Annotated in this window: 57 protein-coding genes and 2 pseudogenes (2 of these 59 cut by a window edge); 40 read left to right on the top strand and 19 right to left on the bottom strand. The window is 64.9% G+C overall.

Annotated features, from left to right (window positions below; translation table 11 throughout):
• Together BLV31_RS03665 and BLV31_RS03660 are read left to right on the top strand one after the other, a co-directional pair.
• Window positions 1–1,448, top strand: the 3' portion of a protein-coding gene (locus BLV31_RS03665) for an acyl-CoA synthetase (RefSeq protein WP_064059994.1). 118 nt of this gene lie to the left of the window's left edge; the window shows 1,448 of its 1,566 coding nt (coding positions 119–1,566); the start codon falls outside the window, past its left edge; its stop codon occupies window positions 1,446–1,448.
• Window positions 1,449–1,468: 20 nt separating this feature from the next.
• Window positions 1,469–1,927: a MaoC/PaaZ C-terminal domain-containing protein gene (locus BLV31_RS03660; protein ID WP_064059995.1), complete on the top strand. Its 459-nt coding sequence runs from the start codon at window positions 1,469–1,471 to the stop codon at window positions 1,925–1,927.
• A gap of 58 nt (window positions 1,928–1,985) precedes the next feature.
• On the opposite strand, the gene BLV31_RS03655 is transcribed toward BLV31_RS03660, so the two are convergent.
• A complete protein-coding gene (locus BLV31_RS03655) occupies window positions 1,986–2,969 on the bottom strand; it encodes an AraC family transcriptional regulator (RefSeq protein WP_248846160.1) in 984 nt (327 codons plus the stop codon).
• A 238-nt stretch (window positions 2,970–3,207) separates the two neighbouring features.
• Between BLV31_RS03655 and BLV31_RS03650 the strand changes: the two genes are divergently transcribed.
• The 19 genes from BLV31_RS03650 (at window position 3,208) to BLV31_RS25320 (ending at window position 20,189) form a co-directional block, all read left to right on the top strand.
• Complete coding sequence (locus BLV31_RS03650; protein ID WP_064059996.1) at window positions 3,208–4,560, top strand: cytochrome P450; 1,353 nt, start codon at window positions 3,208–3,210, stop codon at window positions 4,558–4,560.
• A 17-nt stretch (window positions 4,561–4,577) separates the two neighbouring features.
• On the top strand, window positions 4,578–4,889 hold the full coding sequence (locus tag BLV31_RS03645; protein ID WP_064059997.1) for an EthD family reductase: 312 nt from the start codon (window positions 4,578–4,580) through the stop codon (window positions 4,887–4,889).
• 62 nt (window positions 4,890–4,951) lie between these two features.
• Complete coding sequence (locus BLV31_RS03640) at window positions 4,952–5,362, top strand: SCP2 sterol-binding domain-containing protein (protein WP_064059998.1); 411 nt, start codon at window positions 4,952–4,954, stop codon at window positions 5,360–5,362.
• A 48-nt stretch (window positions 5,363–5,410) separates the two neighbouring features.
• Window positions 5,411–5,734: a 2Fe-2S iron-sulfur cluster-binding protein gene (locus BLV31_RS03635; RefSeq protein WP_064059999.1), complete on the top strand. Its 324-nt coding sequence runs from the start codon at window positions 5,411–5,413 to the stop codon at window positions 5,732–5,734.
• Window positions 5,735–5,736: 2 nt separating this feature from the next.
• On the top strand, window positions 5,737–6,960 hold the full coding sequence (locus BLV31_RS03630) for an NAD(P)/FAD-dependent oxidoreductase (protein ID WP_064060000.1): 1,224 nt from the start codon (window positions 5,737–5,739) through the stop codon (window positions 6,958–6,960).
• A 267-nt stretch (window positions 6,961–7,227) separates the two neighbouring features.
• Entirely contained in the window at window positions 7,228–7,680 is a 453-nt protein-coding gene (locus BLV31_RS03625; RefSeq protein WP_064060001.1) for a hypothetical protein, read from the top strand.
• Window positions 7,680–8,336, top strand: coding sequence for an Mce/MlaD family protein (locus BLV31_RS03620; RefSeq protein ID WP_064060002.1), 657 nt, complete (start codon window positions 7,680–7,682; stop codon window positions 8,334–8,336). Before BLV31_RS03625 ends, BLV31_RS03620 begins: the two co-directional genes overlap by 1 nt.
• Before the next feature lie 12 nt (window positions 8,337–8,348).
• Window positions 8,349–8,882 (top strand): hypothetical protein, encoded by a 534-nt coding sequence (locus BLV31_RS03615; RefSeq protein ID WP_064060003.1) that lies wholly within the window; start codon window positions 8,349–8,351, stop codon window positions 8,880–8,882.
• Window positions 8,883–8,997: 115 nt separating this feature from the next.
• Window positions 8,998–9,621, top strand: a complete 624-nt coding sequence (locus tag BLV31_RS03610) for a hypothetical protein (RefSeq protein WP_371746972.1) — start codon at window positions 8,998–9,000, stop codon at window positions 9,619–9,621.
• On the top strand, window positions 9,618–10,265 hold the full coding sequence (locus tag BLV31_RS03605) for a hypothetical protein (protein WP_064060004.1): 648 nt from the start codon (window positions 9,618–9,620) through the stop codon (window positions 10,263–10,265). Before BLV31_RS03610 ends, BLV31_RS03605 begins: the two co-directional genes overlap by 4 nt.
• Before the next feature lie 48 nt (window positions 10,266–10,313).
• Entirely contained in the window at window positions 10,314–10,838 is a 525-nt protein-coding gene (locus BLV31_RS03600; protein ID WP_064060005.1) for a hypothetical protein, read from the top strand.
• A 392-nt stretch (window positions 10,839–11,230) separates the two neighbouring features.
• Window positions 11,231–13,132, top strand: a complete 1,902-nt coding sequence (locus tag BLV31_RS24390) for a sensor histidine kinase (RefSeq protein ID WP_162273055.1) — start codon at window positions 11,231–11,233, stop codon at window positions 13,130–13,132.
• 211 nt (window positions 13,133–13,343) lie between these two features.
• Complete coding sequence (locus BLV31_RS03580; protein ID WP_064060009.1) at window positions 13,344–14,429, top strand: S-(hydroxymethyl)mycothiol dehydrogenase; 1,086 nt, start codon at window positions 13,344–13,346, stop codon at window positions 14,427–14,429.
• Window positions 14,426–15,061, top strand: coding sequence for an MBL fold metallo-hydrolase (locus BLV31_RS03575; protein ID WP_064060010.1), 636 nt, complete (start codon window positions 14,426–14,428; stop codon window positions 15,059–15,061). The genes BLV31_RS03580 and BLV31_RS03575 overlap by 4 nt, the downstream gene beginning before the upstream one ends.
• A gap of 24 nt (window positions 15,062–15,085) precedes the next feature.
• The gene (locus tag BLV31_RS03570; RefSeq protein ID WP_064060011.1) at window positions 15,086–15,730 is read left to right on the top strand and encodes an MBL fold metallo-hydrolase; all 645 of its coding nucleotides are present in this window, start codon (window positions 15,086–15,088) and stop codon (window positions 15,728–15,730) included.
• A complete protein-coding gene (locus tag BLV31_RS03565; RefSeq protein ID WP_064060012.1) occupies window positions 15,727–18,087 on the top strand; it encodes an FdhF/YdeP family oxidoreductase in 2,361 nt (786 codons plus the stop codon). Before BLV31_RS03570 ends, BLV31_RS03565 begins: the two co-directional genes overlap by 4 nt.
• A 158-nt stretch (window positions 18,088–18,245) precedes the next feature.
• Window positions 18,246–19,115 (top strand): formate dehydrogenase accessory sulfurtransferase FdhD, encoded by an 870-nt coding sequence (fdhD, locus tag BLV31_RS03560; RefSeq protein ID WP_064060013.1) that lies wholly within the window; start codon window positions 18,246–18,248, stop codon window positions 19,113–19,115.
• Window positions 19,116–19,180: 65 nt separating this feature from the next.
• Entirely contained in the window at window positions 19,181–19,339 is a 159-nt protein-coding gene (locus BLV31_RS24925; RefSeq protein WP_169823810.1) for a hypothetical protein, read from the top strand.
• Between the two features lie 628 nt (window positions 19,340–19,967).
• A complete protein-coding gene (locus BLV31_RS25320) occupies window positions 19,968–20,189 on the top strand; it encodes a hypothetical protein (RefSeq protein ID WP_248846162.1) in 222 nt (73 codons plus the stop codon).
• A 772-nt stretch (window positions 20,190–20,961) separates the two neighbouring features.
• Here the strand turns inward: BLV31_RS25320 and BLV31_RS03550 are convergent.
• The gene (locus tag BLV31_RS03550) at window positions 20,962–22,719 is read right to left on the bottom strand and encodes an ATP-dependent helicase (protein WP_064060014.1); all 1,758 of its coding nucleotides are present in this window, start codon (window positions 22,717–22,719) and stop codon (window positions 20,962–20,964) included.
• Between the two features lie 3 nt (window positions 22,720–22,722).
• Complete coding sequence (locus tag BLV31_RS03545) at window positions 22,723–24,411, bottom strand: ATP-dependent nuclease (protein WP_064060015.1); 1,689 nt, start codon at window positions 24,409–24,411, stop codon at window positions 22,723–22,725.
• 22 nt (window positions 24,412–24,433) lie between these two features.
• Between BLV31_RS03545 and BLV31_RS25995 the strand changes: the two genes are divergently transcribed.
• Together BLV31_RS25995 and BLV31_RS25990 are read left to right on the top strand one after the other, a co-directional pair.
• Window positions 24,434–24,652 carry a type ISP restriction/modification enzyme gene (locus BLV31_RS25995; RefSeq protein ID WP_064060016.1) on the top strand — a complete coding sequence of 73 codons (219 nt, stop codon included), beginning with the start codon at window positions 24,434–24,436 and terminating at the stop codon, window positions 24,650–24,652.
• A 148-nt stretch (window positions 24,653–24,800) separates the two neighbouring features.
• Window positions 24,801–25,154: a type ISP restriction/modification enzyme gene (locus BLV31_RS25990; protein WP_437438431.1), complete on the top strand. Its 354-nt coding sequence runs from the start codon at window positions 24,801–24,803 to the stop codon at window positions 25,152–25,154.
• Window positions 25,155–25,291: 137 nt separating this feature from the next.
• On the opposite strand, the gene BLV31_RS03530 is transcribed toward BLV31_RS25990, so the two are convergent.
• The 3 genes from BLV31_RS03530 to BLV31_RS03520 form a co-directional block, all read right to left on the bottom strand.
• Window positions 25,292–25,798 carry a hypothetical protein gene (locus BLV31_RS03530; protein WP_064060018.1) on the bottom strand — a complete coding sequence of 169 codons (507 nt, stop codon included), beginning with the start codon at window positions 25,796–25,798 and terminating at the stop codon, window positions 25,292–25,294.
• A 138-nt stretch (window positions 25,799–25,936) separates the two neighbouring features.
• Entirely contained in the window at window positions 25,937–26,659 is a 723-nt protein-coding gene (locus tag BLV31_RS03525; protein ID WP_064060019.1) for a YfbU family protein, read from the bottom strand.
• Between the two features lie 128 nt (window positions 26,660–26,787).
• Window positions 26,788–27,246 (bottom strand): GNAT family N-acetyltransferase, encoded by a 459-nt coding sequence (locus BLV31_RS03520; RefSeq protein WP_162273056.1) that lies wholly within the window; start codon window positions 27,244–27,246, stop codon window positions 26,788–26,790.
• A 433-nt stretch (window positions 27,247–27,679) separates the two neighbouring features.
• Between BLV31_RS03520 and BLV31_RS03515 the strand changes: the two genes are divergently transcribed.
• Entirely contained in the window at window positions 27,680–28,720 is a 1,041-nt protein-coding gene (locus BLV31_RS03515; RefSeq protein ID WP_064060020.1) for a DUF4062 domain-containing protein, read from the top strand.
• A 232-nt stretch (window positions 28,721–28,952) separates the two neighbouring features.
• Here the strand turns inward: BLV31_RS03515 and BLV31_RS03510 are convergent, their stop codons facing one another.
• The 6 genes and pseudogenes from BLV31_RS03510 to BLV31_RS25985 form a co-directional block, all read right to left on the bottom strand.
• Window positions 28,953–30,773: an ATP-dependent nuclease gene (locus BLV31_RS03510; RefSeq protein ID WP_072740458.1), complete on the bottom strand. Its 1,821-nt coding sequence runs from the start codon at window positions 30,771–30,773 to the stop codon at window positions 28,953–28,955.
• A 458-nt stretch (window positions 30,774–31,231) separates the two neighbouring features.
• The gene (locus tag BLV31_RS03505) at window positions 31,232–32,353 is read right to left on the bottom strand and encodes an XRE family transcriptional regulator (RefSeq protein WP_064060022.1); all 1,122 of its coding nucleotides are present in this window, start codon (window positions 32,351–32,353) and stop codon (window positions 31,232–31,234) included.
• Entirely contained in the window at window positions 32,346–33,038 is a 693-nt protein-coding gene (locus BLV31_RS03500) for a hypothetical protein (protein WP_064060023.1), read from the bottom strand. Before BLV31_RS03500 ends, BLV31_RS03505 begins: the two co-directional genes overlap by 8 nt.
• Before the next feature lie 321 nt (window positions 33,039–33,359).
• The gene (locus tag BLV31_RS03495) at window positions 33,360–34,373 is read right to left on the bottom strand and encodes a hypothetical protein (protein WP_064060024.1); all 1,014 of its coding nucleotides are present in this window, start codon (window positions 34,371–34,373) and stop codon (window positions 33,360–33,362) included.
• A gap of 7 nt (window positions 34,374–34,380) precedes the next feature.
• A pseudogene (locus BLV31_RS03490) lies at window positions 34,381–35,409 on the bottom strand (site-specific integrase); the annotation flags it as partial.
• A 12-nt stretch (window positions 35,410–35,421) separates the two neighbouring features.
• A complete protein-coding gene (locus tag BLV31_RS25985) occupies window positions 35,422–35,556 on the bottom strand; it encodes a hypothetical protein (protein WP_371850688.1) in 135 nt (44 codons plus the stop codon).
• Between the two features lie 731 nt (window positions 35,557–36,287).
• On the opposite strand from BLV31_RS25985, the gene BLV31_RS03480 reads away from it, so the two are divergent.
• Window positions 36,288–37,040 (top strand): nucleotidyltransferase domain-containing protein, encoded by a 753-nt coding sequence (locus BLV31_RS03480; protein ID WP_248846163.1) that lies wholly within the window; start codon window positions 36,288–36,290, stop codon window positions 37,038–37,040.
• Between the two features lie 21 nt (window positions 37,041–37,061).
• Here the strand turns inward: BLV31_RS03480 and BLV31_RS03475 are convergent, their stop codons facing one another.
• From BLV31_RS03475 to BLV31_RS25315, 3 genes are read right to left on the bottom strand one after another with little or no spacing between them, the layout of a single operon-like run.
• A complete protein-coding gene (locus BLV31_RS03475) occupies window positions 37,062–37,319 on the bottom strand; it encodes an Atu4866 domain-containing protein (RefSeq protein WP_174556250.1) in 258 nt (85 codons plus the stop codon).
• Between the two features lie 23 nt (window positions 37,320–37,342).
• Entirely contained in the window at window positions 37,343–38,743 is a 1,401-nt protein-coding gene (locus BLV31_RS03470; RefSeq protein WP_064060025.1) for an amidohydrolase family protein, read from the bottom strand.
• Window positions 38,744–38,765: 22 nt separating this feature from the next.
• Complete coding sequence (locus tag BLV31_RS25315; RefSeq protein ID WP_248846164.1) at window positions 38,766–39,128, bottom strand: Atu4866 domain-containing protein; 363 nt, start codon at window positions 39,126–39,128, stop codon at window positions 38,766–38,768.
• Between the two features lie 44 nt (window positions 39,129–39,172).
• Here BLV31_RS25315 and BLV31_RS25310 point away from each other — a divergent pair, with 44 nt between their 5' ends.
• The 3 genes and pseudogenes from BLV31_RS25310 to BLV31_RS03455 all read left to right on the top strand — a co-directional run.
• Window positions 39,173–39,349 carry a hypothetical protein gene (locus BLV31_RS25310; protein WP_235367013.1) on the top strand — a complete coding sequence of 59 codons (177 nt, stop codon included), beginning with the start codon at window positions 39,173–39,175 and terminating at the stop codon, window positions 39,347–39,349.
• 126 nt (window positions 39,350–39,475) lie between these two features.
• The gene (locus tag BLV31_RS03460) at window positions 39,476–40,300 is read left to right on the top strand and encodes a helix-turn-helix transcriptional regulator (protein WP_064060026.1); all 825 of its coding nucleotides are present in this window, start codon (window positions 39,476–39,478) and stop codon (window positions 40,298–40,300) included.
• A gap of 80 nt (window positions 40,301–40,380) precedes the next feature.
• Window positions 40,381–40,518: pseudogene (locus BLV31_RS03455) on the top strand (nitroreductase/quinone reductase family protein); the annotation flags it as partial.
• A gap of 155 nt (window positions 40,519–40,673) precedes the next feature.
• Here BLV31_RS03455 and BLV31_RS03450 read toward each other — a convergent pair.
• From BLV31_RS03450 to BLV31_RS03440, 3 genes are all read right to left on the bottom strand, one after another.
• Window positions 40,674–41,333, bottom strand: a complete 660-nt coding sequence (locus tag BLV31_RS03450) for a TerD family protein (RefSeq protein ID WP_064060027.1) — start codon at window positions 41,331–41,333, stop codon at window positions 40,674–40,676.
• Between the two features lie 121 nt (window positions 41,334–41,454).
• Window positions 41,455–42,561, bottom strand: a complete 1,107-nt coding sequence (locus tag BLV31_RS03445; protein ID WP_064060028.1) for a DUF475 domain-containing protein — start codon at window positions 42,559–42,561, stop codon at window positions 41,455–41,457.
• A 104-nt stretch (window positions 42,562–42,665) separates the two neighbouring features.
• On the bottom strand, window positions 42,666–43,241 hold the full coding sequence (locus BLV31_RS03440) for a TerD family protein (protein WP_006550710.1): 576 nt from the start codon (window positions 43,239–43,241) through the stop codon (window positions 42,666–42,668).
• 292 nt (window positions 43,242–43,533) lie between these two features.
• On the opposite strand from BLV31_RS03440, the gene BLV31_RS03435 reads away from it, so the two are divergent.
• The 7 genes from BLV31_RS03435 to BLV31_RS03405 all read left to right on the top strand — a co-directional run bounded on the left by BLV31_RS03435 (window position 43,534) and on the right by BLV31_RS03405 (window position 51,830).
• Window positions 43,534–44,655, top strand: coding sequence for a hypothetical protein (locus tag BLV31_RS03435; protein WP_064060029.1), 1,122 nt, complete (start codon window positions 43,534–43,536; stop codon window positions 44,653–44,655).
• A 29-nt stretch (window positions 44,656–44,684) separates the two neighbouring features.
• A complete protein-coding gene (locus BLV31_RS03430) occupies window positions 44,685–45,842 on the top strand; it encodes an HpcH/HpaI aldolase/citrate lyase family protein (protein ID WP_064060030.1) in 1,158 nt (385 codons plus the stop codon).
• Window positions 45,839–47,134, top strand: a complete 1,296-nt coding sequence (locus BLV31_RS03425) for a phosphoribosyltransferase family protein (RefSeq protein WP_064060031.1) — start codon at window positions 45,839–45,841, stop codon at window positions 47,132–47,134. Before BLV31_RS03430 ends, BLV31_RS03425 begins: the two co-directional genes overlap by 4 nt.
• Window positions 47,131–48,237: a cysteine protease StiP family protein gene (locus BLV31_RS03420; RefSeq protein WP_006550714.1), complete on the top strand. Its 1,107-nt coding sequence runs from the start codon at window positions 47,131–47,133 to the stop codon at window positions 48,235–48,237. The genes BLV31_RS03425 and BLV31_RS03420 overlap by 4 nt, the downstream gene beginning before the upstream one ends.
• Window positions 48,238–48,302: 65 nt before the next feature.
• Window positions 48,303–49,079, top strand: coding sequence for an HAD family hydrolase (locus BLV31_RS03415; RefSeq protein ID WP_064060053.1), 777 nt, complete (start codon window positions 48,303–48,305; stop codon window positions 49,077–49,079).
• 42 nt (window positions 49,080–49,121) lie between these two features.
• Window positions 49,122–50,339, top strand: a complete 1,218-nt coding sequence (locus BLV31_RS03410) for a TerD family protein (protein ID WP_064060032.1) — start codon at window positions 49,122–49,124, stop codon at window positions 50,337–50,339.
• 3 nt (window positions 50,340–50,342) lie between these two features.
• Window positions 50,343–51,830, top strand: a complete 1,488-nt coding sequence (locus BLV31_RS03405; protein WP_064060033.1) for a TerD family protein — start codon at window positions 50,343–50,345, stop codon at window positions 51,828–51,830.
• A 21-nt stretch (window positions 51,831–51,851) separates the two neighbouring features.
• Here the strand turns inward: BLV31_RS03405 and BLV31_RS03400 are convergent, their stop codons facing one another.
• On the bottom strand, window positions 51,852–52,376 hold the full coding sequence (locus BLV31_RS03400) for a pyridoxamine 5'-phosphate oxidase family protein (protein ID WP_033097520.1): 525 nt from the start codon (window positions 52,374–52,376) through the stop codon (window positions 51,852–51,854).
• 172 nt (window positions 52,377–52,548) lie between these two features.
• On the opposite strand from BLV31_RS03400, the gene BLV31_RS03395 reads away from it, so the two are divergent.
• The 5 genes from BLV31_RS03395 to BLV31_RS03375 form a co-directional block, all read left to right on the top strand.
• Window positions 52,549–53,676 (top strand): DUF418 domain-containing protein, encoded by a 1,128-nt coding sequence (locus BLV31_RS03395; protein WP_371850689.1) that lies wholly within the window; start codon window positions 52,549–52,551, stop codon window positions 53,674–53,676.
• A gap of 125 nt (window positions 53,677–53,801) precedes the next feature.
• Window positions 53,802–54,125 (top strand): putative quinol monooxygenase, encoded by a 324-nt coding sequence (locus BLV31_RS03390; RefSeq protein ID WP_006550720.1) that lies wholly within the window; start codon window positions 53,802–53,804, stop codon window positions 54,123–54,125.
• Window positions 54,126–54,323: 198 nt separating this feature from the next.
• Complete coding sequence (locus BLV31_RS03385; protein ID WP_006550721.1) at window positions 54,324–55,889, top strand: long-chain-fatty-acid--CoA ligase; 1,566 nt, start codon at window positions 54,324–54,326, stop codon at window positions 55,887–55,889.
• A complete protein-coding gene (locus BLV31_RS03380) occupies window positions 55,886–56,950 on the top strand; it encodes an MBL fold metallo-hydrolase (protein ID WP_006550722.1) in 1,065 nt (354 codons plus the stop codon). The genes BLV31_RS03385 and BLV31_RS03380 overlap by 4 nt, the downstream gene beginning before the upstream one ends.
• Window position 56,951: 1 nt before the next feature.
• A protein-coding gene (locus BLV31_RS03375) for a crotonase/enoyl-CoA hydratase family protein (RefSeq protein ID WP_064060034.1) crosses the window boundary here: on the top strand, window positions 56,952–57,671 show its 5' portion. 42 nt of this gene lie beyond the right edge of the window; only the first 720 of its 762 coding nucleotides appear in the window; the start codon lies at window positions 56,952–56,954; the stop codon falls past the right edge of the window.

Raw genomic sequence — 57,671 nt, 5'->3', positions numbered from 1 at the left:
AGCTCGCTGACCGCGTTGCTGCGCTGGCCTCGGCGTGGTCAGCGGCCGGGATCGGGCCGGGTGATCGCATTGCCTATCTCGGCCCCAACGACCTTCCGGCGTTCGAATCCCTGTTCGCGAGCGGACTTCTGGGCGCGGTGTTCGTGCCCCTCAACACCCGTCTTGCGGCACGTGAAATCGAGTACATGCTGGTCGATTCCGGTGCATCGGTCCTAGTACTCGCACCTACCCATCACCACATTGCCCAGTCCCTGGGCTCCGCGTTGAATTCGGTCGAACATGTTCTTGCCCTCGATGCACCCACCTGTCCGATCCGGTGCCTCGACTACGAACAGTTTCTGTCGAGCGGAGACCCCGCAACCACGTTCGGTGCGGTGGGGCTCAACGACCCGTGCCTGATCCTGTATACCTCGGGTACCACCGGCACCCCGAAGGGCGCCGTTTTGACGCATGGGAATCTGACGTTCAACACGCTCAATCAACTCGCGCACATCGATGTACTCTCCACTGACAAAGCGTTGGCACTAGCTCCGATGTTCCACGTCACCGGACTGAACCAAGTCACATTGCCCACCTTGTTCAAAGGTGGCACGGTGATCCCGGTACAACAGTTCGACGCCGGCGAGGTACTAGCCACAATCTCCAGGGAAGCGATCACCAGTTTTTCCGCCGTTCCCACCATTTTGCAGATGCTCTGCGAGCACCCCGGCTGGCACAGCACCGACATCAGTTCCCTGCGCTATGTGGTGTACGGGGGGTCACCCGTGCTCGAGCGGGTGGCTACCGCGTGGCTCGAACGTGGCGTGCAACTGCTCCAAGGATACGGAATGACCGAGGCAGCTGCGGGGGTCTACATGGCTGTCGCCGAGGGCGCCGCAGACCGGCCGGTGTCGGTGGGATTTCCTCACTTCTACACCGATGTCGCCCTGGCCGGTGCGCCGGGTCCGCGTGCCATCGGGCCGGGTCGATCGGGTGAACTCTTGGTGCGCGGGCCGAACGTGTTTGCCGGGTACTGGAATCGGCCGGACGCGACCTCCGACTCCTTCACTGCCGACGGATGGTTTCACACCGGCGATGTCGTCACTGTTGCCGAGGACGGGTGGACCTCGGTCGTCGACCGCGTCAAGGACATCATTATTTCCGGTGGAGAAAACATCTATCCGGCCGAAGTCGAGGCAGTCCTCGCTCGTTACCCGGGCGTCAGCTCCGCGGCGGTGGTCGGGATTCCTGACGAAAAATGGGGCGAGGTCGGAATGGCCTTCGTGGTCATCGCCGACCCAGCTACCGACGAGGACCATATCGTGCAGTACCTCGAAGAACATTTGGCTCGTTACAAGATTCCCAAGAAGTTCCGGTTCGTCACGGGCATCCCGCGAAATGCCACCGGGAAGATCCAGCGAGCCCAACTACGGGATCTTGCAGCCGCCGACCCCGCCGCGACCGAGTAATCGACACAGAGCCCTTCCTCGTGGTCACCATCGTCTCCTCACCGACGGCTCTGCTCGACCTCGTCGGTTGCGATCTCGGCCCCGGCGAGTGGATCCCGGTTCCGCGGAACGATATCGAGCACTTTGCCGCTGCCACCCACCATCCGTCGTGGAGCTATACCGCTTCCGAATTCACCAACGAAGGTCCATGCGACGAGGGCATTGCCCCTGGCTGCTTCACGCTGGCGCTCCTCATGCCGATGTGGTCGCAGTTGTTGGTGATCGAACGAGCGCGACCTGCAGTACATTTCGGCTTCAATAGGGTGCGCTTCTTGTCTCCGGTCCCGGCCGGATCCAGAGTGCGACTCGGCGCCACGGTAGCGGCGGTAGAGGAAGTGAAGGGGAACGGCTATCAGGTGACCGTGGCCGGTACCGTCGAGTGCAACCGATCGGACAAGCCGGCAGTGGTCGCTGAAATGGTCTACCGCTACTACAGTTGACCGCCCGAGATCCTCGGATCGCCGTTCATTCGGCGCCCCGGGACTTCGAGGTCTTTGCTCACTGTCCCGCGAGGTACAGGGACCCGCGTCGGGACAATTGTCGGGTCGGGCCGGACCGCAGCGCTTCGGACGGACTTTCCCCGAACATCGTGCGGTAGTGGCCGGCAAATCTGCCGAGGTGGTTGAATCCCCACCGGTAGGCGATTTCGGCCACACCGACTTGTTCGGGATCTGCGGCGAGAAGATCGGCGCGAACTCTGCGCAGGCGTATGTCCCGCAGATAGCGCATCGGGGTGGTCTGGAGCGCTGTCTGAAATCCGTGCTGGAGGGCTCGCAGGCTCACCCCCGCTGCAGCCGCGATCTCGACCGCAGTCAACGGCTCGTCAACATGATCTTCGATGTATTGCCTGGCGCGCTCCACCGCGGCGGGAGCCGCCGGGTCGACGGAGGTAACCAGCTGAGAGCTGTAGTCGTGCCGGGCAGCAAGGAGCAGGGCGACCATGACACTCTGCGTCAGGGGTGCCACCAGCAACGGGTGACGGTAAAGCGAATCGGCGTTTCGCAGCTGATCAGCGAGTGCTCGCATCACCATCCACCACTGAAGACCGGGTCCCGAGGTGATGTCGAGGGCGAGGTCGAAGGCGATCGGTTTGCGAATCGGTTTTCCTACGAGCTGTGCGAGCTGATCGTCTACGGCCCGCCGATCGAACTTCACGGCGAGCATGCGGCACGAATCCTCTCCCCACCCCTCAAGCACCGAATTTCGGTCGGCCCGATAAATGGCCGCACGCGAGGGGGTAGCGATCATCCTGTCCGCTCCCGAGCCCGTCTTCAACTGCCCGGTCACGGGTAAGTTCACGTGGTAGGCGTCGCCGAGTTCGCGCGTATCGATTTTCACTTCGGTGTCATAGGACAGCCAGCCCATTGTGACCGGCCCCATCTCGGCGGCATCCAGGCGCATGGTGAACCTGCGCTGGTCGCCGATCACCCGCACCGAGTGTGGGTAGTAGATCTCCCCGCCCAGGCTTCGGGCTTCGTCCACATCGGAACTCACGGCCGACAACGACGTCGAATCACCATCTGCGGTGGGCATAACTATATGAGATCAGAGTCACATCATTAATGCAAGGATTCCTTACAATCCGGGAACGCATGGATTGGCGCTTTGGGGACATATCGCGGCGCGAATCGGATCGACCGGCCACTGCCGCCCAGCCCACACTTGTTCCTATCAGGTGGTTCACATCACACATTCCCAGCACAGCTTCAAAGGAGCGCGAATGTCCGTGCAGCACGATAGTTCCGCGGTAAGCACAACCCCGGACGGATGTCCCGTTTCCAGTGTCACCCACAGCCCTACCGGCTGCCCGGTCTCGTCCCTGGCAGCATCATTCGATCCGTTTCGTGGCGCATACCAGGTCAACCCGGGCGATTCGCTGAAGCTGGCCCGCAAGGAGGAGCCGGTCTTCTACAGTCCCGTACTCGACTACTGGGTCGTTACGCGCTACAACGACATCAAGGAGATCTTCAAGAATCCGGAGCTGTTCTCGGCGGCGATCACGCTCGAACAGATCACGCCGGTCAGTGAAGAAGCCATCGAAATCCTCGACGGGTACGATTTCGCCCCTGGACCGACCATCGTCAACGAGGACGAGCCCATCCATACCGAGCGGCGACGTGCGCTGATGGCGCCGTTCGAAGCCGACGAAGTAGCCAAGCTTGCGCCTCGGATCACCGAGATCGTCAATACCTACATCGACAGGTTCGTCAAGCGCGGCCACGCCGACCTCGTCGACGATCTGTTCTACGAGGTTCCCTGCATCGTCGCTTTGATCTTCCTCGGTGTCCCCGACGAGGACATCGAGACGTGCCGGCAGTTCGGTATGCAGCAGACTCTGTTCACCTGGGGCCGCCCGCCCGCCGAAGAGCAGAACCGGGTGGCAACCGGAATGGGCCAGTTCTGGGAATTCGCCGGCCATCTCGTCGAACGCCTGAAGAAGACCCCGGACGCACCGGGCTGGATCCCGCACGCCATTCGCGTGCAGAAGGACCACCCGGACCTGATCACAGACAACTACCTCCAGAACATCATGATGAGCGGCATTCTCGCCGCCCACGAGACCACCACGAACGCGTCCGGTAACGCATTCCGGACACTGCTCGAGAACCGGAAGGCCTGGGAGCGGATCTGCGCCGATCCCACTCTGATCCCCAAGGCCATCGAGGAGTGCCTGCGCTACGCCGGCTCCGTGGTGGCATGGCGACGGATGACCACAGACGACACGACGGTCGGCGGGGTCGAGATCCCGGCAGGTTCGCGGCTGTTGATCGTCACCTCGTCGGCGAACCGCGACGACTCCGTCTTCCCCGAACCCGACGTCTTCGACCTCGACCGCCCGAATGCTCGGCGGCATCTGACCTTCGGACTCGGCACACACACCTGCATGGGGGCCACCCTGGCGCGCCAGGAGATGCGGATCTTCATCGGCGAGCTCGCCCGACGTCTGCCTCACATGCGCCTGGTCGAAGGCCAGCAATACACCTATCTGCCCAACACCTCGTTCCGAGGACCTGAGCACGTCCTCGTCGAATGGGATCCGGCACAGAATCCCATTCCGGCCGACCGCCCCTGACCAGTAAGGACGACGTCATGTACCGCGTCACCATCACCTATGGTCATCCGACCGCTCCTGCCGAGTTCGACGAGTACTACACCACGACCCATCTGCCCCTGGCAGGAAAGATCCCCGGCGTCCAGCGGTTCGCCGGAGGCAAGTGCGAATCCCTCGACGGCACCGAGCCGGCTGCTTATTTCCTGGCACAGATCTACTTCGCATCCAAGGACGATGCCATCGCCGGTTTCGCTTCACCGGAAGGGCGGAATGCAGCTGCAGATCTTGTCAACTTCGCCAGCGGCGGCGCCTCGTTCTACTTCAGCGACGAGGACATCGTCGTCCCCTGAACACTTCACCCCATCTTGTGGGGGACCGATCAGCGGTCCTCCCCCATCGAAAGGTTCGAAACGTGCCCAGCTTCACTGATGAGAAGGACCTGTTCACCTACGTCGGCGGAATCTTCGAGAAGGCCTACCAGGATCCGGACCTCGGGCCCAAACTGTCCGGCACCGGAGCAGTGCTGCTGGTCCAGTGCACCGACCCCGACAGCGAGGTCGTGCTCGACATGCCCAACAAGAAGGTGTACCCCAGTGTCGCCGATTGCCTGGTGCCGCCGAACGCAACCATGCGTATGAGCACCGACACCGCCAATCGGTTCTGGCAGGGCAAAGTGAACATGACACTCGCCATGGCCAAGGGACAGGTCAAGACCGAAGGCGCGATCATGAAGGTCCTCAAGCTCGTGCCGAGCACCAAGTTCCTGTTTCCCATCTACATCGACGATCTCAAGGCCGCCGGTCGCGACGACCTGCTCGTCTGAGCCATCGCGCACCGCGTCTCCGTTCAAGTTCGAAAGCGAGTTCTCCCAATGCCTTCCCTCACCTACGTCCACCCTGACGGGACCAAGCAGTCCGTCGAGGTACCGGCCGGCAAGCGGATCATGCAGGCCGCGATCGGGGCCGGGATCGATGGCATCGTTGCCGAATGCGGTGGCCAGGCCATGTGCGCAACTTGCCATGTCTACATCGACTCGGCCTGGGCGGACCGCCTGCCACCTGTGTCCGACGAAGAAGACGAAATGCTTGACGACACGGTGTGCGAACGTACCGCTGAGAGTCGACTGTCATGTCAGATTCCGGTCACCGACGATCTCGACGGGTTGATTGTGCACCTTCCCGAAACCCAGGTGTGATGATGAGCGAGCCAGTGGTCATCGTCGGCGCCGGACAGGCGGGCTTCGAAACCGCAACGTCGTTGCGGTCGAAGGGGTACACAGGTGATATCACCATCCTCGGTGACGAGGAGAATGTCCCGTACCAACGACCGCCGCTGTCGAAGGCGTACCTCAAAGGCGACTCCGATCCCGAGTCTGTGGCATTACGTCCACGGGACTATTTCGCCTCACACCGGATCGATCTGCACTGTTCCCGTCGGGTGACTGACATCGACCGGCAGATGCACGAGGTCGAACTCGACGACGGAAGCCGCGTTGGTTACGGCCACCTGGTTCTGGCCACCGGAACGCGTAACCGCGCACTGCCGGTGCCGGGCGCCGGCCTTGCGGGCGTCCAGTACCTACGCACCCTCTCGGAAGCGCAAACCCTGGCCGCAACGTTGCCCTCGTGCACATCGATCGTGGTGATCGGGGGAGGCTTCATCGGCTTGGAAGTTGCTGCGGCGGCACGAACCCGCGGAGTCACGACCACCATCGTCGAATCCCTCGACCGCCCGATGGCGCGGGCCGTCAGTGAAACCGTCTCGAAGTTCTTCGTCGACGAACACGCCCGGCACGAAGTGCAGTGGCGACTGAATACCAGCGTGACAGAAATCGTCGAGAAGAATGGTCGTGCCGGAGGCGTACGAATCGCCACCGGCGAGGTGATCGATGCCGACATCATCGTCGTTGGTATCGGCGTAATGCCCAATACCGAGCTGGCCGAACGTGCCGGCCTTGCTGTCGATAACGGTATCGTCGTCGACCTTCACCTCCTGACCGAGGACCCAGCGATCTCCGCCATCGGGGACTGCGCGTCCTATCCGAACACCGCCGGCACCGGCCGCTTACGCCTCGAGTCGATTCAGAACGCCGTCGACCACGCTCGCTGCGTCGCAAATCGTCTCGTGGGAAACGACCTGCCGTACCAGAGCGTCCCATGGTTCTGGACCGAGCAGTACGCCAGCAAACTTCAGATGGCAGGACTGGTCACCGGATACGACAACACCGTCGTGCGCGGATCCCTCGAAGAAGGTGCATTCTCGGTGTTCTGTTTCGCCGGGGATCGCCTCCTGGGAGTCGAGTCGGTCAATCGAACCCGTGACCACATGGCTGCACGCAAACTCCTTGCTGCAGGCAAGTCACTGTCTCGTGACGAATGCGCCGATCCTGCAGTAGATCTGAAAGCTCTGGCCTTAGCCTGAGCATCCACCACCCGCCTCGTGTCCGACGCTGGTTACGGCACGAGGCGGGTGGCTGCTGCCCACCGGAAGCCAGACTCGGTGCAAGCCGACCTATTCGGTCTCCATTGAACAACTGTTATTCCCTGACGACCGCGGTCGAGCTGCGTCACCGTAGTCAATCACCACGGTGCATCCCGGCGGAACTTCGCGTTCATCTCCGCCTTCATTCATGACGCGTGACCGCGGTGGCCGCGACGAGATCCGAATTCGCCTATCGAGAGGACCGCGATGACAACCACAGCGCCCCCCGTCTACGAACTGATCGTCTACGACGACGCGGACGCCAACCATATCGCCACCGTCGTCGCGACCCTACTGAGCCAGAACCTCGAGAACTTTCCCGACCGGATCGCGATAGCCCGCAAACTGACGCGGCCCGTGTCCATCATCAGTACCGCCACCGACAGCGCCTGCACGGTCGTCTTCGGTGAGCACGCTGCTGCTGTGTACAACGGTATCCTCGGCAGACCGAACGTCATCCTCATCGGTGTCGACGACCACCTCAACGACATTCCTTCACTGCCGATGAAAACCGGAGGCTTGGCCCCGATCGGATTTCTCCGCGCACCCGGACGTCGAGCCCTCAAGAGCATTTTCTCACGCAAACTCGTGGTCAAGGGCTTGCTGACCCACACCGTCAGCACACTGCGGACCTTCGCACTCCTTACAGGAGTCAAGTGATGACACAGGTGTCGAGGCACTACGGTGAAGATGACCGTCTACGGAAGGACCTCGCTCGAAACAGCCCCCACAGCGAGCTCATTGCCGTGATCGATCGTGGCGACTACGTGGCGACGAGCACGAGCCGAGGCACGAAACTCGCGCGTGCCGCGGTGATAGCGACGTTGATCCCGATCGGCGCGTTCTACCTGGCGCCGCGGATCTACGACCTCGTGGCCACTCCCTACCGTCTCGATCAAGCAGTCGTCTCCGCCGACAGCTACAACCCGACCCTGGCGGATCTCGTCGAACACGAGCACGTGACCCTGGCCGCCTTCGAGTCGTTGGACAAGATGAATGCGGCGCTGAACAGTGTTCTTGCCACCGATGCCGCGGTCAGCGCCGAATTGAACACGTTGATCGACCAGATCAACGACGATCTACACGTCACCTTGGACCGCGCCGGCACCAACGTAACCGGTCTCGTGTCCTCACTCGACACCCTGACCGCCCAGGTCAATTCGCTTGATGCCCCGCTCGATGGGGCGACCTCGGCCCTCGACTCCAGTACTTCGGCAATGGAGAAGATTCTCGTCGATGCCCGCGCCACCGCCGCACATGTGCACCGCGCCCGTCTGTCCGCCGAGGAATCAGCCAACGACCTGTCCGGAAAGTAGAGGAACTCCACGGTGACATTCTTCGGACGACCCGGTGGTCCCGCACGGATGGTGCTGGCGATCGCCGCAGTAGGAGTTCTCGGCCTGCTGACCTTCGTAATCTTCAACCTCAACACTCGGCTGGACAACCAGCAGGACGTCAACCTCACCAGTGTTGCCGTCTCGGAAGACATCGTCGCGGTCAACGACAAACTGACCGGTGAACTCCAGCAGTTGACGGAACTGACCAACACTGCCCGCCAGGCCCTGGACGCCACCGCCGCTCTCGAGCCACTCCTGATACGACTGGATGAGGCGATCGGTCCCGCGGCTCACATGCTTGCCCAAAGCACAGACGGTGCACAGGTGACCAACGAGCAGCTGGTCACCATCCAGTCGATCCTCGGTGAAGTTCAGGGCACCGTGCTTCCGCTGGTGGAATCCGCCCGGGCGTTCGGCGGCCAGGGCACCGAGCTGCTCGACATCGTGCAGGGACTCGTCGCAGACCTACGCAGCTCGGTGGAGTCGGTCCACACCATCAACCAGATGCTGCCGCTACCCGGCTGACCATCGCCGACCACATCGTCTTTCCCTCTCCCCGACTGGATACGATTTGATGAGACAAGGCCCCTCTTCGTCCTTCGACCCCATCGGCCGATCCCGAGGACGTCGCATTCCCGGCATCACCCGCGTTCGCACGGACCGCTGGAAGCGTCACGACCTTCCCATCTCTGCACTTCCCGGCCCCAGTGGCTACGCAGTAGCTACCGAGTGGATCGGACGGCTCGCCGCGGTGCTTGCCATCGTGCTGCTCGCCATGGTCCTGACCACCATCCACAAGGGTCTCCAAGTGCAGAACAGTGCCCGCACCACAGTGGCCAACTTCCGAACCACCAACGACTTCTTTGCCCAGCGCGCCGACCTGACTGCCCCCGCCACCGCTCGTGCGCAGCTCGAAGAGCTCTCCGGTATTCTCGCCCAGCTCAACACCGTGGCTGCCGCGGATGTGACCCATCTGGCCGCTCTGCTGCCCGATGCGCAAGCCCTCGTCGCCGCCGGCCGCAACGATGCCGACATCGCCGAACAACTGGAATCGGTGGCCACCACCTTGCAGGACTCTGCTGCCTCGCTGCACGCGATCTCAACCGAAGCAAACACGACGGTCATCGCGGTGGACCAGGAATTGACCACCGCTCTCACCCTCGTGGAAGAACTCAACTCCGGCCTGACCCGGACCTACAACAAGCTCGCATTGGTTCCCGAAACGGGAGCCTTCATACCAGCACCTACGGAAGGACAACGGTGATCACCGCGAAGCAATTCGTCGGGGTTGTGCTCGGAGTCGGGGCTCTTCCCGCCGTGGCACTGTGCGTGACCAACGGTTTTCTTCCGACGATGACCGACTTGCAAGATCCTCTCGGCCGGCCCGCGGCACTGAGCCAGGAGCTGATCGTCTCGGCAGGGCAGCTCGACAAGTTGGCATCGGTGTTTGTGCCCAAACACGCCCAGTTGGCTGTCGATATCCAAGCCCTGGTCCCCCTCGCCGACGACCTCGAGGTACTCACGGACACCGCCGCCCGGTTACCCGACGGAGCATTGGCAGTCAATGAATCCACTCGGCAGGTCGGGACGATTGCCAAGCCATTGCCGGAGTTGGTCGCGAACGTCACCGGCCGGGCGGACCAGGCTGCTCCCACGGTGGCGGGACTGGCCACTGCGGTCGGTTCCGTGACCACCGAACTCGAGGCCATCGACACCAACCTCGTCTCCGTGCAGGGAGCTCTCGGTGAACTGGGACCGCGCGCGCGAACCATTGCCTCGACCTTGTCCAATATCGAGGAAGAAGCGCGCCATGTGCAGGTATTCGGTCCGCTGCTCGCCGTGATCGGACCTCCGGTCAACGCCCTGAACCTTCCGCCGCTGGGCGTGCCCACACCGCCTGCGCCCTGACGACCACACCGCCACCGACAACGCTCAGTGCGTGAAAGGACCGTGCACATGTTCCGCCTCTCCTGGGCGATCACTACAGCATGCACCCTTGCAGTGCTCACCGGAATCCTGATTGTCACCCGCGACCTGAACGAATCCAACGAGATCTTCAAAGACGGCGTGCTGCAGGCTCAAACGGTCGACAACACTACCGACCAGGCCTTGCACGGTGCGGCACAACTTCCCCCAGCGAACGACGCAATCCATCTCAGCACCCCCCAGGTTCTCGGCGTCATCGACTCGCTGGTGAGTGCCGACGCGACGCTCGGATCCCTCGCAGAGCACCTGAGCGGATTGTCGGAGGCTCTCCGCTCGGCGGACGCTCCCCTCCAGGGAATCATCGCCGCCGGAAGCGCCGCAACCGATCAGGCCACCGCCGCCGCTGCGCCCGCAGGGGTCATAGCAGACACCTTGGTCGAAGCCGATGCCAAAGCACGGACACTGGGACCTCTACTCGACCGAACCATCGCCTTGAGCAACACGATCGACTCGAAACTGCGGATCGCCTTACTGCTACCGGTCGTCGGAAACTGAGTACGACAGGATCGACCTCCTCGAGCCGACGACGTCACAAACTGCAATAAGCCACCCCGCATACTTCGCTGATTTCTACCGGACCGAGCAGTAGCGCACACCCCTCCTGCCTTCTGAATTCCTGTCCTTCCAATCCGACTCGGTCGCAATGTCATCGGATCGCCAGCACGCACCATCCAGCAATGCACCCGGTCAGCCTCGACGCGCAGCGTCGATCGCAGACCCCATTCTCTATGACCGGGCCAGCAAACTGGACCGCACTTTTACCTTCACTACCGGATACGGCCTGTGCCGACGATCGCATCGGGATGAGCGACCGATGACAGCAACGATGCACTGTCCTGACCGGCAGGCACGGCAGTGAAACGAGCAGAAATACACGGGTAATGTTCATGATTCGCAATTGGAGCATCCGATACAAACTACTGGCGGTCGTGTGCGTGCCCGTACTAGCGGCAACCGGATTCGCCAGTGTTCGTATCAACGACCAGATAGATCAGGTCGAACAGCTCTCAGCGCTCGCCGAGCAAGCCCGCGCTCTCCCGGCCGTGGTCGAATACGGCACCACGATAGCGATCGATGCCGGACTGTCCATGCTGCGATTGCCGCCAGTGCCTGCCGAAATGCACCTTCATACTCACCAACAGGTCGAACAATTGGCTGCACGTCCGGACCTGGACCCCCGGTTGGCTGACCAACTCACCCAGCTACTGGGGCACGGTCAGCAGCTCGAGCAAGCGATCGATCGGAATGAGTGGTCGACGCAAATCACAGGCGAACATGCAGATGCGTTCCTGACCTCGGTACGCCACGTGATCCGAGCCATGCTCGATCGAATCGACAACACTCCGGCGCTCATCGCCGGTTCCGAGCTTCTTCAAGTATGGGACACCCAACGGCTGCTGCTACACCAGGTCACCGCATTCGGCATGCTGATCGACGATCCCCGTACCGGTATTGCAGCAGCAACGATACCGGTAGGCCTCGAGCTGGCCACACTCTCGGAATCATTTACTGCCACAACAGTTTCCCCCGACATTGAATGGCTACGCGCCGAAGCGCAGCGACGACAGGGTTTAGCGACTGCCTTTGATACGCGTCAGGAAACAATCGAACAACTGCGCACCTCCCTGGTCGGAAGTTCCGAGCACTACCGCAGCGCGATGACGGCGTCCACCAAAACTATCGCCGACGTACTCGACACTGCCACCGCGACTGCACGTGCCGCTTCTCTCCGTGATGCCGGGCTCGTCCTTTCCCTCCTGGCAGCGGCGATCCTCCTGGCGTTGGGTGTCGCTCAGTCGATGGTCGGCCAGGCCCGCCGAGCCCGAGAGCAAGCCCTGCATATCGCCCACCACGAATTGCCGGCCGCGATCGCCCACGTCAAAGACGGTACCGATCCCACCTCATTGCCCACGCCCTCGGTCACCGGCAGCAGCACCGATGAGATCGGTGGTCTCCTCCAGGCCGTCGAGATCGTCAACCACACCGCGCTGCGCTTGGCCGGTGAGCAAGCACGACTGCGTACTCAGGTCGCCGGCATGCTCGAAACCCTTGCACGCCGCACCACCGACCTCATCCAGCAACAACTGGCATTGATCGAAGCGCTCGAGCACGAGGAGCGAGACCCGAATCGGCTCGGGCACTTGTTCACACTCGACCATCTGGCCACCCGCATGAAACGCACCGGTGAATCCCTGCTGGTGCTGGCCGGGAGTCCATCACAGACACGGCATGATCCGTGTCCCCTCAATGACGTTCTTCGAGCGGCAGTCTCGCAGGTAGAAGATTATCAACGGGTCCGGATCGGCACCGCTCCCGCCGGTGTCGTGATCGGTACGGCCGTACACGACGTAGTTCACCTGATCGCCGAGCTCGTCGACAACGCCCTGCGTGCGTCCACACCCGACACCACTGTGACCTTCGCCTTCTCAGTCGCCGTCGACGGTGGGATTCTGCTCGAAATCGCCGACGCCGGTGTCGGAATCCCCCCTCACCTACTCCCCGACATCAACACCCGCATGACGGTGCCCGACGCTACCGAGATCCATGCCCCTCGACAGATGGGACTGTTCGTCGTGGCCCGGCTCGCGGCCCGACATCGAATCCAGGTGACACTTCGACCCACCTTCGATTCCCCGCGTGGCACCGGTATCACGGCAAGTGTGTATCTTCCTGCGTCCTTGCTGGCCGGATTGAACCACGCGGCTCCTGTCGCTGCCCTTCACCATCCTCGCCCGTTGTCCACATCGGGGGCAGGACGCCACGCCCATCGCAGCCGAATGCCGAGATAGAACTCGAGAATGCCACCAGACGCTGGGCCACCGGGTGGCGCAGTTGTTCGTTCGGTCAGGTCGAGCTGTTCGTTCGGTCAGGTCCTTAATCTCGCTGATCCTCGTACTGTTTACATCGTTGACTGAACCTGTCGCGCTGCTTCGTCGTTATCCCACCCGAGAGCGCTCGATCACACCCTCATTCGCTTATCCAGATCATCGGAGGAATGTCATGTCGCAAACAGTCCGCGGAGTCGTCGCTCGCTCGAAGGGAGCGCCTGTCGAGGTCGTGCCCATCGTGATCCCCGATCCCGGACCCGGTGAGGTCGTCGTCGCGATCGCCGCGTGCGGCGTGTGCCACACCGATCTGCACTACCGCGAGGGCGGCATCAACGACGAGTTCCCGTTCCTGCTCGGCCACGAGGCCGCCGGTGTCGTCGAATCCGTCGGTGAGGGCGTCGACTCGGTCGCCGTGGGCGACTTCGTCGTCCTGAACTGGCGCGCGGTGTGCGGCCAGTGTCGCGCATGCAAGCGCGGTCAGCCGCAGTACTGCTTCGACACCTTCAACGCCACCCAGAAGATGACACTCGAGGACGGCACCGAACTCTCCCCGGCGCTGGGCATCGGCGCGTTCGCCGACAAGACCCTCGTCCACGCCGGTCAGTGCACCAAGGTCGACCCGAGCGCCGATCCGGCCGTCGTCGGCCTGCTCGGCTGCGGTGTCATGGCCGGTCTCGGTGCCGCCGTCAACACCGGCGGGGTCACCCGCGGCCAGTCCGTCGCCGTCATCGGCTGCGGCGGTGTCGGCGACGCCGCGATCATGGGTGCGCGCCTGGCGGGCGCCGTCACGATCATCGCCGTCGACCGCGACGACAAGAAGCTCGAGTGGGCCACCGACCTCGGCGCGACCCACACCGTCAACTCCAGCGGGGTCGACGCGGTCGAGGCGATCAAGGAGCTGACGGGCGGTTTCGGTGCGGACGTCGTCATCGACGCGGTGGGCCGCCCGGAGACGTACAAGCAGGCCTTCTACGCCCGCGACCTCGCCGGCACCGTCGTCCTCGTCGGCGTGCCCACGCCGGACATGACCCTCGAGATGCCGCTCATCGACTTCTTCTCGCACGGCGGCTCGCTCAAGAGCTCGTGGTACGGCGACTGCCTGCCCGAGCGCGACTTCCCGACCTACGTCGACCTGTACCAGCAGGGGCGCCTGCCGCTCGAGAAGTTCGTCACCGAGCGCATCGGCATCGACGACGTCGAGAAGGCGTTCGAGACGATGCACCGCGGTGAGGTCCTCCGTTCGGTGGTGGTCTTGTGAGCACCTCGCCGATCCGCGTCGACCGGGTCGTCACGTCGGGCACCTTCGCGCTCGACGGTGGCGAATGGGAGGTCGACAACAACATCTGGCTCGTCGGCGACGACTCCGAGGTCGTGGTGATCGACGCCGCGCACACCGCGCAACCGATCATCGACGCCGTCGGTGGACGGAAGGTCGTGGCGATCGTGTGCACGCACGCCCACAACGACCACATCACCGTGGCGCCGGAGCTGTCCGAGAAGCTCGACGCGCCGATCCTGCTCAACCCGGCCGACGACGTGCTGTGGGAGATGACCCACCCGGGTGTCGCGCACGGCACGCTCGAGGACGGCGAGCGGATCCGGGTGGCCGGCACCGACATCCAGGCGATCGCCACCCCGGGTCACTCGCCGGGCTCGACCTGCCTGTACCTGCCGGAAGCGGGTGAGCTGTTCACCGGCGACACCCTGTTCTCCGGCGGACCGGGCGCGACGGGCCGCTCGTTCTCGGATTTCCCGACCATCATCGGGTCGATCCGCGAGAAGCTGTTCGTCCTGCCCGCGGAGACGAAGGTGCACACCGGGCACGGGGACGGGACCACGATCGGCACCGAGTCGCCGCATCTCGAGGAGTGGATCAAGCGCGGCAGCTGACGCCGCCGGTGCCTGAAAGAAATTATGAACACTGCAGAAAACCCCGCGGCACACGGATGGTTCCGTTTCGACCGCGTTTCCAGAAACCACAGCGCTGACGCGAGTACCAGCAACCGGGCATCGTCATTGCCTGCCAACTGCTGGGTGCTCGGGGACGACCACGATGTGGTCGTCGTCGATGCCCCGGGTAACCCGGAGACGATCGTGGCCGCGATCGGGGATCGCCGCGTGACCGCCGTGATCTGCACCCAAGGTGGCCGTGCCCATACCGCGGCTGCGGTGGATGTGGCGTGGGCGCTGTGCGCACCGGTGCTGCTGCACCCGGCCGATCACGCCCTGTGGGAAGAAACGCACGACGAGTCCCGGTACTGGCGACTCGAGCACGGTCAGCGCATCGCTGTCGCCGGCGAAGAACTCCACGTGGTGCACACCCCCTCTGCCACTGCGGGCTCTGTGTCGCTGCACTTTCCGAGGTTGAAGGCCCTGTTCACCGGCGACGCGCTTGGAGACAGCTCTGAGCCGTCCGGACCTCACCGCACCCCGTATGGGGGGTTGGCGCTCTTATCGGACTTACCATCCGACACTCGCGTCTATCCCGGACGCGGTGACAGTTTCCTGTTCGGTGAGGTCTTCTTGCCGACCGATCGATGGGTGCGACACAGCGCATGACCGACATTACCGACCCGCTCGTCTACGACGAGAACGATGTGCAGATCACTGCTCCGAAGACCTATGCCGCCGGGGTGCCGGCGGTGTTGGTCTCGTTGAGGCACGGTCTCGAGCAGATGGGGCCGGTGCGTACCGCCCGCACCCTGGCGAAACTGAATCAACGGCACGGTTTCGACTGCCCGGGCTGTGCCTGGCCGGAAACCCCCGGCCACCGCAAGCTCGCCGAATTCTGCGAGAACGGCGCCAAGGCGGTCGCCGAAGAAGCCACCACCCGCACCGTCGACCCGGACTTCTTTGCGCGCCATTCGGTACCGGAACTGCTCGAGCGCACCGACTACTGGCTCGGCCGCCAGGGCCGGCTCACGCACCCGATGATCATCCGCCCGGGAAGCGAGCATTACGAGCCGATCGGATGGGACGAAGCGTATACGGTGATCGCCGAACATCTACGTGCCCTGCCGAACCCTGACGAGGCGATCTTCTACACCTCCGGGCGTACCTCCAACGAAGCGGCCTTCGTCTACCAGCTGATGATCCGGGCGTTCGGCACCAACAACATGCCGGATTGTTCGAACATGTGCCACGAATCCTCCGGCACCGCCCTGTCCGAGACCATCGGCATCGGCAAGGGCTCGGTATCGGTCACCGACCTCGAGCACGCCGACCTGATCCTCATCGCCGGCCAGAATCCCGGCACCAACCATCCGCGCATGCTGTCGGTGCTGGAAAAAGCCAAGGCCAACGGCGCCAAAGTCATCGCGGTCAACCCGCTCCCCGAGGCCGGGCTGCTGCGCTTCAAGGACCCCCAGAAGGTCCACGGTGTGGTCGGCGACGGTGCGCAGATCACCGACGAGTTCCTGCAGATCCGCCTCGGCGGCGATCAAGCATTGTTCCAGGGCCTGGCAAAACTGTTGCTCGAGGCGGAGGACCGCGCTCCCGGCACCGTCCTCGACCGCGACTTCCTCGATAGTGAATGCGCCGGATTCGAGCAGTGGGCCGCGCACATCCGGACGGTGGACCTGGGCACGGTTCTCACGGCAACAGGCCTGACCCGCGAACAACTCGACGCCACCGCCGCCGCGCTGATCGCCTCGAAGGGCACGATCATCTGCTGGGCGATGGGCCTGACCCAGCACACCCACGGCGTGGCCACCATCCAAGATGCCGTGGCGCTGCTGCTGATGCGCGGGATGATCGGCAAGCGTGGGGCCGGGGTATGCCCGGTCCGGGGGCACTCCAACGTCCAGGGTGATCGCACCATGGGCATCTGGGAAAAGGTACCCGAATCGTTCCTGACCGCCCTCGACACCGAGTTCGGCATCACCTGCCCCCGCGCGCACGGTTTCGACGCGGTCGAGGCGATCCGCGCCATGCGCGACAGACACGCGTCGGTGTTCATGGCCATGGGCGGCAACTTCCTGTCCGCCACCCCCGACACCGAGGTCACCACCGCCGCGCTGCGCACCTGCGCCCTGACGGTGCAGGTCTCCACCAAACTCAACCGCAGCCATCTTGTGCACGGGGCCACCGGGATCATCCTGCCCTCGCTCGGCCGCACCGACAAAGACATCCGTGGCGGGCGCCGGCAACTGGTGTCGGTGGAGGATTCGATGTCGGTGGTGCACCTCTCCCGCGGTGGTCTCCCTCCCACCAGTGCACATCTGCGCAGCGAGGTGGCCATCGTGTGCGAACTCGCCCAGCACCTGTTCGGTCCCGCCCATCCCGTGCCGTGGGCGCGGTTCGCCGACGACTACGACAGCATCCGCGATGCCATCGCCCGAGTGATCCCCGGCTTCGAGGACTTCAACACCCGCGTCCGGCAACCGGACGGGTTCGTCCTGCCCCACCCGCCGCGGGACGAGCGCCGCTTCACCACCGCCACCGGCAAGGCCACCTTCGTCGTCAACGACCTGCACTGGCTGCCGGTACCCGACGGTCGGGTGATCCTGCAGACCCTGCGCAGCCACGATCAATACAACACCACCATCTACGGCCTCGACGACCGCTACCGCGGCATCACCGCCGGCCGACGCGTGTTGTTCATCAACACCCACGACATCGACACCCTCGGATTCATCCCGGGCCAGCGGGTGGATCTGATCTCCGAATGGACGCGCCCCGACGGCACCGTCGAACAGCGCCGGGCCGAGAACTTCCGACTCGTTCCCTACCCCACTCCGGTCGGCAATGTCGCCGCCTACTATCCCGAAACCAATCCCCTCGTGCCGTTGGACCATGTGGCCCGCAAATCCAACACCCCGGTCTCCAAGGCGATCACCATCCGCCTCGACCCCCACGCGAGATCCGAGGACGCGCCGGAGATGTCCCGCCGTGAACTCGATCCCACTCCCACCTAAAGGCACACCCCGATGCTGACCTTGATCGCCCACGCCGTCGTTGCGACCCTCCAGCTGCCGTTGCGCTACCTCGGGGTGTCCTTGCCGCTGCCCATACCCGGGATCGAACAGCGTCTACTCGTAGGCCATTACGGTATTCATGAGGATGGATTCGATCCATGGGACGAGTAACCACCCGCACGCGGATCACCCGACTCGAGGCGCAACACCGGTCGGTGCGGCCGGACACCGTGGTCGTCGAAGAACCCCTCGAACTCCGCCTCAACGGCACCGCACTCGCGGTCACGATGCGCACCCCCGGCTCCGACATCGAACTCGCCCAAGGCTTCCTGCTCACCGAAGGAATCATCACCGACCGCGACGACATCACCGCGATCCGCTACTGCAACAGCACAGACGAGAACGGACGCAACACCTACAACGTCCTCGACATCGACCTCGCCCCCGGCATCGACCTGCCCGAGACCGGGCTCGAACGCAACTTCTACACCACCTCCTCGTGCGGCGTGTGCGGCAAGGCCTCCCTCGACGCGATCCGCCAACGCACCCGCCACTCCCCCGCCCACGACCCGATCGTCGTCGATCCGGACGTCCTGGCGACGATGCCGGACACGCTCCGGCACGCCCAGACGACCTTCGACCGCACCGGCGGGCTGCACGCCGCCGGCCTGTTCACCACCGACGGTGACCTGCTCGCCCTGCGCGAAGACGTCGGACGGCACAACGCCGTCGACAAAATCATCGGCTGGGCCATCGAGCATCGGCGGCTGCCGCTGCGGCGCACCGTTTTGGTCGTGAGCGGCCGCGCCTCCTTCGAACTGACCCAGAAAGCCGTCATGGCCGGCATCCCCATCCTGGCCGCCGTCTCCGCCCCCTCATCCCTGGCCATCGACCTCGCCCACGACGCCGGACTGACCCTCGTGGGATTCCTTCGCGGGGACACCATGAACATCTACACCCACCCGAACCGGCTCCACAGCTGCGACCGATCCATCAACGCGTCATCCCCGCACCAGAGTTCTAGCTGACCCGCCCCTCAGACCATGTGGATGCGAACACAGATAGACACCCCCATCGAGCACAGGACTTCCAGATGACCTACCGCCGCAAGACCGTCGACCCCGTCGCCGACAACAACGATCTCACCGACACCGACCTCGCCGCAGTGGTCGAAGCACTGACCGGCGAACCCTTCGACCATGCCGAACCCGACTCAAACCCCCGCGCACCTCGGCGTGACGCTCGCCGCTGATCGCCGAGACCCAAACGGTTGCAAAGACTCCTGACTGGGCGGCCAACCCTGGACACCTGATCGACAGCTCTCGGTACTCATTCCCGTTCCCTACCGGGCTCGGCCCCTCGGCACGAGACGCACACGTCACATCGGTACTGCTTATGCTGACGATCGACACTCGCCGCCAGCAACGCTGGCAAGGGCTGCGTCGCACGCTCCGCGTGCAATGCGTGCAATGCGTGCACGCACTGTTCCTGCCATAGAAGACCTGCATGTCAGCTCGCCTTGCCGGTCTCAGCGTAGGCCCGGCAGACGGTAATCGTGCCCGTTCTAGGCTCGGTAGCCGTGCAGGCCTTCATCGACGAAAACACCGTCCGCGGCATCATGGTGGTCGCTGCGGTAGCCGACCCGTCCGTGCTGGACCAGGCCCGTCGGACATTGACGGCGTTGCGACTGAAAGGCCAAGAACGCATTCACTTCAAGTCCGAACGCGACACACGTCGGCGTGCGATCTGCTCGGCGTTGGTGACCTTGGATATACACGTCCGCGTCTACCATGCGGCCGAACTCGCACCCAAAATCGGACGTCCCCGATGCCTCGAAGCACTCGTCGGCGACCTGGCCGAGATACCGCTCTCCCGGTTGGTTGCTCGAGCAGGACGATTCGACGGTCAAGTCCGACCGGCGAATCTTGTTCGAGGCCACCGGCAAGCACGGGCTGCGTGACCAGCTGACCTATCACCATCTGCGGGCCAAACAAGAACCGATGCTGTGGATTCCGGACGCGGTCGCGTGGTGCCTGGACCAAGGGGGCGAATGGCCCGCTCGCGTGCGGCCGCTGATCGGCAAGACGATGACCGTGGAATAGAAACGCGAAACCCGGCTCACCAACCGTCCGGAAGGCTGCCGGGTTCACTTCACCAGTGCTACTGCCCTGGGCACAGTCCACGATGCCAGAGCCGGCGAGTGTGCGCAACTACGTGCGTAATCGTGCGTAGCTTCGGAGGTGGTGACGGTGCGCGGGCCGCGCGGTCGACGCCAATACCGCTGCTTGTACCGGATTCGCAGGCGGAACTCGGTCGATCCGGCTGTTCAGTGTCACAAGGGCCATGCGGTGGGTCCACTTTCCTGCTCCAGCGAACGGGAAGCTTCATCGCTTCCCAGAAAATGGTTGCCTTCGCCGGATTGAAGACCGGCACGGATGGCGGCGCGATGCGCGCCGCGATGTCGCGGCCAGGTTGTTCGTACACGAATTGCAGGCAAGGCTCGGCGATCTCGACGTTCACCGCATCAGGTGGGCACGCCACGAGGGTTGACCGAGGTCACAGAGAAGGTGAATTCGCAACAATGATGCCGGCTGCGAGAGTTGCGGCCCTCCGAGCCGAAAGTCTTTCTTTCACAATAGCTCCGACATACCCGCCGTACCTCTTGCGGCAGGGATGCTTGCGTGGAGGCGATCGCTGTTCGGGGTGAGGAACCCCAGCGAGGATCCACCTGCCAACCAGAGAAACGGCGATGCACGCCTTGCATCGCGATGCTTGCACTGCACGCTGTGCGTGCGAAGCATGCCCTGCGTGCATCGCCCCTCCCCTGCCGATAGGGCGCTCTTATGTCAACTGAGTCAGGAGGGGCGCCACTCGCTAAACCAATCCAGATTCGCGTAGGAACACGCTTGGTCCGTTGCTTTTCCGACCGCCCCATGGCGCCGTGTACCAACCGGAGTAGAGAATCTCGACCGTTTCTCGGGCCCGGGTGAACGAGACGTAGAACTTGCGTCGGTCCTCTTCCCATTCTGCCGACCCTCGAACGGACGAGTAGAACGGGAGCTTGCCCTGTTCCAGCGCTGCGATGAAGACATGATCGAACTCCAGTCCCTTGCTCGCGGACATGGTCGATACCTCGACGCGTCCGTCCCGAAGGCGAAGACGGCCCAGGTCGCGCACGGAAAAGTGGGCCATCCCCCCGGAAGGGCCCAGGGCTTCACGCATATTGACGAGTTCGTTGGCATCGTCCGACCTGAGAGCGTTCAGAGCTCCAATTGACTCCATAATCGCAACGACAGTCTCGACGAACTCGCCCGCGGAGGTGTCCGCCGCCGCAGCGAGGAGAACTGCGACGACATCATCTGTGCCAGATCGCAGAGCCTGTCCGTCACCGAGCTGTTGCCACTGATCCAGAAGGTCACCCAGCCTGTAGCCGCTGTCCTCGCGGCCACAGGAAGCCCACGCGGCAAAGGACTCCAACGTGATCGTCAGCGGCGTTGACAAGTATGAATCTGCTCGCCAAGCCACCGGTATGCCGTGATTTCGAAGAGTAATGACGAGCTCGTCGCAGTCGTCGTGGGTGGGAGCCAGCACGGCAACTTCGTGCAGCGGAATCTCGTCTGCGTGCAACTCCACAATCCGGCTGGCTATGTAGTTCGCCTGGGCGTCCAATCCGCCTGGTTCGCATCGTGTGGTAACGGAACCGCCCTCTCGGGACGTCACGACCTCGGGCCTGTCACCACCGAGGATTCGGCGACCCGCCGCCGCGATGAGCGCCCCACATCGATAGTTGATACGCAGATCTACCCGGTGAACGGACTCGTGCCCGGCGAGCTCAAGCAGGAGCTCCGGTCGGGTGCCGGTCCATCCGTAGATGGCTTGATCCGGGTCACCCACAGCGAAAAGCGTCGTGTGCCCGTCATCGAACGAGAGCGCGGTGACGATGCGGTGCAGCCCTGGCGCGAGGTCCTGGTATTCATCGACCATCAAGTACGGGTAGCGGGCATGAAGAACCGTTCTCACGAAGGGGTATCCCTCGACCAGGCGTGCCGCCATGGCGATGACGTCCTCGAAGTCGACGTACCCTCTGCCCCGCAGCAGGCGTTCGTACTCACGGGCTACCGTGCGGATGCGTGGGCCTGTGGCGTTCCATCCGTCCTCGGCGAGGCACAGCTTGCGGTTGCGCTTGACCGTCGAGCCCACATTGCGGGTGTCCTCGTGCGGGCTGAACACTCGGCGGATGGCTTCTCGCATCGCGGCAGTGGTCTCGCCGTGCGGTGCCAGTGTGTACTTCGACCACTCCGGGTACCCCGCTGCAGAGGCGAATGGCCGGATGATGTGCGACCAGGCGAACGAGTGGACTGTGCCGACGGTGACCGTGCGTCCGACTGGCTGCCCGAGGTGTCTGATTCGGGTGCGCAGCTCGGTTGCAGCCGGGTTCGTGAGCGTGATGCATGCCAGTCCGCGGCCCGGGTCGACAGCGTTGTTTGCCAGCCAGACCGCCTTTGTAGTCAACAGTTTCGTCTTACCGCTGCCAGGTGGGGCGAGGACGACGCAGTGACCGTCGTGGTGGAATGCTTCCCGCTGCCTGGGGTTCTTCTCCAGCTCGGCTATCGCCTGCCGCAGTCCCATCATGGTTCAAGACTCCAGCAGACACTCGAGTGCGGCGGCAAGATGCGCCGGCGGGCAAAGTTGCGTGCTTGCCAACCGTTGTGCCCAGCGTCCCTTGCCGCCGATCGTCGAGATCATGTCGAGGAACTCCTTCACTCCTGGAGTCACTTGCTCCCAGGCTTTCACGGTTCGGGTGTCCTCGGTGTCGTCGAGAAGGTCGGTCAGCAGCGCAACGATCGCGGACCGATTCGAGTCCGATGCCACGATGATGTCGTGCTCGAACGTAGTTGCACCGACGAAAATGGCGTCCGGGTCCGCGCCGATTTTCTGCTCCAGCAGCTGCTTGCGGCGAGCACCGGTGACCTTGATGTCGGGGTCTCCGTCGGTCAGTACTGCCCACGGGATGCCCAGTGCCCGGCACAGCTTGATGTATGCAGCGAAATGGGTTCCGCCGATGGCGCACACCGAGATACCAACCTTGTCCAGGTCCACGCCAATCGTGCGTGCGAGGGCGGGGACCATGAGCTGCTCGGCGACGCCTTCGACGAGCAGTACCCGCCGGGCGAAGACAAGTTCCGAGCGAGTCGCGTCCAGGTACCGGTCGATGTCGTCCCACTCGTCCTGGGCCATGTCCGCCTCAGCAGCTGCGTGTGCAACGGTGCCGCCGGGTGTCGCGCGCAGCATGACCAGGTTCCGTGCTGAGGTCGCGCTCGCGATGTGCGGCGAATGGGTAGTGACGACTGTTGATCGGTTGACGTCATCCTGCTGCAGATGTTTGAACAGCAATCGCTGGAGATGCGGATGCAGGTGCGCCTCAGGTTCTTCGATGGCGAGTAGCACATGCGCGACCTCCGAACTCTCCAATCGTTGCTTGAGCTGCAACTCGAGTAGCGAGAAGTACAGAACGTTCAACGCCCCAAGGCTGGTGCCGGTTAGCTGCCGTTGGGCAGTGCCGTCGACGAACAGTTGCATTGCCCGTATGAGCCTTCGTGGATCCGGGGGTGCCGCGGCCAAGGTCGCTTCCAACCCCTGGTCCGCCCCGACGGCGGCTGTAGTGCTGGTGGAGATGTCGTTACTCAGCGTGACGAGCGGGTCCAGCTTGTTCAGGGTGTCGTTTGCTGCCTTCATGGCCTTGTGGACCTTTTCGAGGTCGGCAGGGGATGCACTCTGGGAAGCCGCTTCGAGAAGCGCTCGAAGCGGCGATCGGCGCCAACTCTTGACGTCGCTCTCGACATCGCGGAGAGCGTGCATGAACACGGTGATTAGGCGATCACGCACGTCTCCGGCAAAAATGGGCCGTTCGGCGGCGCCTCCGTACAGGCGCGCTCGGTAGACCACCTCCTTATCGACCCGCGGATCGGGCTCCCACCGATAGGTGAGCCGAGCGGTCAACGGACTTCCAGTCACGAGCGCATCGCCGAGAGTTGTGACGACGGAGGCTTCATCCTCGAAATCGGTGACTTCCAGGGACACTTCGACTATCTCACCGCTGCTGGTCGGGTCTCCGTCTGCAGCCTTAAGCCCATCCCAGAAGTCCTCTGGCCGCAACCGTCGCTGGTCGCCTGACAGCGTGTTGTCGAGAACAAGTCGCATCGCGTGCAGCAGGTTGCTCTTGCCAGACCGATTCTCGCCAACGATCACAGTATGGCGGGTCAGTGGAACATCGATATCGACAAGGTTGCGGAAGTTCTTGACCGCGATTCGGCTCAATCTCACGGAGACACCGTAGCCTCGACTTGTGAAGATTAGCTGTACTTCCTACCGCGGCGCGGTCGGCGACCAGGTGAGTAAGGACGACGTCTTCTACTATGTCTACGGCCTGCTCTACGACCCGATCTACCGCGAAACCTACGCGGCGGACTTGAAGAAAATGCTTCCGCACATCCCGAACCCGAAGACTCGGGATCGGTTCGAGCAGTCGCAGCCGTCGGCCGTCGCCTCGCAGACCTGCACGTGAATTCCGAGACTGCGCAGCCGTAAGGCCTAGATATGCAGGTCAAGAAGGAGGCCACTGCGGAGGATCGTGAGACACAGCGGGTGTCGAAGCTCAAGTAGGCCAAGGAGAAGGACCCCGAGACCGGCAGGACGTCGACGACCGCACCACCATCGTCTACAACCTGAAGGTCACCATCACCGGTATCCCGGAGGTCGCTGAGCGATACATGCTCGGGTCTCGGTCGGCGTTGGCATGGAGCATCGACCACCGCTACCAGGCCAAGACCGACAGAACATCCAGGATAGTCAACGACCCCAACGACTCGTGCGACGAACACGAGAACCCCACCTACGTAGTCGACCTCATCCGTCGCGTGATGACGGTCGCGGTCGAGACATTGAAGATCGTCGACTCGCTTGCACACGTCTTAGTCATGATCGGCCCGGGGGGAGATCGAGGAAGTGAGACGAGCAAGTCCCTGAGTGGTGGATGGTGGTACCGTTTGGGGTGCCCGAGGCAATAGCCGAGGGAAGTGGTTCGTGTAGGAGGTCTCCGGAGCGTAAGGACCCCTGTGGGGCAGCTCCAGCTAGCGGTTTCCAGCCTTGCGCGCCCATCATGCTCAAGAAGAACCCCACCCCACGGGTGGGGTTCTTCTTGTTCTTAAAGCCTGAACACCTCGATTCGGTGCGCAATTTTCGCTCTCATCTGCCCCCCGCGACCCCAGGCCCATGCGTGGATATCGGGGAGCCATAACAGTGGATCGCTCGGTGAAGCATGGTCGTAGACGAACGGCGCCTCGGCGCCCAAGGCGTCGCGGATCGTCCGGTTGTCTTCCCGGTCCTGGTTGCAAGATTCGATGAGGACCCGGCTCACCGAGAGCGTGGCCAGATCGCGAACAGCGGCCCCGAGAGTGAGATCGCGAGCGCTTCGTTCGGGCATCTTGCCCGATTTCACGATGTAAAGGCGGCTGGCGGCGTCGAGCTTTGCTACCTCGGTGACCAGCTTCGGCGCGTCCTTCTTGCTGACAGACTTCATGTGGATCCGTGCACTGCCTCGCGGACGCAGTGCATCCACCTGCTTACGTAGAGCCGCGATGTCGCCGGCGGCGACGGTGACAGCGCAGAGCATGTAGCCGTCACGTTTGGACTCATCGATGAAGGCGTGCACAGGCGGGGATCTTGTCAGTGGAGGGGGCAAAGTGAGTCCGGGAGTTGAACCAGGTAGTCGCTGTGTCGGTGACGTTAGCTCCCGACCCTATGGCTTTCAGACCTACGCCCGCAGTTGCGGATTCTATGCAGATCCGCGTCATCGGAAGCTGACCTCCGCCAACTCGATGAGCTCTTCGAGGTCGAGACGATAGGCATCGAGAGAATATCCCCGGCTTTTGGCGCGGGCGGTGATGATCGGCCGGTAGGTGTCCAGCAGAAGTCGGTAAAAGGGTAAACAGCGGTGATGAGAGTTGCCGTCGTCGCCGATCTCCCCCAGTCGTGGACCGATTTCCGACCATCTCCTTCCGCGCACCAGATACTGCACATATGACAGCAGTCGACCTTCCAGCTCATCGCTGATGTCGAATCCCCGGAACTGCAGCCGGTCGATGCGTTCTTTCCCGAGGACGGCTCGATCAGCGGGGCTGAGCGCCTCGATGCTTGCGCCCAGGACGCGGAACATATCGAGCAAGTCCCAGACCAAGGCGCATTCGGTGCGGGTGAGTTCCGGACCGACCGCAGCGAACACGTCGCCGTACTCGCCGGCGTACCCTTCCTCGAGAGTTTCGCTTCGCCGTGCGTAGTAGTCGGCCTCATCGGGCACGAGAGCGGCCAAGATCCTCGACTGGTTCGCGAGCAGCAGCCGTTCGGTCATCGTCAGTGACTGAGGAACATCGCCGCGACGCATCTCCACGTCGCGACCAAGCAACTGATCGATTTGGTCCCGCAACAATGCACTGACGGTCGTGCCCTTGGATTGGGCCAGCGCCTCAAGCTCCTCTCGGGTCTCGTCGCTGACGCGGAGCGTGAGGGTGGCCATCGGATCCTCCATGTAGTCTGAACTACAGATAAGAATACAGTACTTATCACTGTAATACCGCATTACGCCGCGGCGTGCGTGGCGTCCCCGGACGCTGTGCTGTTTACCGCTCCACTAGCAGGACGTGCTCAATGGACCTGATGGTCCTCCGAAGCGGAGCGGGACTTCGAGACCGCTCGGAACCGTTCGACGCCGGGATACAACTCACCGAGCGATTCGATACCGAACCCGATCGACCGATAGAAGCCCACTGCATCGTGATCTGTCTGAGCTTCGATCAGGGCGCCGGGATACTGGGCTTGAACCCAGCGAACCAGGGCAGTACCGATACCTCGGTGCTGCCAGCGGCGATCGGTGGCGATATGGAGCAGCTCGACTGTGCGAGGCGTACCCGCATGACAGAGGTAGCCGACGACGCCGATAGGCGAATCCTCCGCGAACACTGCCGCCAATTCGGCCGGTCCAGCACGGTAACACGCGCAGGCGCGGTCGAGTCGCTCTGGATCGGTTCCTCCAACGGCAAGACTCAGAAGATCGACGAGACCTTCGAATTCGACGATTGTTGGTACAACCACGAATGCCGGCATGGCAGCGACGTTAACAGCGAAAGGGTCTGCCTCTGTGATCGACCAACAGCACATCACCTCAAAGCTTCGATCCGGACAGTTGCCGCCCAGTCGGAACCCGCGGTGAGCCACGCCGCTAGATATGGGCGGCGCCAACGCACCAAGGCTGCGGCGATTTCCGTGCCGAGTCCGCGCTTCCAACGGACTAGGCGCCTGACGTTCGTTCCGTCCCCTCCCGTCCCTCCCGACTGATCGTCACTCAGCTGGTTCGGTTGTCGGCTGCCGCCGAGGGCGTTCCCAACCGCCGAGCTGCTCCGGGAACTCATAAGGTCCTCCACAACACGTGTCGTGATGGTTGCAGGGCCGGGCATCGCCGAGATCTCGTCCCTGACACGCCCCGCTCCAGTGTGTCGACGGCGAGCCGCACGATCCGCTCCTCGATAGCATCGCGATCATGGAAAGGCGCTACCAGGTCTTCATCAGCTCAACGTTCACCGACCTTGTCGATGAGCGCCGCGAGGTCATGCAGGCCCTGCTGGAGATGGACTGCCTCCCGGCCGGCATGGAGCTGTTCCCCACCGCCGACACCGACCAGTGGACGCTCATCAAAGGTGTCATCGAGCAGAGTGACTACTACCTGGTGATCCTGGGCGGCCGGTACGGGTCAACCACCGAAGAAGGGATCAGTTACACCGAGAAGGAGTACGACTACGCAGTCGAGATCGGCATCCCGGTGATGGGCTTTGTCCCAGCAGAACCGGACGAGATCCCTGTCGGCAAGACCGACCGGAGCGATGCGGCCGCAAAGAAGCTCGCAGAGTTTCGCAAGAAGGTCCAGCTGAAGATGACGAAGGACTGGAAGAACGCCGAGGACCTCGGCTCCAAGGTCACCCGCGGTCTGATGCACCTGATCAGGACCAACCCACGACCGGGGTGGGTGCGCGGCAACCAGGCGATGACCCCGGAGACGCGGGCGGAGATCGCCGAGCTGAAGGCGAAGATCGCCCAGTTCGAGAAGAAGGAAGCCGAGACCTCGGCGGCAGAGCCGACGCAGCTCGACGAGCGTTTCGCGTACGGTGACGACAAGATCGAACTGGAGCTCGCCCACAAGGGGTTCCTCAACGGAGATCGCATGGAGGACGGTGATCTCACCTATACCTGGGACGAGATCGTCGAGGTGCTTGGTCCGTTCATGATCGACGAGGCACCGGAGCCGGTGCTGCGAAAGACGTTCAACAATCACATGCTGCGCGAGATCCAGAACGACGGCGGCGTCATTTGGTCGAGGGGCTGGTACAACGAGTCTGCAGAGATTTCCGACAAAGCGTGGGGCGCGATCATCGTGCAGCTGAGGGCGCTGGGTCTGATCACCACGGGCACGAAGAAACGCACAGTCAGCGACAAGTCCGTCTACTGGAAGCTCACTCCGGCCGGTGACCAGTACTTGGTGTCACTTCGCGCGATTCCCAGCACAGTCACCAAGGTCGACATCTAGCGTCGAAGGCGCGCCGTGATTAGATGCCAGTCTCCTGCACGGCGCGGGTCTGCCGATCAGCGCATACATCCTCGATCGACGTATGCGGCGATCCAGGCGATGTTGTGTTTTCCATGTCCGATGCATCGACCAATGCTTAATCGGCGAAGGCGAGTTCGACTATTGAAGAGTCGATGTAGTCAGCGTCTGGAACGCGATGTTCGGCGGGGCTGCAGAGCGAGAGGGTCACCGCTCACAGAGGCGACCGCTGGTGCTCCCTGACGATGCCTCGGAGCCAGTCGTCGAGCGGACGAACGGCTTGAGGGAGAGATGGTCGGGAACTCAGGTGCTCTCGTAGCAAAGCCGACGGGAGGTGGGGCTTTGTCTTGTTGGAGGTCTTCCGCAGTGAGTTCCAACCCTTCGAACCCAACCAGGACGCGAGTTCCTCTTTCCCCTGAGGTCCCTTTGCGTATTTCTCCGCGGTCGCGCGGTCTAGTTGCTTCTCACCGGAGGGACCGAGCATCTCGACGAGGTTCTTCTGCCCGACTGTGTCTATGAGCAGGCCTTCGAGGTCGGATGCGAGTACGAAGGCGTCCCAGGGCTCGAGTACCGCATTCAGGTCGGCCTGCTGCGAGAGCGCGGCTTTCAGGTTCGCCACCTCGGCGTCGGCCAATGCACGGATCTGCGCAAGGTCCGCTTGCGACGGACCCGGCTCCTTTACCTTCAGTATTTCCAGCAGCTTGCGTTTGCCATTGCCGCCGGCCTTGTGCACTCCGTCCTTGTCCGTGATGACGTAGGCGCGCACACCGAAGAGCTGAGCGAGCCGGATGAGATGAGGGATGTTGTCGATGCTCGACGCCTCGATGACGGCGATGCCCAGGGCGTAGTGGCCGCCTGCCCCGCCGGTGATCCGCTCCAACAAGTAGTCGATCAGGAGCTTGTCGCCGTGCCCCTCGACGAGGATGACCGCACTTGCGAACACCAGCTCGCTGTTGGTCGCGTCGCAGTACCTCGACAGGCGACCTTCGTCGGCGTCGGACAGCTGGTGGCGCTTCGCCGTGTACGTCATCCCGGACGGGCTCAGAGGCAGTCGGACGATCTGGCGGACGGAGAACGAGTCCACCAGGACTGGGCTGTGGGTCGTCACGACGAGCTGCGCGTCGGCGGAGATGTCCCTGAGGATCTTCGCCATCGCCCGCTGGGTCTGAGGGTGAAGGAAGGCCTCGGGCTCCTCAATCACGAACACGACCTTCCCCGCCGTCTGCTTGCTCCGAGATGCAACATATCGGAGGACTCCGAGCACCATCGCGGACTGGAATCCGGTGCCGCGCTCAGCGATCGAGACCTCGATCTCGTCCTTGCTGGTGATGACGGCGTTCTGGAGCATGCCGCGCAAGGCGTGCCGCGAGTCAGGCAGCTTGATGCCCAGGTCTCGCTCACGGAAGGGCAACTCCGCGGCGACCGCCTCCACCGACTCGCTCAGCACCCTGTGGACAAGTTCCTCGACCGGGGCGATCGCCTCCTCGAATTCCTTCTGCAACTGCGTCTTCCGCGAGCCGCCCGACCGCACCAGCACCCCTTCGAGGGTCTCGTGCAGGCGGAGCAGTGACTGGTCGTTCTGGCCGTCGCCGGTCTCGCTTACGCGTACTGACGGGATCTTCACGAAGCTGAAGGACTCGAGCACCCGCTCGTAGAGCTCCCGCGCCCGGGAAGACTTGCGGCTCGCGTGATAACTGATCTTTCCGCTTCGAGTGCACGAGATCTTGACCCAGAACGTCCCATTTCTCACGACCGCATCCGCGAAAAACTGCGCTTCTTGTTCGGTCAGGCCGCTGAACTGGACCTGGATGCTCGACAGCATGCGTGGACCGCCGTAGACGTAGTACTCGTGCAACGGCTTCAACCCCTGGAGGTCCTCGCTCGACGGGTCGGAGAAGAACGCCTCGAGCACGCGGAGGAGTGACGACTTGCCGGCGTTGTTCGGTCCAGCGATCAGCTGCAGCCGAGGATCGACTTCGATGCTCAGCTGCTCGAATCCCAGGAATCGTTCGACGTCTACACGATCTATATGCACGAAGCTCAACCTACGGGTGGGATTGCACTCAGGCGGGGATCTCAATGACGCCGCGCGTTGTGCTATCGAGCATGTCCTTGTGGACGGACCACCATTCGACAAGCGGTCGTCTGCATGAACACCTGAGCACATAGTCAGGAGATGGGTGCTCAAGCCGAGAATCGTTCAGTCACTGCAGACGCCAGGGACTTTGGGTCCAGTCCCAGAAGTGTTGTAGCGCTGTGTAACCCGTAGGTCTCAGGTACTGAGTGCAGGCATGGTATCCGCTCACATCTCACTGTCGGTATCGGCGACGGTGTTCAGACGGAATCGAGTCAGCACGTCGAGGCCGAGATAGCGTCGGCCTTCGAGTCATTCGTCCGACGGGTCGAGCTGGATCGCCGACACCACCGCAAGCGAGCTGGTCCGAATCGATCCCCCTCGGAAACGATGGACACCAACAACCAGTTCTGCCGTCGTCATTCGCCGGCGACGAGACGCAGCGTGGGGCGCTGATCGACCACTCCGATCAGGTCGCGTACCTGCCTGGGGCTGATTTTGAGGACTTCGGCGAGGACGGGCACGCCTGCACCGTGGTCCGCAGCCAGCGCGGCAGCCTTCTCCAGAAGAGTTGGCACTTCCCCCGGGAACGCGCCCGTCGGGTCAGCGGTCGGGTCGTGGACCATGGCAAGGCGCTGGTATGCCCGTCGAGCAGACGATTCGGTGGTGCGGCCGCGCTCGACCATCCGACGGACCAGTGAATGTGGTGAGACTCCCCACGTCCTACCCAGCCGGTCCAGAGCTGCCAGATCGAGCCGTTGAGGGAGGGCCGCATCCATCGACGACGCAGGGGTGAGGAACGCGGCGGCGAACTCGTCGGCTTCGCGTTCGATGGCCGCGTTGTGTTCGCCGGACTCGGCATGCAGTAGCAGGTGACCGATCTCGTGCGCGATGGAAAACCGGTGCCGAAAGACGTTCTCGCTGCGGCGCGGCGTCGTCACGATGATGGGGCGGTCCACGATCACGACGGAGAAGGCATCCACCGCGTCGATCTCGCCGAGCGGGCGCACTGCGATCACGATGCCCCGGGACTCCGCCGTGGCGACCAGATGCTTGACCGGTCCGTCGGGCAGGTTCCAGTGCCTCCGCAGGAGCTCGGCGGCGTTCGAAGGAGAGGTCCCGGCATGCACAGCGGGCAGATCGACCTCTGGGAGCTTGACATACCGTTCAAGGGCAAAGGTCAGCTCCCACACCAAGGTAGTCATGGCCAACGCCTTCTGGCGGTCGCTCACGCGCGCTGACCGCAGGCTCCGGAAGTGCGCGTTGACCGTGTCGATGCGCGCCAACGGACGGCCCACACTGAAGAATCCCGGGCGCACCTTCAGGGCTTGCGCCAACCGGTCGAGGACTTCGGGCCGCGGCGAGTTGACTCCGGCCTCGTACTGCCCGATCGCAGCGGGCGACACGCCCACCTCGGTGGCCAGGTCTGACTTGCTGATGCCGAAACGGACACGGGCTTGAGTCAGCCGTGCCGGCTCGAAGCGGCTGTGTGTCTGCCAGGAACTGGGCGGACCGAAGAGGCTCGGGGTGTCCTCACTCATCCGGTCGGGTTCCCTCCTGCTTCTGTGGTTCGAGGGTGGGGCCATGGGGTGTGCCGCTGTCGAACGCCTCGACATCAGACGCCGCCTCGCCGAGGGTCGATGCAGGCTCCCAGATGATCTCCTGCCCGCGCAGCCTGACCTTGCCGGAGTCGTCGAGGACGGCGATCGCCCATGTAATCGACTGCAGCTGCCACGGCGACGACTGGACCATGACGAGCACTAACGGCATCGTGTCGCCGACAGCCTCCATCATGCTCGTGAGCTCGTCCTTTTCGAGAATGTCAGCCGCCGGGTCGCCCTCGTCCGCGAAACCCGGCTCGAACAACATCGGATCAGGAGGCGGTGCAGTGAAACCACTTTTCTTCGTCGGGCTCGACGCGAACCTGGAGATCGCGTCCACGCCCTCCGGGACGCGCCACACGTACACCAAGCAGTTATTGACGATGGGGAGCTTGTAGCCCGCCGGGGTCAGTTTGTAGGACTGGAAACCCCGGCCCGTCAGCGCGTCATGGGTATCATCCAGGAGGTCGCGCCATTGGCTGCCGAACCCCATCGAGTACCGGGTTCCCGACACTTGGTGCGCCTCCGCGAAGAGGCCGTGCCTGGATCGCACAACCTCGACAACCAGATCGCGAACACCGGCAGCGTGAGAGCCGAGAGCGTCGGTGGGTGATTCCGGGACCATGGGGAACCTCCTGAATCCTCGTCCGGAGCCGCGGATTCGGCCAGGATCAACTTCATTCTGACACATGGTTCGCGCAGTATCGCTTTAGGTGTGCGCGTCGGCATGTCATGTCTCGCGATCGCGGGGATTCTGTGGAGAGCTGGCCCCTGCCAGACTGAGATTAGTCACGAGAATGCTGCTGGACGAGCACTGGGGTGCGCATTTTCGGGGTGGGACCGGAATCGGTCACAGAGTGGGCGCCACGGCCGGCTGCCGTGGCGCAGCGATTGCGGGAGGCTTGTGTTGCCTGCGGGCGCTGCGGAAGATTCCCACAACTGCCGATTATAGGTTTTCCAGTACAGCGAGCAGCTCATCCAACAGCGCGTCGGCCCGCTGTTCGATCTCCCCGAAGACATCGGTGAGGTCTCCGAGTGCCTCGTGGTCGCGGCGCCGAGCTGTGATGCCGCGCTCGTAGTAGCCGGAATCGAGGATGACGTCGGACTCGACCGACGTACCGATGTCGTCCTGCGGGGGAACGGGAAGAGCCTTCCGTACCGGGGCCCGGCCGGACAGGTGTGCGCGCACCAACATCGACACCGATTGGGGGGTCACGGATTGCGCGTGAGGGAGATGTCCCCAGCGGTCGATCGGAGGCAGCAACGGTTGCCGGCCCTGTTCCGCATCGAGCGGATCCGCAACGATCTCGACGGGATCGGTGAGGTGATGACGCAACAGGTGCGTGCCGGGGTACTGGTCGAGGAACGCCTGGACCTCCGCCCACCGCCGATAGATATCGGCGGTGGGATTGCCCCCGGTCTCGGGATCCGGTGGGAGACGGAATCGTTCACCGGTCCGGGCTGTGGCCACCAGGGCGCCGTTGTCGAGGCGGAGGTCGCGGCGGCGTAGCCGGGTGATGTCGGTGAAGCTCATGCCGGTGGCGGCGAGGACCATTAGCAGGGCATCGCGGCGGCCGAACAGTCCGCTCGGCCACCCCTCGGTGGGCAGCTCGGCCGCTCGCTGTAGTAGGAGGCGTCCGAGCCGGTCGAGGCGGTGGGCGCGGGTGGTGTCGAGGTGCCGGCGCACCGTCTCGGTGCGCCCCGGCGGGGGGTAGCCGTGGCGGGTGTGGACGGCGTTGATCGCCGACAGGCGGCGCCGCTGGGTCGCGATCGCGGCCGGGTGCTCGTGCAGGAACAGCGCCAGGGTCTCGGGCGAGGCGGGAATAGGGCGGTGGTCGGCGGCAAGACACCAGTCGGCGAACAGCATCCAGTCCTGGCGGTAGCGACTCGGGATGCGTAGGCCCAGGGCGGCATCGTGAACATCGTTGTGGCGGGAGAGCTCTCGGACGGTGCGGATCATCGCGCCCTCACAACCCGAGATTCGTGACAGCGTTCCCAATGAGTGGGGCGTGTTCGCGGGCGTAGGTCTCCAGCATGGCGGGGGTGCTGTGCCCGGTCTGGCGCATGATCGCGTGCGCGGACGCACCGTTGCGGAAGGCCTGGGTGACGAACCCGGCCCGCAGCGAATGCCCACCCAACTGCGCGACGGTCTCGGGGTCGTAGCCGGCCTGCTCGGCGCGGCGGCGGATCGCTTTGTGCACCGCGGCCCCGGACAGGGGTGTGTCGGAGAGGTTGCCGTTCTTGCGGATCGCCCGCAACCACGGCGAGGACGGCACCATGCGCGGGCGCGAGCCCCGGCACACGTGCGCCTCGAACGGCTCGGCAGTGCGCAGCAGCCGGATGACGGCGGGCCGGCCCCCGGTGTCGAAGGCGGCGACGACCTGTGCCCACCGCAGCCACGCACAGGGCGGGCAACTCACGTGGTTGTGGGTGAACGGCAGCGCCCGGACACTCCCCCGCCCTTCCTGATCGGTCTTGGACTTGCGCAGGCGGATGTGCAGGCCGTCGAGCCGATGCACGGAGACATCGCTGCAGGTGAGGGCGACGAGTTCGCTGCGGCGGAACGCCCCGGCGAAACCCAGCAGCAGGATGGCACTGTCGCGGCGTTCGAGGACCTCCGCGGCCCAACTGCCGGTATCGGCGCGCATCTTCTCGACGATGGTGACGATGTCGGCGGTCAGCAGCGGCGCCCGCGGACTGCGCGGGCGCTCCCCCGCGGCGGCGTAGTCCCGGCGGATCCCGGACAGGGTCGCGGCCACGAGCTCGTCGCTGCCGGGAGCGGGATGGCCGGCGCGGCGGTGGTGGAAGCCGATGCCGGCGACCCACCGGGCCAGGGTGGCCGGGGAGTAGGCCCGCTCCCCTGCCTCCGTGACCGTCGATGCCGCGTCGTGGAGGTAGGCGGCGACGGTGAGCGGATGCGCCGGCAACGCGGCGTGCCCTTCGCGCTGACACCAGGCGGTAAACCGGTCCCAGTCCGCGGCGTAGTTACGCCAGGTCGACTCCGACCGCTACCGCGCCGCCGTCCCCGCCACCTGGGCGAGGGTCTCGACCGACAGAGCCGGCACGGACGGCGCGACGGAGTCCGGAGAGGTCGGTACAGGCGTCGGGACGTCGTCCGGGCGCATCAGCATGTCGTCGGGCACGGAACGGGAGCCTACCGCCCCGCACCGACGCTCTCGAGCAGGAAAACGCGCTCACCTCGGGGTTCGAAGGAGATGGTGCGCTAATGGCAATTAGCGCACCACCACACGTGTTTGACATAAGCAGCCAAACTCCAGCGCTCATCCCCGACCCAGTCCTTCCCTCCGGAAGTAGAGCGTCTCAACTCTTCAGCCCCATCCGAACCGATCGGGCCACATCAGATACACCAAGTCATAGCCTTATGATTAAACCGATTTTCCCACAATAGTTTTCGGCACACGTGCCCTGTCATTCCTTACCAAAACGTGCGACCGAGATCAGACTGTCGATGTACTGTGCCAGATACCAAGAACTTGTTGTGTCAACCAGTAATTTGGTCGCCTCCCGGTTGCGGATCGAGGCGCTTCGGTGGCATGCTCGCGCGGCCTGTCGACACGAACCACGGTTACCGGGGTAATCCACGATCCATGGCGGTAATGAGCCGATGGAGTCTGCATACCGGTGGTGAGGTCGAGCACGGGCCGTGGATCGATCACATCGCTTCCGACCTGGCCTGCACAGGTCTGCGGACGTGGGCCATCACGGAGGAGACCGGAAAGCTCAGTGACCATACTTGGGTGGCCTGCATCGTGCGCCTCACTACGTAGAGGCATGCATCGTGTGCACGGCACGGTGTGCCGCGCATGATGGGGTGGTGCCGAATATCGATGTAGAGCCATACCTCGAAGCCGTCGTGGACACTGCCCGGGAGGTGCTCGGTGCGGAGTTCGTCGGGGCGTACGCGGCCGGGTCGCTCGCCCTGAACGCCTTCCATCCCGGCCGCAGCGACATCGACATCGCCCTGCTCTGTCGCGACCCCCTGAGCAAAACGGTGAAGCGGGAGTTGATCGCTCGGCTGCGGCACAGCGCCCTGCCATGTCCGGCCCGAGGCCTGGAACTGGTGGTCTACACCATGGCTACGGCGCAGTCGGGCACCGGAGAACCGGGCTTCGAGCTCGAGTTGAACGACGGGCCGGACATGGCCTTCCGGCAGACACTTCAGCCCACAGACCGCCCGGCAGCCGACGGGACGTTCTGGTACGGACTGGACCGCAGCATCCTGCACCAGAGCGGCCGGGTGTTGGCGGGACCGCCGGCCCCGGAGACATTCGCCGAGCTGGCACCGGAGGAACTACAGAGCCTATTGGTCGACTCGCTGCGCTGGTGGATGGCGCTGCCCGGCCCAGCCGATGACCGGCCCGCACCTGGAGCCGACGACGCGGTCCTCGGAGCCTGTCGCGCGCTGGTTCGACATCGCTACGGGAAGTGGCTGTCCAAAATCGATGCCGGCCGACGGTTACTCGGGACCGCCTACCAGCCGGTCGAGGCGATCGAACAGTCCATCGCAGCACGCTCCGGTGAGCTTCCGCCTTCAGGTCGGCAAGCACGGACTTTTCAGGAAGGCGTGCTGCACGAGCTCCTGACTGCGACCGAACGGCCCGCATGACCATCGTCCGGATCGGCACTCCTATTGCCGCGCTCTCAGGTGCCGATACATGACCATTCCCGCGTGGTACAGCACGTCGTCGCGGAACTCACCGTCGGCGGAAAAGCCGGCGTCGTCACGGTAGTAGATCATCGTTCCTTCGATCCGGTAGTCACCGGTGTAGGCAGCTTCCCGGCTGCCGCGGGCCTCGACGTATCGCCCCTCCGGCAGGAGACGCTGGCGGATGTTACCGTCGGCGGTCGCCCACAGTCCGACGAACGGGTGCTCGACTTGTTTCATGTCCTTCACTTCCCTGGAGGTCGTCACAGTGTCGCCGCCACCCGCCCGATGATGGCGTTGCGGGAACGGATCACGGCCTCGCGTAGGGCGTCGATGTCCTCGTCGACCAGCGAACCCGCCCACTTGCGCGGGTTGCCGGCGACGAGGACGGTGTCGATGTTGCGTGCGTCGGAGCCGAGCACGAGGGTGCCGACGGCGTCGTTGAGCGGCATGTTGCTGATGTCGTCGGCGCGGACGATGAGCAGGTCGGCCTCCTTGCCCGGTGTCAGCGAACCGGTGACGTGCCCGAGCGCGTTGGCCTGCGCGCCTCGCAGGGTGGCGAAGTCGAGGACGTCGCGGGTGGTGATCCGGTTGCGGGTCTCCTCCGTTCCGTATGCAGCATTGGTGGCGCGCATGCGTTGGATGGCATGCAGGGTCCGCATCTGGGTGAACATGTCGCTCGCGAGCGCGACCTCCACGTCGATGCTCAGACCCGGCCGGATCCCGACGGCGAGAGCCTCGTCCACAGCGGGCACCGCCGATTCGAGGCCGATCTGGGCGTCGGAGGTCGGGGCGAGGGAAACCGTGACACCGGCATCCCCCATCGCCGTCCACGCCTCGGGGGTCAGGCCGGTCGCGTGGATCAAGGTGAGGGTCGGATCGAGGATCCCCATCCGTGCCCAGCGCAGGATCGCCTCCGACGACGGTATCCCGAAAACCGCGTCGATGCTCGTCCACACACCGAGATCACTTGCGAAAGCAGCGAGTTCGGGCCCGTAGGCGATCGCAGGTCCGGCGATCTCGTCGGTCGCCAGGGCGGCCAGCCGCACCGTGACGAGACCGTCTGCGGCGCCGTGGAAGTCGCTCACCAACCGGTTCATATCCTTGGGCCATTGACGATCCCACTCACCGAAGTGAGGACCCATCGAGGCATGCACGCCCCGAATTCCGGTGTCGATGAGCGCATTCAGTGCAGCATCGGAGTGCGCGGAAGTGCGGGAGTTGTGCGAGAAGTCGAGCATGGTGGTGATGCCCGAGTCGAGCGCGGTCAGCGCGGCGAGACGGGTACCGATGTACATGTCCTCCGGTGCGTAGTTCGGGGCGACGCCGGCCAGGGTCGACATGACATATTCGCCGAGGTCGGAAACGTCGGGAATGCTCCGGCGCAGTTGCGCTTCCCAGGCGTGACGGTGGGTGTCGACGAAACCGGGGCCGACGATCGCACCGCGGGTGTCGACCACGAGTGCCGAGGCTGCTGCGGCACCGTGCCCGGGATCGGAGCGTAGGTCGGCGCCGATCGCGATGATCTGCGGGCCGACGAGCAGGACGTCGCCGGCGTCGAGGTCCGGGATCGAGGGGTCCATGGTGACGACGGCGCCACCGGTCAGCAGGATCGGACGGTCGCTGTCGTGGGCCGCGGTGAAATCGGCGAGAGTTGTCTTCATTGTGGTGGCTTTCCGATGAGTGTCAGGCGCGGCGGAAGGTGTAACCGGCGTGCTGCAGGGTGCCGTCGACGAATTCGCCGAAGGCCCAGAATCCGAGGTCGTCGCGGTAGTCGATGCGGTCGCCGGTGATCCGATAGGAGCCCTGATATGCATGCGGGCGTCGACCGCGGGTCTCGTCGTAGCGACCGTCCGCGGTCAGGTGCTGGTGCACGAAATCCGTTTCGTCGATCCAAGTTCCGAGATGACGGTCCGATGCCACGTCCGTGGCGGTCGGGGTCTCCGTCGGGTCGTCGGCGTGGACCGATCGACCGCCCCAGAGGGTTATCTCACCGTCGACGACGACCGTGTGCGCGGCGTCGGCATCATCGATGAATCGTTGCAGCACATCTGTTTCCGAGTCGTCACGAGACACGGACAGGATTGCGAAGGTTGCCGGACACGAGCGCCACCGAGCAGGACGTCGCCGCGGTCGAAATCGCCGATCAGGGCGTCGCCGGTGATGATCCGGGCATTGCCGAACAGGAGCGGACGATGCCCGCCGGCGTTCTCGCGGATGAGTTCGAACAATTCGGGAGTGAAGGGGATGGTCATGTGTACTCCAGATGAGGATCGGGGTGCCGGGAGATCCGGCGAGTTCCACTGTCGGGGCGGATGGGCGGCCGGAACAGGCCGGTGTGTGCCTGGGTGCACCAGGGCCTGTCTGTACCGCATCCGGGGAGCTAGCGTCGTCTCATGGTCTCCACCGAACTCGGAACCTTCCTCAAGGCGCGACGCGGACACGTGCAGCCGTCGGATGTCGGTATCACGGCGCAGTCGGGGCGGCGGGTCTCCGGTCTGCGTCGCGAGGAAGTTGCCATGCTCGCCGGTGTCAGCGTCGACTACTACACGCGACTCGAACAGGGTCGCGAACGGAACCCGTCTCCGGCGGTTCTCAACGCCCTCGCCGGCGCACTGGCTCTCGACACCGACCTGCGCGAGCACCTGTTCCGTCTCGCCGGACTGGCTCCGACACCGCCCACTCCGGTGCGGAAGACCGTGGACGATTCACTGCGGGAGCTTCTCTCATCCTGGTCGCACACACCCGCGCTCATCATCGACCGCCGGTTGGATGTTCTCGCGTACAACGAGCTCGCCGGTGCGCTCTACAGCGGCTTCGAGCGCATCGACAATCTCGTGCGCATGACCTTCCTCGATCCCTTCGGGCGCCGCTTCTTCACCGATTGGGAGCGCGCCACGACGTCGTGCGTCGCGAATCTCCGGCTCGCTCTGGGCCACACCGGCTCGGTCGACGACGTTCGTGCCCTCGTTCTCGAGATGCACGATGCGAGCGCGGAGTTCCGCGAACTGTGGAATCGGCACGATGTGCGGGGCAAAACACACGAGGCCAAGGAGTTCCGGCATCCTGCCGTCGGCGATCTCGTCCTCGAATACAACGCATTCGACGTTCGCAGCGCACCTGGACATCAGTTGATCGTGTACCGGGCCTCTGCCGGCTCGCCCAGTGACGACAAACTTCGGCTATTGGGATCCTTGGCGGCGACCACCGACCGCTCGTGATTCCTCGTTCCGGACCCCGTGGTCCTCTACATGATTACGGTGGTTCGTAGCCGACTGCAGTAGCCAGGAGGATTTCTCCCATGAGTTCGTCCGACGACTGGAATGCGCAGGTGATCGCCGAGTTCCGGGCCAACGGAGGCCGGGTCGGCGGCAACTTCGAGGGTGCGCCCATGGCGCTCGTGCATCATCGTGGCCGCAAGACCGGTCGAGCAGAGGTCGAGGAGAAGACGCGCGGGAAACGCACCATTCCGGTCCTCGCTCTCCGACGACGCTGACCTGCTTGCACCCCTGGAACCACCGAGATCCCGCCGACATGCGCCGGCGGGATCTCCCGTGACCGGCCACCAGGCCGGAAAGAATTTCGCACTAGGGGCTACTTACGCCCCGCTTGCCACTGCATGCCCCACCCGAACGCGCGGTCGAGGTCGGACTGGCTGCCGTCGATGTACTGCACGAGACGCTCGACGGTGATGCCCTGCCCGGTGTTCTGCAGCATCGCGATCGCGCAGATGCGCGCGCCGTTGTTCGGCGAGTCCAGGCGCACCTCGATCTGCGGACCCGACGGCGGGGTCAGCGTCACGACGCCGTCCACGGCAGCCCAGTTCGGCGCTCCTTCGTAGATCATCGCGAAGATCAGCACACGCTTGAACAGTTCGGGGCGCTCGAGGTTGACGTGCATGTTCTCGCCACCGGTGTTCGAGCCGGTGCGGTCGTCGCCGTCGAGGTGGATGTACGGCGGGGTGTTCAGCGCGCCGAAGCTGTTCCCGAGCGCCTGAATGACTCCCTTGGAACCATCGGCGAGTTCGAACAGGCAGCCGAGGTCGAGGTCCACGCCGCCGCTCGCGCCCGTGAGCTTCGCGAGGAAGCCCTTCTTCTGCTCACCGCGCGACCAGTTGAGGTTCACCCGCGTGACGCCCTGCCCGGCCCCGGCCTTCGACAGGCTCACGGTCGGGGATTCCTTGGTGAGGTTGATCTTGCTCAGGTTGACGCCGCCTGCGTTCTGTTCGGGCTTCTTGTTGTAGTCGATGGCCATGTCGAGCCTTTCGTCGGAGTGCTGCGCGGATGCGCACGGGGTACGGAAAAGCGATGGGAGCCCTCGATCCGAGATGTCGGATCGAGGGCTCCCATCGGCATGTGGTTCGAACTGTCGAGGATCAGGGGATGCTGGTCTTCACAGCATCTTCGCCTTCTCTCGCCGCGATCTTGCGGTTGCGGTAGATGCTCGAGGCGAATGCCGTACCGATCAGGGCGACACCGACGAGGCCGGTGATGACCTCCGGCACGTGGGTGCCGATCGAGTACAGCAGGATCAGTGCCAGCGCACCGATGGCCCAGTGAGCACCGTGCTCGAGGTACACGTAGTCGGACAGCGTGCCCTTGCGCACCAGGAAGATGGTGATCGAGCGGACGAACATCGCGCCGATGAAGCCGAGGCCCAGGGCGATGATGATCGGGTCGGACGTGATGGCGAAGGCTCCGATGACACCGTCGAACGAGAACGACGCGTCGAGCACCTCGAGGTAGAGGAACAGGAAGAAGCCGGCCTTACCGGTGGCCTTCGCGAGGCCGCTCGGTCCGCCGCTGGGCTCTTCGTCTTCCTCGGGGATGTGGAACATCTCGCCGAGTCCGTTGACCGCGATGTAGGTGATCATGCCGAGCGCGCCGGCGATCATGACGGTCGAGACCTTGTCCTCGGGTGCGATCACGGTGGCCGTGATGAGCAGCAGCGCGGTGGCGACGACGACCTCGAGCTGCTCGAGCTTGCCGGCCTTCGCGAGGGGACGCTCGAGCCATTCGAGCCACTTGATCTCGCGATCTTCGAGGATGAAGTGCAGGAAGAGCATCAGCAGGAACATGCCGCCGAACGCCGCGATCTGCGGATGCGCATCGGTGATCAGGGTCTCGTAGCTGGGGCTGCCGTCCGGGAAGTAGGCGGCTCCGTCCGGCGGCGGATTCAACGCGAGGTCGAGTGCCGCGATGGGGCCGAGTCCGGACGCCACCCACACGATCGCGAGGGGGAACACCAGACGCATACCGAAGACGGCGATGAGGATGCCGACGGTGAGGAAGATCTTCTGCCAGAACTCGCTCATCCGCCGCAGCACGGTCGCGTTGATGACCGCGTTGTCGAACGACAGCGAGACCTCGAGGATGCCGAGGATCACGCAGAGGAACAGAGCCTGCGGGCCGCCGTAGAGGAAGGCGACCACGAGGGAGACGACGGTGACCGCGAAGGATGCACCGAATATTCGCAGAACCACGAAGCGTGGCCTTTCTAATCGGAATCAGGGCGTTGCAGGGTGGTTACTGCACGTCGGCTCCGGCTTCGGTACTGCGACCGAAGCCGGAACCCGGAAGAAACGAACTAGACGTTGACGCCGTAGTCGCGGGCGATACCCGCGAGACCGGACGCGTAGCCCTGGCCGATGGCGCGGAACTTCCACTCCGCACCGTTGCGGTACAGCTCGCCGAAGACCATGGCGGTCTCGGTCGAGGCGTCCTCGGACAGGTCGTAACGAGCGAGTTCGTTGCCGTTCGCGCGGTCGACGACGCGGATGTACGCGTTGCGGACCTGGCCGAACGACTGGCTGCGGGAATCGGCATCGTAGATCGAGACCGGGAAGAAGATGCTCTCGATGTTCGCCGGGGTGGCGGCGAGGTCGACGTTGATGACCTCGTCGTCGCCTTCGCCCTCACCCGTGCGGTTGTCACCGGCGTGCTCGATGGCACCGTCGGGCGACTTGAGGTTGTTGAAGAAGACGAAGTGCTGGTCGGAGACGACCTTCTTGTCGGCCCCGGTAGCGATGGCACTGGCATCGAGGTCGAAGTCGGTGCCGGTGGTGGTGCGAACGTCCCAGCCCAGGCCGACGGCCACTGCCGTCAGGTTCGGAGCTTCCTTGGTGAGGGAGACGTTTCCGCCCTTGGTCAAGCTGACGCCCATGCGGGGTCCTTTCGATCGTTCCAACGGTCGACGTACCGGTATAGGGCACGCCCGGTGTGCGTTTCTCCCCACACTAGTTGTTGCCGTGGGGTACGCCCATATCCACTATGCCCGGTCCCGCGCCTCACTTCGTGACCCGCACGAACCACAGTTCCGACCGGCGGAAAGGTGACGGATCGGCCCGGTGGACGTGCGCCCAGTACCATTCGGTTCTGTGGCGAGCCGATGGACGCGCCGCCTGTTCGGCGGGGGAGACACGGAAGATCCCGCGGCTCGTCGTGCACACGATGCGATGGTCGCGGCGTTCCTCGACATGGACAAGCGCCAGTCCGTCATCGAGGCCGGTGTGGCGGCGTCCTACGAGCTCGAACCCGAACGGCACCTGCTCCGTCAGTGGGATCCCATCCGTCAGGCGTGTTATCGCGCCGGTGAGACGTATCTTCAACTGGCAGTGACGGATCCGGAACAACCGCTCGCACCTGCTCCGGCCTACGAGCAGGCACTGCGGCAGATAACCGAAGCAACACGAACACTTGATGAATTCTTCGGAAACAACCGGGGACACCTCGAGCACATGACGACCGTGGCGAACACGGTGCCCGAGCTGGCACACCGGATGCGTACCGAAGCGCGCAACACCCTCGCCGCGACGCAGACCCCGGATTTTGTTTCCTTTGCGAACTATCCGTCGGTCCGATCCGCCACCGAAACGCTCGAGAAGGCCCTGAACAGCCTCGATGCAGCGCACAGCGTGGGCGCGACCCGCACAGCGGCCCTCCGAGTCCAAGAGGCGACCACTGCTCTGCTCGACGCCCTCGCCGCAGCACCGGGGCGCCGCGACGAAGCCGTTCGCACCCTCGCCTCGGTCACCACCAGGATCGGAGCGGTCCGGACCCGTGCGGAAGGTCTCGCCCCGGCCTTCTCCGCGCTGTTGCGCGAGTTCAATGCGGCCAGCTCCGCCGACCTGTCCGGGAACGAGAAACAGGCCGCCGAACTGCTCGCTCGCGCCGAGGACCAGCTCGGACGCGCACGGGCGGCGGCGAAGGACGGCCGCCCCGAGGAAGCGCTCGAGCTGGTCGCGGCGATCCGCGCCGAGCTGTCACGCGCCGAGGAACTCGTCGACGCCGTGACCGCACGACTCGCCACGCTGCGCTCCGTCCGACAGAATCCGGGGGCCAAGGTCGACGAGGTACGGTTCCGCCTCCGTGACGCACAACACCTGGCCGTGCAACGCGGTCTCACCGCAGAATGGGGTTCCGTTCTCGACTCGCAGTTGAGCCGGATCGACAGGGCCGTCGACGCACTCACCGGTGTGCACCCCGACTACTGGGCCTACGTCAGAGATTTGGATGCGGTGTCTACCTTCATCGCAGGAGTGGTCGATCGGATGAGAGGACGGACCGAGAACGCATGAGGGGGGCCACGCTTACCGAAGTGCGCGCCATGCAGCACTTTCGGCATCTCGACGGCGCGACGATGGAGGAGTTGTTCCTGCACCGTCCCGAGCCGTTCGGGCACAGCGACGATCGCGACCGCCTGGCGACCGCTCTCGGCGCCACGCTCTACGTACCCGCGACGCGCGGAGATCTCGTCACGACCATCTCGAAACGTGCGGCCGAGGGTGTGACGTCGATGGTGCTCGACCTCGAGGACGCCGTCGCCGACGACGAGGTCGAGCAGGGCCTGCAGAACGCCGTCGCGACACTCGATGCGCTCGCCGAACGCGGACCGACGCCGATGATGTTGTTCGTCCGTGTCCGCACCGCCGACGGTGTCGGGCGGATCGCGTCTATGCTCGGCGCCGGCAAGGCCGTGCTGACCGGATTCGTGGTGCCCAAGTTCACCGCACACACCGGCCCCGTCTTCCTCGAGGCGGTGGCCGCGGCGTCGGACCTCCTCGGCCGTCACCTCTACGCGATGCCCGTCATCGAGTCGGCCGAGGTCGTCCACCGCGAGACCCGCGACGGCGAATTGCGTGCGATCTCGAGCATCCTCGCCGAACATCGCCACCGCATCCTCGCCGTCCGGATCGGCGCGACCGACATGTGCGCGACCTTCGGTATCCGGCGCGACCGCGACCTGACGATCTACGACGTCCGGGTCGTCGTCGACGTGATCGCCGACATCGTCAACCACCTCGGGCGAACCGACGGAACGGGTTTCGTCATCACCGGGCCCGTCTGGGAGTACTTTGCCGACCACGAACGCATGTTCCGACCGATGCTGCGCTCGACACCCTTCGAGGAACAGGATGCCGTGCTGTTCCGTCAGCAGCTCGTCAGCCGCGACCTCGACGGTCTGCTGCGCGAGATCGCCCTCGACCGCGCCAACGGCATCCAGGGCAAGACCGTCATCCATCCGTCGCATGTCGCTGCGGTGCATGCCCTGTCGGCCGTGACCCACGAGGAGTTCCACGATGCGACCGACATCCTCGATCGCGACACCGGTGGTGTGCAGGCCTCGGGATACGGGAACAAGATGAACGAACGACGACCCCACCGTACGTGGGCCGAGCAGACCCGGTTGCGCGCGTCGGTGTTCGGTGTCACCCGCAAGGGGATCACCTTCGTCGATCTGCTGACGGCGTTGGTGGACCGATGACCGATATTCTCGACATCCCCTGGGCCACCGCAGAGCTCGGTTTCGCTCTCGAACATGCGGAGTCGTCATGTGGCTTCACGGTTCCCGAGCTCGTCAGGCCCGGGCTGCGACGCAATCCACGGCGTGCGCACCTGCTCGTCTCCACGGTTCTCGGCAAGCACATCCCCACCGAACCGGCCGCGGTGCGCGGCGCCGGTCACCGGCTCGGCCGGCTCGTCACCGACCTCCTCGGCGATGCGGCATCCGACGCCGTCGTCATGGGATTCGCCGAGACCGCAACGGGTCTCGGTCACTGCGTGGCCGACGCCCTCGACGCCGCATGCTGTCTGCATTCGACGCGACGCCAGGTTCCCGGAGCGGAGGTGCTCACCGGATTCGAGGAGGGGCACTCGCACGCGACCTTCCACCTGCTGCAGCCGACCTCCGGCGCACTGTTCGCCAACGCCGCGCCGCTCGTGCTCGTCGACGACGAGATCTCCACGGGAGCAACGGCCCTCGACGCCATCCGCGCGCTGCACCGCGATCATCCGCGTAATCGTTACGTCCTCGCCTCCCTCGTCGACATGCGGTCGGAACAGGATCGCCGCCGGACGGCAGAGGTCGCCGCGGAACTCGGCACGAGCATCGAGCACGTGAGCCTGGCCGCCGGACGATCCGTCGTCCCCGACGATCTCGTCGCGCGGGTCGCGGCGTTACCCGACCCTCTCCTCAATCCGGTGGGGGAGCAACGCGGCGACGTCCGGTTCCTCCACGCGGCGTGGCCGTCCCATGTGCCCGACGGCGGGCGGCACGGGATGTTGCGCACCGACGCGGCGGCCTTCGACGCGGCTCTGTCGACGCTCGCCGACACGATCGCGGACGTACGCGACGCCCGGCGACCCGCCGTCGTCGTCGGACACGAGGAATTGATGTATCTGCCGCTGCGACTCGCCGAGGCACTCGTCGACCGCGGCACTCCCGCGCTGTTCCAGACCACGACCCGCTCCCCCGTCCACGTGATGGACGTCGACGGATATCCGCTGCGCCGCGGATTCCGTTTCACCGCACCCGAACACATCGACAGCGAGTTCGAGAACGAGGTGCCGCGCTTCCTCTACAACGCGCAGTGGTCTACGTCCACCGAGGTCCGCGCCGAGCTGATCCTCGTCATCGATTCGCCCGCCGACACCGACCGCCTGCGCGCACCGGGAGGTGTTCTCGACGTGCTCACTGCTGCCGGTGAGGACGTCCTCGTCGTGATCGTGCCCGCCACCGATCCGACGGTGCTGCGCACCCACAGGGAGACCGTATGACCGTGCCACTGACCGGACCCGAGTTCGGCTCCTACGCGCCCGACGAGGTGACGTGGCTGCTCAAGGATCTCTCCCACGCCGACCTCGAGGGCGACATCGCCGAACGGGAGGCGCGGATCCAGGCGGGTCTCGCGCACTACGCGGAGTCCCTGCCGATCGAGTACCAACCCGACGCCGCCTACCGCGAACTGTTCGACAAGGCACTGGCCGGCACTGCGGGCCGGTTGGCGCACGCGGTGGGCACGGTCACCGAACTGCTTCTCTCCGAACGCGGAACCGACCTGACCCTCGTGTCGCTCGCGCGGGCGGGCACCCCGATCGGCATCCTGATCCGTCGATGGGCGCTGCACCACCACGGTCTGACGCTGCCGCACTACGCCGTGTCGATCGTCCGGGGTCGCGGCATCGACTCCGCCGCTCTCGACCACATCACCGCGCGGCACGCTCCCGCGTCGGTCGTCTTCGTCGACGGCTGGACGGGCAAAGGCGCGATCGCGCGTGAACTGTCCGCTGCGCTCGCCGAATACACCGCGCGAGGCGGTCCCGTCCTGTCCGACGATCTCGCGGTACTCGCCGACCCCGGCCACTGCGTCCGCACCTACGGCACGCGCGACGACTTTCTCATCGCCTCCGCCTGCCTGAACTCCACCGTCTCCGGACTGGTCTCACGAACTGTCCTCAACGACAGCCTGATCGGCCCCGGGGAGTTCCACGGCGCCAAGTTCTACGCCGAGTTGGCCGCGGACGACGTGTCGAATCATCTGCTGGACGCCGTCGCCGCGGAGTTCGACACGTGCGGCGACGTCGCATCGGCCGCGCAGGCAGTGCTCGAATCCGACCGCACCCCCACCTGGGCCGGCTGGGAGTCCGTCGAGCGGGTGCGGGCGCAGTACGGCATCTCGAGCGTCAACTTCGTCAAACCCGGTGTCGGAGAGACCACCCGCGTGCTGTTGCGCCGCGTTCCCTGGAAGGTTCTGGTGCGCGACATCACCGCCGACGAGCACGCCCATATCCGGATGCTCGCGGCCGCTCGCGACGTTCCCGTCGAGGAGGTTCCCGACCTGGCCTACTCCTGCATGGGACTGATCAAGGACCTGCCGTGACCAGCACTGCGACCGCACTGGTCGCCACCGATCTCGACCGCACCCTCATCTATTCGCGCGCCGCGATGACCGGCGACCAGTTCGACACGCAGGATCTACTCTGTGTCGAGTACTACGAGAGCGCACCGCTGTCGTACGTCACCGACATTGCTGCGCAACAGCTTCGGACGCTCGCCGGCGAGGTCGCGATGGTGCCGACGACCACGCGCACACCCGAACAGTTCCGCCGCATCGACCTCCCCGGCGGTCCGTGGCGTTATGCAATCGCGAGCAACGGTGGGTCGATCCTCGAGGACGGGCATCTCGACCCGCACTGGCGCAGGACCGTGGAAGCAGCGGTACGCGCGGGGGGTGCGAGCCTCGACGAGATGACGACCGAACTGCGCCGCCGAATCTCCGAGGACTGGGTGTCGAAGTTCCGCATCGCCGACGAGTTGTTCTGCTACCTCGTCGTCGACGTCGCAGCGCAACCGGCGGGATTTCTCGACGACTGGCACGAGTGGTGTTCGACGCGCGGCTGGAACGCGTCGCAGCAGGGCCGGAAGATCTACACGATGCCGAACAGCGTGTGCAAGAGCCGCGCGGTGGCAGAGGTGCACCGCCGGCTCCGAGCCCGCGGGGTGCTTACCGACGACGCCCCGGTCTTCGCCGCGGGTGACGGTGCGCTCGATGCGGAGATGCTGAAGGCCGCCGACGCCGCGATCCGGCCTCGCCACGGCGAACTCGAACTGATGGACTGGCGCCACCCGACCGTCTCGGTGACCGACGCCGCGGGCGTCACCGCCGGGGAGGAGATCCTCGCCTGGTTCGCCCGATCCGCTCGTCTTCCGGTCGCTTCGTAGAGTAGAAGGTGCCCGGTCACCGACACAGTGAGGACACATCTCTTGCCGACTCCGCTCTCCAAGGGTCAGAACGGACCGCTCACCGCGTCCGACGTCGTCGTCTCGCTCGAGCTGACCACGCCCGCCGATCTGTCCGCACTGCTCGTCAAGGCCGACGGCAAGGTGCGCTCCGACGCCGACTTCGTGTTCTTCAACCAGCCCACCGGGCCGGGTGTGCGTCTCGTATCCGGCGCGCCCGGGCAGGCGGCCTCGCTCGCCGTGTCGCTCGCGCAGGTTCCCGCCGACATCGATCAGGTGCGCGCCGTGATCACCCTCGACGACGCGTCGAGTAGCTTCGGCCGGTTCGCACCGCCCACCGCGCGCGTGTCCGACAGTGCGGGAACGGTGTTGTACGAGTACCGGATCGACGGACTGAGCACCGAGTCCATCGTGATCGCGCTGGAGTTGTACCGGCGCCAGGGCGCGTGGAAGGTCCGCGCCGTGGGCCAGGGATATGCGGGCGGTTTCGCGGCGTTGGTGACCGATCACGGGGTCAGCGTCGACGACGCACCCGCCCAGCCTGCTGCCGCACCTCAGCCCGTCGCTCCCACGCCGGCTCCGGCCCCGCCCGTGCAGCAGACACCGCCTCCGGCACAGCAGACACCTCCGGCACAGCCTGCGGAGGTCAGCCTCACGAAGAACCGCCCGGTAAGCCTGGTGAAGGGCCAGAAGGTCACCCTCCGCAAGGACGGCGGCGTCGCGCTGACCTTCCTGCGCATGGGGCTCGGCTGGGATCCAGTGGAGAAGCGTGGCCTGTTCGGCAACCGTTCCGCCGACATCGACCTCGACGCCTCGGCCGTGATGTTCGCCGACAACCAGATCGCCGACGTCGTGTACTACGGCCAGCTGCAGTCGAAGGACGGCTCGATCCAGCACCAGGGCGACAACCTCACCGGTGCCGGTGAGGGCGACGACGAGGTGATGCTCGTCGACCTCACGCGGGTCCCCGCCCATGTCACGACGGTGATGTTCATCGTGACCTCCTACAAGGGCCACACCTTCGAGCAGGTGCAGAACGCGTTCTGCCGTCTCGTCGACGGCACGATCGACACCGAGCTGGCCCGCTACACGCTGCAGGGCGGCATGCCGTTCACGGGCATGGTCATGGCGAAGGTCTACCGCCAGGGCAGCGAATGGAAGCTGCAGGCCATCGGCGAGGGCATGCAGGCGAAGCATCCCGGTGAGGCCGCGCCGCAACTGGGCCGGTTCCTGGCCGTCTGACCGGTGGGCGAACTCTTCACAGCGGGGCGCAACGCCCCGCTGCCGACCCGCACGGCCCGTTTCACGGCGACCGCATCCGTCCCTCTGGACGTGTGCGCGTTCGTCGTGGACGACGGCCTGCAGGTGGCGTCCTCCGACGACGTCGTGTTCTACAACCAACCGACGACGGCGGGCGTTCGGCTCGAGGGCAAGGTGATCGTCGTCGACGTCGACGCGGTCCGTCCCGGCGCACGCGTGCTGTGTGCGGTCGGCTGCGAGCGACCCGCAGCGGTGTCGACCTCGCTGTGCGACGCGGCGGGCACCGTCCTCGCGTCGTTTCACGTGGAACCGGCGGTCGGTACCGAGACGGCGCTGCTGTGCTGGGAGATCTACCGTCGTCACGACGAATGGAAGATCCGCGCCCTCGGCCAGGGATACGCCGGTGGACTCGCCAAGATGTTCACCGCGCACGGGGTGGAGGTCGAGTCACCCTCCGACGCGGAGAAGGTGGCCGCTCCCGGGCCCGGCCCGGTCATCGGCCTCTCACCTCTCGAGGTGCTGTGGCAGATCTTCGAGGACGCCGCCCGATCGGCCGCCGCGTACACGTCGAGTGCGGAGTTCGCCCAGCACCGTTTCGACGACGAACTCTCGACAGCGGTGGCCGATCCCGCCCGGCGCATGGAGCCCGAGGCCGACCGTGCCCGGGCGCGTGCGCAGCAGCGCTACGACGAGCTCGTCGGTGTCGCCGAGGCCCGCTACCGCGACGACAGCGCGGTGCTCGCCGCCGAACTGCTCACCGTCGACGCGACGTTGCCGCCCGCACTCGCATCCTGGATCTCCCCGGCCTGGATGCACATGCACCTGCCGAGCGACGGCGTGCGGGTGGGTGAGGTGACGGCGCCCGATCTGGGTCCGCTGCGCATCCCCCTGTGCCTGCCGGCACCGCTCACGCGACCGTTGTGGATCGACGGCGACCCCGCCGACCTCGGTCCCGTCGTGTCGTCCGTGGTCGTGCGGCTGCTCACGGCCCGGCCCGACACCCTGCTGCACCTCGTCGATCCCGGGCGGACGCTGCCCGCACTCGAACCCCTCACCGCAGCCCGACTTGCCGGACCGCCCGTCCACGACCGGTCGCGGGTCCCCGCCAGACTCCGGGGGCTGGCCGACGCGGCGGACCTCGACGCGCTCGCCCGGCAGGTCGACGCGGAGACCGCCTCACCCGTGTTGCTGGTCCTCGCCGGGTTCCCCTACGGCTACGACCACGACGACCTGCTCGAGATCGTCCGGATCGCGCGTACCGGCAGTGCCGGCCGGGTCTCGGTCGTCCTCGCGGGTGATCCCCCGGACGATCGGGTCGCGGAGATCCTGTGGGACGAGGCGCAGAAGCTTCCAGTCGACGGGGAGCTGGCCGATCCGTGGACGGGAGGCCGATGGACGTTCGTTCCCGACAGCCTGCCCACCGAGACCGAGCATCTGCGCGGCGCGCTGGGTGGTAGTTCGCTTCCGGACTGATCGTCCCCTCGCACAGAGGGATCAGCGCCGATCGACGAGTGTCGTGACATCGGGCGCGTACACGGTCATCCAGTGCGGGTTCAGGCGGTAGTAGACCACCTCCTCGCTCCAGTCGAACGCGTCCCCGCCGTAGAACGACTGAAGGTAGGCGAGCAGTTCGGGCCAGTCGTCGGCCGGCTCACCGCCGCGCGGGTTGAGAATCTCCACGTGGCCGTGTGTGAACACGCCGAGGTCCTCCCCGCGCATGTGCGCCGCGCTGGCCGCGGGACGCGCGGCGAGATGCCGGGCCTTGGCTGCAGTGGGGGCGGTGCCGAAGTACCACTTGCCGTGCAGGAAATGTCCGTCCACAGCACTGATGCGCGGTTCCCCGCCGGCGGTGACCGTCGCCAGCGAGAGGACGCACATGCCCGTGAGCACCTCGACGAGCTGCTCGGCCGTGAGGGTCCGCGACGCGTCGACGATCGACCTCAGGTGGGATGTGGACCGGGACAGCGACGTGTCGAGGAGCACCTGGAGGTCGGCGAGCTCGGTGGGGGTTTCGTGCATGGCTCCATGTTCACATCACCGAGGCTCACGGGACCCGACAGTTCCTGCTCTGTTCTCCTCGCCGATGTCTGCTCTCGGGGAGATCACCGAACGCGGGTCACCCGCATGGAGGACCCGTCATCCCCCGGTCGGCCGACGCGCGCCGACCCCGCCGCATCGCATGGTGAGGATCATGACGGTCACCGGTTCGACGACGCGACAGCAACGTATCCTCGCCCTCGACGTGGCCCGGGGGATCGCCATCCTCGGCACCTTCGCCGCCAATGTCTGGATCTTCACCGACCCCGCCGGGATCGTCGGATATCTCGCCTCGATCGGCACCGATCCGTGGCCGCAACGCATCCTCATGCAACTCGCGCAGGGAAAGTTCCTCGGGTTGCTCACCCTGATGTTCGGGATCGGCCTGGCCGTGCAAGCGGCGTCCGCTCAGCGAGCGGGGCGGCCGTGGCCCGGCGGTTACCGGGTACGCGCCGCCCTGCTCTTCGTCGACGGGATGGTGCACTACCTGCTCGTCGCCGAGTTCGACATCCTCATGGGGTATGCGCTGACGTCCATGCTCGTGTGCGGGCTCGTGATCTCCTCCCGTCGTGTGCGGCTGTGGGTCGCGGGTACGGCCGTCGCTGTTCACGCGCTGGCCGTGACCGCGCTCGTCGTGGCGCTCGCCAGTTCACCGCCGAATGCGGAGACCCCCGAGCTGACCACCGCCACCTGGTGGGACATGATCGTCTTCCGCGTGGACAACGCCGCTGCGTTCCGCGCCGAGGTGATCTTCGTGATCCCGATGACGGTCGCGCTGTTCCTGACCGGCGCCGCACTGTATTCCTCCGGGCTGTTCGACAGCAGAGGTGCGGTGCTGCGCCGGCGGCTGATGGTGGTCGGGGCGATCGCAGCACCGCTCGACCTCGCCGTGGGTCTGTTCGGCGGTGCCGCAGGTGTATTCGCAGCGCGCTACGGCATCGCCCCGTTCGTCGCGCTCGGCCTGCTGGCGTGGATCGCCCACTTCTACATCGGCAGGTCCACCACCGGCACGGTCGGCACCGCCTGTGAACGCATCGGGCGGACCGCGCTGAGTTGCTACATCCTGCAGAACATCGTCGCGTCGGTGCTCTGTTACGACTGGGGATTCGGTCTGGCGAAGACCGTGGACCCCGCCATGCGGGTCCCGTTCACGATCGCGGTGTACATCGCGGTGGGAGCGGTGATGGTCGTCGGATCCCGTTGGTGGCTCGGCCGATTCCGCCAGGGACCGGTCGAATGGGTGTGGCGGGTGTCCTACGAGCGGCTGACGGAACGTCGCTGACGTGTCGGGTTGCCTCGTGGGGGTCTGCCGCTCGGTCACGGATTCGACGCCCTCAACGGTGAGTACGGCGATATGTTCGACGAAGGGACGATCCGTCCCTCCAACATCTACCGACCGGAGGCAAGATGATCTTCATCGTGGTCCGTTTCAAGGTGAAGCCCGAGTACCAGGACAGTTGGCTCGAGACCACCGCGGAGTTCACCGAGGCGACTCGCAGCGAACCCGGGAACCTGTGGTTCGACTGGTCCCGCAGCGTGGACGATCCGTCCGAGTTCGTTCTCGTCGAGGCGTTCCGCGACGGGGACGCCGGATCCGAGCACGTGAAGTCCGATCACTTCCGCAGGGGGCTCGACGCAATGCGGCCGGCGCTGGTCGAGACCCCGCGCATCCTCAACACGGAGATTCCGGGCACCGAGTGGGGCCGGATGGGTGAACTGCAGATCGACTGATCGATCGCCTCGAGACCGACGTCGTGTGCGAGACCCGTCGGGGATTTCGCACACGACGTCGGTCTCGATACGCGCCCATAGGTTTGCCCTAACGTTGCGTACGGCTGCGGGTCTTTGTGGCAGCAGTCACGATCGTGATCGACTGGAACGGCGTGGACGGCATGTCCGCGCGTCGGCCGTGTCGATCAGGAGCGTGATGTGAGCGAGTTGCACCTTCCCAACCGAATCCGGCAGCTGGCAGTCGAACATCCGGATCGTGCGGCGGTCAGCTCCGGCGGAACCACACTCACCTACTCCGAGTTCGACGCGCTCACCAACCGGGTCGCCTCGGCGCTCGCGACCGTTCCGGCGACGTCCGAGCGCATCGGCGCACTGCTGCGCATGGGCCTACCCGGCGCGTCCTCGTTCGTCGGCTGCGCCAAGGCCGGACTGGTCTTCACCCCGCTCAACTGGCGCCTGAACCCGGGCGAGATCGCCGACATCGCCGACGACGCGCAGCTCGACGTCCTGATCGTCGAGGACGAGTTCGCCGCATCGGCCCGCGCTGCCGCCACAGTCCTGCCCGCCGTACAGATCGTCGTGGTCGGCGACGCCTCCACCGTTCCCGGTGCACGGTCGTGGGACGACTTCGTCGCCTCCGGTGACGACATCGACCCCGGCTTCGGCGACGACCCGCGGACCGAGGTGCTGCAGCTCTACACCTCGGGCACCACGGGTCGACCCAAAGGTGTTGTGGCGACGCATCACAACCTGTTCAACGAACCGCAGAACTTCGCGCTGTACGAGTTCACCGAGGACTCGGTGTCCCTCGACGCGCTGCCCCTGTTCCACATCGCCGGCGCCGGCTGGATGAGCACGACCCTGTCGGCGGGATTGCACCTGGTGTTGCTCGGTGAGATGCGCCCGAACCTGGTGGCGGCCGCCATCTCCGAGCACGGCATCACCCACGCATTCCTCGTGCCGTCGGTGATCAACATGCTCGTGGAGATGCCCGACCTGTCGGACTACGACCTGTCGGCGCTGCGTCTGGTCGCCTACGGCGCCTCTCCCATCACGCCCACGCAACTCGCCCGCGCCATGGACACCCTCGGCTGCCGCTTCGTGCAGCGTTACGGGATGACCGAGACGATGGGCGCCCTCACAGCGCTACGTGCCGAGGACCACGACCCGCACGGTCCGCGCTCCTACCTCCTACGTTCGGCCGGCACCGGGCTGCCGGGGATCGAGGTCCAGATCCGTGACCTCGCCACCGGCGAACCGCTCCCCCGCGGCGAAACCGGTGAGATCGTGAGCCGGTCGCGCAACAACACACAGGGTTACTGGCGACGCGAGGCCGAGAACGCCGCCCTGTTCACCGAGGACGGTTTTCTGCGCACCGGCGATGCCGGGCACATCGACGAGGACGGCTACCTGTTCGTCACCGACCGCGTGAAGGACATGATCATCTCCGGGGGTGAGAACGTCTACCCGATCGAGGTCGAATCGGTCATCTCCGAACATCCTTCCGTCGCCGAGGTCGCAGTGGTGGGAGTTCCGGACGACCGGTGGGGCGAGGCCGTGACCGCCGTCGTGCGGGTCGCGCCCGGAGCCGAGACACCGACCGAGGCCGAACTCCTCGAGTTCACCGTCGAACGTCTGGCTTCCTACAAGAAGCCCCGGCACATCCACTTCGTCGACGAGTTGCCTCGCAACGCCAGCGGCAAGATCCTGAAGCGCACACTGCGCGACGAGTTCGCTCCTGCACGGGAAGGAACGACGTCATGATCGTCACCGAGGATCTCGGTACCGTCCAGCGTGAAGCGTGGGCGGCCGGCGTACTGCCACCGGTCGAAGAGGTGCGGCCAGGACTGTGGTCGATTCCGGTTCCGATGCCGAAGAACCCGCTGCGGTACGTGCTGTCCTATGCGCTCGCCTTCGACGACGGCCTCGCCCTGATCGACCTCGGTATGGACACCGAGGAGTCGTGGGACACTCTCGTGGCCGGTGTCGCCGCGACCGGCCATCACATCACCGAGGTGCGCTACGCGGCGATCACTCACCTGCATCCCGACCATTTCGGTCTGGCACCCCGGTTGAAGGAAACGACCGGCGCTGTGATCGCGATGCACGCCGCCGACGCCGCCGCCCTCGGGCACTTCACCCCGGAGGACGCCGCCGCCGACAAGGAAGCATGGCGCGTAGACCTCACCGGACTCGGCGCACCGCCCGAGGTCGTCGAGGCCGCCCGCTTCGAACTCGTCCGCTTCCCCCGGGGCGAGAGCGCGGATGTCGTTCTCGCTCATGGTGATCGACTCGATCTGCCCGGGTGGAACATCGAAGCGGTGTGGACGCCCGGCCACACGCCCGGTCACCTCGCCTTCGTCGACCGCGACCGCGACTTGCTGTTCAGCGGCGACCACATGCTTCCGCGCATCAGCCCCAACATCTCCTCCGGCCCCGGCGAACTGGGCGACCCGTTGCACCGCTATCTGCTGTCGCTGCATGCGACGACGGCTCTGCCGGACTGCGAGGTGCTGCCCGCCCACGAGTACCGGTTCCGCGGAGTCACCGAACGCGCACGCCAACTCATGGACCACCACGAGGTCCGTCTCGACGAGATCCGCGATGCCGTCGCGTCCAGGCCCGAGTCGACGGCGTGGGAGATCACGACCCGCGTCACGTGGTCGCGTCCTATCGATGTGATGGATCCCCGGCTGCAGCGACTCGCCGTCCGCGAAACCCAGGCCCATCTGCTCGTTCTCGCCGATAGAGGCGACATCCGTTCCGACGGTGGAACTCCCGCCCACTGGACTCTCTCCACTCCGACCCATACGAAGGAAAACTGACATGAGCGTTGTCCTCACCGAATTCGCCGACGGCGTCGCGGTGTTCACCCTCAACCGCCCCGAGGCCAAGAACGCCGTGAACCTGGAGGTCTCGGAGGCGTTGGCCGCGGCCATCGACGAGTTCGAGGCACGCCCCGACCTGACCATCGGCATCCTCACCGGTGCCGGCAGAACGTTCTGCGCCGGAATGGATCTGAAGGCGTTCGCACGCGGGGAGCGCCCGTCGATCCCCGGCCGCGGTTTCGGTGGCCTCACCGAGGCACCGCCGAGCAAGCCGCTCATCGCCGCCGTCGAGGGCTGGGCCCTGGCCGGTGGATGCGAGCTCGCCCTGTCCGCCGACCTGATCGTCGCGTCGCGCGAAGCGAAGTTCGGTATCCCCGAGGTCAAGCGCGGACTCGCGGCGGCGGCCGGCGGCCTGCTGCGCCTGCCGAAGATCCTCCCCTACCCGCTCGCGATGGAACTGGCCATCACCGGTGACCCACTCACCGCCGAGGTCGCCCACCAGCACGGCCTGGTCAACCGCGTCACCGAGCCCGGTGAAGCACTCACCGTGGCAAAGGAACTCGCCGCCCGCGTCGCGGCGAACGGCCCCCTCGCCGTCAAGGCCACCAAGCAGGTCGTCGCGATGGCCGCCAACTACACCGACCCCGACGCCTTCGTCGCGCAGCGCAAGTTCATCGACCCGGTCTTCGCGTCGGCCGACGCCAAGGAAGGCGCCCGG

Source organism: Rhodococcus pyridinivorans, from assembly GCF_900105195.1.
In the GTDB taxonomy this organism is placed as follows: domain Bacteria; phylum Actinomycetota; class Actinomycetes; order Mycobacteriales; family Mycobacteriaceae; genus Rhodococcus; species Rhodococcus pyridinivorans.
This window is presented reverse-complemented; position numbering and strand designations above follow the sequence as displayed.

Coding starts and splice junctions, on each gene's coding strand:
- BLV31_RS03450 (WP_064060027.1), bottom strand. CDS start 41,333: ATGGCCATCGACTACAACAAGAAGCCCGAACAGAACGCAGGCGGCGTC.
- BLV31_RS03635 (WP_064059999.1), top strand. CDS start 5,411: ATGCCTTCCCTCACCTACGTCCACCCTGACGGGACCAAGCAGTCCGTC.
- BLV31_RS24925 (WP_169823810.1), top strand. CDS start 19,181: ATGACCTACCGCCGCAAGACCGTCGACCCCGTCGCCGACAACAACGAT.
- BLV31_RS03630 (WP_064060000.1), top strand. CDS start 5,737: ATGAGCGAGCCAGTGGTCATCGTCGGCGCCGGACAGGCGGGCTTCGAA.
- BLV31_RS03460 (WP_064060026.1), top strand. CDS start 39,476: ATGGTCTCCACCGAACTCGGAACCTTCCTCAAGGCGCGACGCGGACAC.
- BLV31_RS03495 (WP_064060024.1), bottom strand. CDS start 34,373: ATGATCCGCACCGTCCGAGAGCTCTCCCGCCACAACGATGTTCACGAT.
- BLV31_RS24390 (WP_162273055.1), top strand. CDS start 11,231: ATGATTCGCAATTGGAGCATCCGATACAAACTACTGGCGGTCGTGTGC.
- BLV31_RS03470 (WP_064060025.1), bottom strand. CDS start 38,743: ATGAAGACAACTCTCGCCGATTTCACCGCGGCCCACGACAGCGACCGT.
- BLV31_RS03400 (WP_033097520.1), bottom strand. CDS start 52,376: ATGCACGAAACCCCCACCGAGCTCGCCGACCTCCAGGTGCTCCTCGAC.
- BLV31_RS03390 (WP_006550720.1), top strand. CDS start 53,802: ATGATCTTCATCGTGGTCCGTTTCAAGGTGAAGCCCGAGTACCAGGAC.
- BLV31_RS03520 (WP_162273056.1), bottom strand. CDS start 27,246: ATGCCGGCATTCGTGGTTGTACCAACAATCGTCGAATTCGAAGGTCTC.
- BLV31_RS03475 (WP_174556250.1), bottom strand. CDS start 37,319: ATGAAACAAGTCGAGCACCCGTTCGTCGGACTGTGGGCGACCGCCGAC.
- BLV31_RS03525 (WP_064060019.1), bottom strand. CDS start 26,659: ATGGCCACCCTCACGCTCCGCGTCAGCGACGAGACCCGAGAGGAGCTT.
- BLV31_RS03430 (WP_064060030.1), top strand. CDS start 44,685: ATGCAGCACTTTCGGCATCTCGACGGCGCGACGATGGAGGAGTTGTTC.
- BLV31_RS03580 (WP_064060009.1), top strand. CDS start 13,344: ATGTCGCAAACAGTCCGCGGAGTCGTCGCTCGCTCGAAGGGAGCGCCT.
- BLV31_RS03420 (WP_006550714.1), top strand. CDS start 47,131: ATGACCGTGCCACTGACCGGACCCGAGTTCGGCTCCTACGCGCCCGAC.
- BLV31_RS03645 (WP_064059997.1), top strand. CDS start 4,578: ATGTACCGCGTCACCATCACCTATGGTCATCCGACCGCTCCTGCCGAG.
- BLV31_RS03565 (WP_064060012.1), top strand. CDS start 15,727: ATGACCGACATTACCGACCCGCTCGTCTACGACGAGAACGATGTGCAG.
- BLV31_RS03650 (WP_064059996.1), top strand. CDS start 3,208: ATGTCCGTGCAGCACGATAGTTCCGCGGTAAGCACAACCCCGGACGGA.
- BLV31_RS03505 (WP_064060022.1), bottom strand. CDS start 32,353: ATGAGTGAGGACACCCCGAGCCTCTTCGGTCCGCCCAGTTCCTGGCAG.
- BLV31_RS03600 (WP_064060005.1), top strand. CDS start 10,314: ATGTTCCGCCTCTCCTGGGCGATCACTACAGCATGCACCCTTGCAGTG.
- BLV31_RS03620 (WP_064060002.1), top strand. CDS start 7,680: ATGACACAGGTGTCGAGGCACTACGGTGAAGATGACCGTCTACGGAAG.
- BLV31_RS03425 (WP_064060031.1), top strand. CDS start 45,839: ATGACCGATATTCTCGACATCCCCTGGGCCACCGCAGAGCTCGGTTTC.
- BLV31_RS03395 (WP_371850689.1), top strand. CDS start 52,549: ATGACGGTCACCGGTTCGACGACGCGACAGCAACGTATCCTCGCCCTC.
- BLV31_RS03500 (WP_064060023.1), bottom strand. CDS start 33,038: ATGGTCCCGGAATCACCCACCGACGCTCTCGGCTCTCACGCTGCCGGT.
- BLV31_RS03435 (WP_064060029.1), top strand. CDS start 43,534: ATGGTCGCGGCGTTCCTCGACATGGACAAGCGCCAGTCCGTCATCGAG.
- BLV31_RS03440 (WP_006550710.1), bottom strand. CDS start 43,241: ATGGGCGTCAGCTTGACCAAGGGCGGAAACGTCTCCCTCACCAAGGAA.
- BLV31_RS03550 (WP_064060014.1), bottom strand. CDS start 22,719: ATGATGGGACTGCGGCAGGCGATAGCCGAGCTGGAGAAGAACCCCAGG.
- BLV31_RS03625 (WP_064060001.1), top strand. CDS start 7,228: ATGACAACCACAGCGCCCCCCGTCTACGAACTGATCGTCTACGACGAC.
- BLV31_RS03415 (WP_064060053.1), top strand. CDS start 48,303: ATGACCGGCGACCAGTTCGACACGCAGGATCTACTCTGTGTCGAGTAC.
- BLV31_RS03380 (WP_006550722.1), top strand. CDS start 55,886: ATGATCGTCACCGAGGATCTCGGTACCGTCCAGCGTGAAGCGTGGGCG.
- fdhD (WP_064060013.1), top strand. CDS start 18,246: ATGGGACGAGTAACCACCCGCACGCGGATCACCCGACTCGAGGCGCAA.
- BLV31_RS03515 (WP_064060020.1), top strand. CDS start 27,680: ATGGAAAGGCGCTACCAGGTCTTCATCAGCTCAACGTTCACCGACCTT.
- BLV31_RS03570 (WP_064060011.1), top strand. CDS start 15,086: ATGAACACTGCAGAAAACCCCGCGGCACACGGATGGTTCCGTTTCGAC.